This is a genomic window from Streptomyces sp. NPDC002776, assembly GCF_053592195.1.
Window position 1 is genome coordinate 1 of record NZ_JBSFVG010000013.1, and the last position, 56349, is coordinate 56349.

General features: G+C 72.8%; 52 protein-coding genes and 4 pseudogenes (1 of these 56 only partly in view). 28 read left to right on the plus strand and 28 right to left on the minus strand.

The features are described from left to right. Positions 1 to 82: 82 nt before the first annotated feature. Positions 83 to 835 carry a CDP-alcohol phosphatidyltransferase family protein gene (locus tag ACWD11_RS24545; protein WP_389419211.1) on the minus strand — a complete coding sequence of 251 codons (753 nt, stop codon included), beginning with the start codon at positions 833 to 835 and terminating at the stop codon, positions 83 to 85. Positions 836 to 942: 107 nt separating this feature from the next. On the opposite strand from ACWD11_RS24545, the gene ACWD11_RS24550 reads away from it, so the two are divergent. From ACWD11_RS24550 to ACWD11_RS24570, 5 genes and pseudogenes are all read left to right on the plus strand, one after another. Further along, entirely contained in the window at positions 943 to 1923 is a 981-nt protein-coding gene (locus ACWD11_RS24550) for a zinc-dependent alcohol dehydrogenase (protein WP_451285539.1), read from the plus strand. A 114-nt stretch (positions 1924 to 2037) separates the two neighbouring features. Further along, a complete protein-coding gene (locus ACWD11_RS24555; RefSeq protein ID WP_389419209.1) occupies positions 2038 to 2436 on the plus strand; it encodes a 6-pyruvoyl trahydropterin synthase family protein in 399 nt (132 codons plus the stop codon). Continuing rightward, positions 2433 to 3614, plus strand: coding sequence for a glycosyltransferase family 4 protein (locus ACWD11_RS24560; RefSeq protein WP_389419208.1), 1182 nt, complete (start codon positions 2433 to 2435; stop codon positions 3612 to 3614). The genes ACWD11_RS24555 and ACWD11_RS24560 overlap by 4 nt, the downstream gene beginning before the upstream one ends. Positions 3615 to 3691: 77 nt before the next feature. Then, complete coding sequence (locus tag ACWD11_RS24565; RefSeq protein ID WP_451285770.1) at positions 3692 to 4762, plus strand: class I SAM-dependent methyltransferase; 1071 nt, start codon at positions 3692 to 3694, stop codon at positions 4760 to 4762. After that, positions 4759 to 5664 (plus strand): annotated as a pseudogene (locus ACWD11_RS24570) (lysylphosphatidylglycerol synthase transmembrane domain-containing protein); the annotation flags it as partial. The gene ACWD11_RS24565 and the pseudogene ACWD11_RS24570, both read left to right, overlap by 4 nt. A gap of 41 nt (positions 5665 to 5705) precedes the next feature. On the opposite strand, the gene ACWD11_RS24575 reads toward ACWD11_RS24570, so the two are convergent. Next, the gene (locus ACWD11_RS24575) at positions 5706 to 6524 is read right to left on the minus strand and encodes a creatininase family protein (RefSeq protein ID WP_451285541.1); all 819 of its coding nucleotides are present in this window, start codon (positions 6522 to 6524) and stop codon (positions 5706 to 5708) included. Positions 6525 to 6562: 38 nt separating this feature from the next. On the opposite strand from ACWD11_RS24575, the gene ribA reads away from it, so the two are divergent. The 4 genes and pseudogenes from ribA (at position 6563) to ACWD11_RS24595 (ending at position 9613) form a co-directional block, all read left to right on the plus strand. Continuing rightward, the gene (gene ribA / locus ACWD11_RS24580; protein WP_389419206.1) at positions 6563 to 7222 is read left to right on the plus strand and encodes a GTP cyclohydrolase II; all 660 of its coding nucleotides are present in this window, start codon (positions 6563 to 6565) and stop codon (positions 7220 to 7222) included. Positions 7223 to 7294: 72 nt separating this feature from the next. After that, positions 7295 to 7417: pseudogene (locus ACWD11_RS24585) on the plus strand (sarcosine oxidase subunit beta); the annotation flags it as partial. Further along, positions 7414 to 8466 (plus strand): saccharopine dehydrogenase, encoded by a 1053-nt coding sequence (locus ACWD11_RS24590; RefSeq protein WP_451285543.1) that lies wholly within the window; start codon positions 7414 to 7416, stop codon positions 8464 to 8466. The pseudogene ACWD11_RS24585 and the gene ACWD11_RS24590, both read left to right, overlap by 4 nt. After that, positions 8459 to 9613 (plus strand): saccharopine dehydrogenase family protein, encoded by a 1155-nt coding sequence (locus ACWD11_RS24595; protein WP_451285545.1) that lies wholly within the window; start codon positions 8459 to 8461, stop codon positions 9611 to 9613. The genes ACWD11_RS24590 and ACWD11_RS24595 overlap by 8 nt, the downstream gene beginning before the upstream one ends. Here the strand turns inward: ACWD11_RS24595 and ACWD11_RS24600 are convergent. Further along, positions 9603 to 10835 carry a serine hydrolase domain-containing protein gene (locus ACWD11_RS24600; RefSeq protein ID WP_451285547.1) on the minus strand — a complete coding sequence of 411 codons (1233 nt, stop codon included), beginning with the start codon at positions 10833 to 10835 and terminating at the stop codon, positions 9603 to 9605. The two genes, ACWD11_RS24595 and ACWD11_RS24600, sit on opposite strands and share 11 nt — an antisense overlap. A 205-nt stretch (positions 10836 to 11040) precedes the next feature. Here ACWD11_RS24600 and ACWD11_RS24605 point away from each other — a divergent pair, with 205 nt between their 5' ends. Further along, entirely contained in the window at positions 11041 to 11481 is a 441-nt protein-coding gene (locus ACWD11_RS24605; RefSeq protein ID WP_389419202.1) for a PPOX class F420-dependent oxidoreductase, read from the plus strand. Positions 11482 to 11487: 6 nt separating this feature from the next. Here the strand turns inward: ACWD11_RS24605 and ACWD11_RS24610 are convergent, their stop codons facing one another. Continuing rightward, a complete protein-coding gene (locus ACWD11_RS24610; RefSeq protein WP_389419201.1) occupies positions 11488 to 12663 on the minus strand; it encodes an MFS transporter in 1176 nt (391 codons plus the stop codon). 162 nt (positions 12664 to 12825) lie between these two features. On the opposite strand from ACWD11_RS24610, the gene ACWD11_RS24615 reads away from it, so the two are divergent. Further along, complete coding sequence (locus tag ACWD11_RS24615) at positions 12826 to 13236, plus strand: VOC family protein (protein WP_451285550.1); 411 nt, start codon at positions 12826 to 12828, stop codon at positions 13234 to 13236. Positions 13237 to 13290: 54 nt separating this feature from the next. Here the strand turns inward: ACWD11_RS24615 and ACWD11_RS24620 are convergent, their stop codons facing one another. Together ACWD11_RS24620 and ACWD11_RS24625 are read right to left on the minus strand one after the other, a co-directional pair. Further along, positions 13291 to 14637, minus strand: a complete 1347-nt coding sequence (locus tag ACWD11_RS24620; RefSeq protein ID WP_389419199.1) for an MFS transporter — start codon at positions 14635 to 14637, stop codon at positions 13291 to 13293. Positions 14638 to 14816: 179 nt separating this feature from the next. Further along, positions 14817 to 15482, minus strand: coding sequence for a TetR/AcrR family transcriptional regulator (locus ACWD11_RS24625; RefSeq protein ID WP_389419198.1), 666 nt, complete (start codon positions 15480 to 15482; stop codon positions 14817 to 14819). Between the two features lie 127 nt (positions 15483 to 15609). On the opposite strand from ACWD11_RS24625, the gene ACWD11_RS24630 reads away from it, so the two are divergent. Beyond that, on the plus strand, positions 15610 to 16485 hold the full coding sequence (locus ACWD11_RS24630) for a shikimate dehydrogenase (protein ID WP_451285553.1): 876 nt from the start codon (positions 15610 to 15612) through the stop codon (positions 16483 to 16485). Positions 16486 to 16539: 54 nt separating this feature from the next. After that, entirely contained in the window at positions 16540 to 18324 is a 1785-nt protein-coding gene (locus ACWD11_RS24635; RefSeq protein WP_451285555.1) for a bifunctional sugar phosphate isomerase/epimerase/4-hydroxyphenylpyruvate dioxygenase family protein, read from the plus strand. Here ACWD11_RS24635 and ACWD11_RS24640 read toward each other — a convergent pair. The 8 genes from ACWD11_RS24640 to tkt form a co-directional block, all read right to left on the minus strand. Continuing rightward, positions 18311 to 19753, minus strand: a complete 1443-nt coding sequence (locus ACWD11_RS24640) for a membrane-associated oxidoreductase (protein ID WP_389419195.1) — start codon at positions 19751 to 19753, stop codon at positions 18311 to 18313. The two genes, ACWD11_RS24635 and ACWD11_RS24640, sit on opposite strands and share 14 nt — an antisense overlap. A 33-nt stretch (positions 19754 to 19786) precedes the next feature. Beyond that, on the minus strand, positions 19787 to 20101 hold the full coding sequence (locus ACWD11_RS24645) for a histidine phosphatase family protein (RefSeq protein WP_451285557.1): 315 nt from the start codon (positions 20099 to 20101) through the stop codon (positions 19787 to 19789). A 103-nt stretch (positions 20102 to 20204) separates the two neighbouring features. Further along, entirely contained in the window at positions 20205 to 21083 is an 879-nt protein-coding gene (gnd, locus tag ACWD11_RS24650) for a phosphogluconate dehydrogenase (NAD(+)-dependent, decarboxylating) (protein WP_389419225.1), read from the minus strand. 10 nt (positions 21084 to 21093) lie between these two features. Next, positions 21094 to 22740, minus strand: coding sequence for a glucose-6-phosphate isomerase (gene pgi, locus ACWD11_RS24655; protein ID WP_451285559.1), 1647 nt, complete (start codon positions 22738 to 22740; stop codon positions 21094 to 21096). Next, entirely contained in the window at positions 22733 to 23668 is a 936-nt protein-coding gene (gene opcA, locus ACWD11_RS24660; protein ID WP_389419193.1) for a glucose-6-phosphate dehydrogenase assembly protein OpcA, read from the minus strand. The genes pgi and opcA overlap by 8 nt, the downstream gene beginning before the upstream one ends. Then, positions 23665 to 25194: a glucose-6-phosphate dehydrogenase gene (zwf, locus tag ACWD11_RS24665; RefSeq protein WP_389419192.1), complete on the minus strand. Its 1530-nt coding sequence runs from the start codon at positions 25192 to 25194 to the stop codon at positions 23665 to 23667. The genes opcA and zwf overlap by 4 nt, the downstream gene beginning before the upstream one ends. Continuing rightward, entirely contained in the window at positions 25191 to 26318 is a 1128-nt protein-coding gene (gene tal / locus ACWD11_RS24670; protein ID WP_389419191.1) for a transaldolase, read from the minus strand. The genes zwf and tal overlap by 4 nt, the downstream gene beginning before the upstream one ends. A gap of 19 nt (positions 26319 to 26337) precedes the next feature. Then, on the minus strand, positions 26338 to 28413 hold the full coding sequence (tkt, locus tag ACWD11_RS24675) for a transketolase (RefSeq protein WP_451285562.1): 2076 nt from the start codon (positions 28411 to 28413) through the stop codon (positions 26338 to 26340). 146 nt (positions 28414 to 28559) lie between these two features. Between tkt and ACWD11_RS24680 the strand changes: the two genes are divergently transcribed. Next, positions 28560 to 29453, plus strand: a complete 894-nt coding sequence (locus tag ACWD11_RS24680; protein WP_389419189.1) for a helix-turn-helix domain-containing protein — start codon at positions 28560 to 28562, stop codon at positions 29451 to 29453. Positions 29454 to 29542: 89 nt separating this feature from the next. Here the strand turns inward: ACWD11_RS24680 and ACWD11_RS24685 are convergent. After that, positions 29543 to 29906, minus strand: a pseudogene (locus tag ACWD11_RS24685) (carbohydrate-binding protein); the annotation flags it as partial. Between the two features lie 230 nt (positions 29907 to 30136). Further along, on the minus strand, positions 30137 to 32242 hold the full coding sequence (locus ACWD11_RS24690; protein ID WP_389419188.1) for an MMPL family transporter: 2106 nt from the start codon (positions 32240 to 32242) through the stop codon (positions 30137 to 30139). Between the two features lie 214 nt (positions 32243 to 32456). Here ACWD11_RS24690 and ACWD11_RS24695 point away from each other — a divergent pair, with 214 nt between their 5' ends. After that, positions 32457 to 32903: a VOC family protein gene (locus ACWD11_RS24695; protein WP_389419187.1), complete on the plus strand. Its 447-nt coding sequence runs from the start codon at positions 32457 to 32459 to the stop codon at positions 32901 to 32903. On the opposite strand, the gene ACWD11_RS24700 is transcribed toward ACWD11_RS24695, so the two are convergent. Together ACWD11_RS24700 and ACWD11_RS24705 are read right to left on the minus strand one after the other, a co-directional pair. Further along, positions 32861 to 33535 carry a response regulator gene (locus ACWD11_RS24700; protein ID WP_451285565.1) on the minus strand — a complete coding sequence of 225 codons (675 nt, stop codon included), beginning with the start codon at positions 33533 to 33535 and terminating at the stop codon, positions 32861 to 32863. The genes ACWD11_RS24695 and ACWD11_RS24700 overlap by 43 nt on opposite strands. Beyond that, the gene (locus tag ACWD11_RS24705) at positions 33532 to 34722 is read right to left on the minus strand and encodes a sensor histidine kinase (RefSeq protein ID WP_389419185.1); all 1191 of its coding nucleotides are present in this window, start codon (positions 34720 to 34722) and stop codon (positions 33532 to 33534) included. Before ACWD11_RS24705 ends, ACWD11_RS24700 begins: the two co-directional genes overlap by 4 nt. A gap of 248 nt (positions 34723 to 34970) precedes the next feature. Here ACWD11_RS24705 and ACWD11_RS24710 point away from each other — a divergent pair, with 248 nt between their 5' ends. After that, on the plus strand, positions 34971 to 36746 hold the full coding sequence (locus tag ACWD11_RS24710; protein WP_451285567.1) for a sulfatase-like hydrolase/transferase: 1776 nt from the start codon (positions 34971 to 34973) through the stop codon (positions 36744 to 36746). A gap of 4 nt (positions 36747 to 36750) precedes the next feature. Here the strand turns inward: ACWD11_RS24710 and ACWD11_RS24715 are convergent, their stop codons facing one another. The 4 genes from ACWD11_RS24715 to ACWD11_RS24730 all read right to left on the minus strand — a co-directional run bounded on the left by ACWD11_RS24715 (position 36751) and on the right by ACWD11_RS24730 (position 40671). After that, complete coding sequence (locus tag ACWD11_RS24715; RefSeq protein WP_389419183.1) at positions 36751 to 37503, minus strand: IclR family transcriptional regulator; 753 nt, start codon at positions 37501 to 37503, stop codon at positions 36751 to 36753. After that, a complete protein-coding gene (locus ACWD11_RS24720; RefSeq protein ID WP_451285569.1) occupies positions 37500 to 38786 on the minus strand; it encodes an alpha/beta hydrolase family protein in 1287 nt (428 codons plus the stop codon). Before ACWD11_RS24720 ends, ACWD11_RS24715 begins: the two co-directional genes overlap by 4 nt. Then, the gene (locus tag ACWD11_RS24725) at positions 38783 to 40120 is read right to left on the minus strand and encodes an MFS transporter (RefSeq protein WP_389419181.1); all 1338 of its coding nucleotides are present in this window, start codon (positions 40118 to 40120) and stop codon (positions 38783 to 38785) included. Before ACWD11_RS24725 ends, ACWD11_RS24720 begins: the two co-directional genes overlap by 4 nt. An 89-nt stretch (positions 40121 to 40209) precedes the next feature. Then, complete coding sequence (locus ACWD11_RS24730) at positions 40210 to 40671, minus strand: MarR family winged helix-turn-helix transcriptional regulator (protein WP_389419180.1); 462 nt, start codon at positions 40669 to 40671, stop codon at positions 40210 to 40212. Between the two features lie 140 nt (positions 40672 to 40811). On the opposite strand from ACWD11_RS24730, the gene ACWD11_RS24735 reads away from it, so the two are divergent. Genes ACWD11_RS24735 through ACWD11_RS24750 form a run of 4 tightly spaced genes read left to right on the plus strand, consistent with a single transcriptional unit; the run spans position 40812 to position 44566 of the window. Continuing rightward, a complete protein-coding gene (locus ACWD11_RS24735) occupies positions 40812 to 41729 on the plus strand; it encodes an SDR family NAD(P)-dependent oxidoreductase (protein ID WP_389419179.1) in 918 nt (305 codons plus the stop codon). Further along, on the plus strand, positions 41729 to 42604 hold the full coding sequence (locus ACWD11_RS24740; protein ID WP_389419178.1) for an amidohydrolase family protein: 876 nt from the start codon (positions 41729 to 41731) through the stop codon (positions 42602 to 42604). The genes ACWD11_RS24735 and ACWD11_RS24740 overlap by 1 nt, the downstream gene beginning before the upstream one ends. A gap of 10 nt (positions 42605 to 42614) precedes the next feature. After that, entirely contained in the window at positions 42615 to 44114 is a 1500-nt protein-coding gene (menE, locus tag ACWD11_RS24745) for an o-succinylbenzoate--CoA ligase (RefSeq protein ID WP_389419177.1), read from the plus strand. Beyond that, positions 44111 to 44566, plus strand: coding sequence for a MaoC family dehydratase (locus ACWD11_RS24750; protein ID WP_451285573.1), 456 nt, complete (start codon positions 44111 to 44113; stop codon positions 44564 to 44566). Before menE ends, ACWD11_RS24750 begins: the two co-directional genes overlap by 4 nt. On the opposite strand, the gene ACWD11_RS24755 is transcribed toward ACWD11_RS24750, so the two are convergent. Both ACWD11_RS24755 and ACWD11_RS24760 read right to left on the minus strand, forming a co-directional pair. Beyond that, a complete protein-coding gene (locus ACWD11_RS24755) occupies positions 44557 to 45387 on the minus strand; it encodes a PaaX family transcriptional regulator (RefSeq protein ID WP_451285575.1) in 831 nt (276 codons plus the stop codon). The genes ACWD11_RS24750 and ACWD11_RS24755 overlap by 10 nt on opposite strands. Before the next feature lie 38 nt (positions 45388 to 45425). Then, positions 45426 to 45947 (minus strand): annotated as a pseudogene (locus tag ACWD11_RS24760) (DUF4981 domain-containing protein); the annotation flags it as partial. Positions 45948 to 46051: 104 nt separating this feature from the next. Between ACWD11_RS24760 and ACWD11_RS24765 the strand changes: the two are divergent. Together ACWD11_RS24765 and ACWD11_RS24770 are read left to right on the plus strand one after the other, a co-directional pair. After that, on the plus strand, positions 46052 to 47392 hold the full coding sequence (locus ACWD11_RS24765; RefSeq protein ID WP_451285577.1) for a 6-phospho-beta-glucosidase: 1341 nt from the start codon (positions 46052 to 46054) through the stop codon (positions 47390 to 47392). Positions 47393 to 47565: 173 nt separating this feature from the next. Further along, entirely contained in the window at positions 47566 to 48447 is an 882-nt protein-coding gene (locus ACWD11_RS24770) for a sulfotransferase family protein (protein WP_389419173.1), read from the plus strand. A 26-nt stretch (positions 48448 to 48473) separates the two neighbouring features. On the opposite strand, the gene ACWD11_RS24775 is transcribed toward ACWD11_RS24770, so the two are convergent. Beyond that, on the minus strand, positions 48474 to 49634 hold the full coding sequence (locus ACWD11_RS24775) for an ATP-grasp domain-containing protein (RefSeq protein WP_451285579.1): 1161 nt from the start codon (positions 49632 to 49634) through the stop codon (positions 48474 to 48476). A gap of 302 nt (positions 49635 to 49936) precedes the next feature. On the opposite strand from ACWD11_RS24775, the gene ACWD11_RS24780 reads away from it, so the two are divergent. After that, positions 49937 to 50797 carry a metallophosphoesterase family protein gene (locus ACWD11_RS24780; protein ID WP_389419171.1) on the plus strand — a complete coding sequence of 287 codons (861 nt, stop codon included), beginning with the start codon at positions 49937 to 49939 and terminating at the stop codon, positions 50795 to 50797. Next, positions 50794 to 51471, plus strand: a complete 678-nt coding sequence (locus ACWD11_RS24785; protein WP_389419170.1) for a 4'-phosphopantetheinyl transferase family protein — start codon at positions 50794 to 50796, stop codon at positions 51469 to 51471. Before ACWD11_RS24780 ends, ACWD11_RS24785 begins: the two co-directional genes overlap by 4 nt. A gap of 6 nt (positions 51472 to 51477) precedes the next feature. On the opposite strand, the gene ACWD11_RS24790 is transcribed toward ACWD11_RS24785, so the two are convergent. From ACWD11_RS24790 to ACWD11_RS24800, 3 genes are all read right to left on the minus strand, one after another. Continuing rightward, entirely contained in the window at positions 51478 to 51714 is a 237-nt protein-coding gene (locus tag ACWD11_RS24790) for a hypothetical protein (RefSeq protein WP_389419169.1), read from the minus strand. A 168-nt stretch (positions 51715 to 51882) separates the two neighbouring features. Further along, positions 51883 to 52413, minus strand: coding sequence for a toxin-antitoxin system, toxin component (locus ACWD11_RS24795; RefSeq protein WP_389419224.1), 531 nt, complete (start codon positions 52411 to 52413; stop codon positions 51883 to 51885). A gap of 32 nt (positions 52414 to 52445) precedes the next feature. Continuing rightward, a complete protein-coding gene (locus ACWD11_RS24800; RefSeq protein WP_389419168.1) occupies positions 52446 to 53096 on the minus strand; it encodes a helix-turn-helix domain-containing protein in 651 nt (216 codons plus the stop codon). A 224-nt stretch (positions 53097 to 53320) separates the two neighbouring features. Between ACWD11_RS24800 and ACWD11_RS24805 the strand changes: the two genes are divergently transcribed. The 4 genes from ACWD11_RS24805 to ACWD11_RS24820 form a co-directional block, all read left to right on the plus strand. Next, positions 53321 to 53992, plus strand: a complete 672-nt coding sequence (locus ACWD11_RS24805; protein WP_389419167.1) for an MmyB family transcriptional regulator — start codon at positions 53321 to 53323, stop codon at positions 53990 to 53992. Between the two features lie 76 nt (positions 53993 to 54068). Next, positions 54069 to 55226, plus strand: a complete 1158-nt coding sequence (locus tag ACWD11_RS24810; protein WP_389419166.1) for an NAD(P)/FAD-dependent oxidoreductase — start codon at positions 54069 to 54071, stop codon at positions 55224 to 55226. Beyond that, positions 55223 to 55525 (plus strand): (2Fe-2S)-binding protein, encoded by a 303-nt coding sequence (locus ACWD11_RS24815; RefSeq protein ID WP_389419165.1) that lies wholly within the window; start codon positions 55223 to 55225, stop codon positions 55523 to 55525. Before ACWD11_RS24810 ends, ACWD11_RS24815 begins: the two co-directional genes overlap by 4 nt. Next, positions 55518 to 56349, plus strand: partial view of an FAD/NAD(P)-dependent oxidoreductase gene (locus ACWD11_RS24820; protein ID WP_451285583.1) — the 5' portion only. Its footprint extends 572 nt past the window's final position; the window shows 832 of its 1404 coding nt (coding positions 1–832); its start codon is at positions 55518 to 55520; its stop codon lies beyond the right edge, outside the window. Before ACWD11_RS24815 ends, ACWD11_RS24820 begins: the two co-directional genes overlap by 8 nt.

Sequence of the window (56349 nt, forward strand, 5' to 3'; positions counted from 1 at the left end):
TCAACGTCCTGTGGGCTCTGATCCGTGACCGACGGTGTTACGAAGTGACACCCCCAGCGACTACGGCAGCTTGACAACAGCATTAGGAAGCGACCAGTTCCTGGGTCTCGGTCCTCGGCTGGACCCGCGAGGTCCGGCGCAGCCACAGCACGTCCCGTCCGAACGACCACACCAGCGCCGCGAGAGCGGTGGCGACAACGCCGAGTCCGACGAGGTGCGGCAGCAGGCCCGAGGCCGCCAGCAGCAGGAACACGCCCTGGAGCGCGGCCACCGTCTTGCGGGCGGTGCTCGGCGGCAGCGGGGCGTTCAGCCACGGACACAGGCGGGCGGCGGCCACGAAGCCGTAGCGCATGCCGCCGATCAGCAGGACCCACGGGCCATGCGTCATCGAGACATGGACGCTGAGCACCAGGATCAGGAACGCGTCGACCTCCATGTCGAAGCGGGCGCCCAGCGCGGTGGAGGTGCCGGTGCGGCGGGCGACCTTGCCGTCGACGCCGTCGAGGATCAGGGCCACGGCCGTCAGACCGACCAGCAGGGTCAGCGGCGGCGGGCTCTGGAAGGAGTCCGCGACCAGGGCGGTGACCCCGCCGACCAGGATGGAACGGCCGAGGGTGACCCGGTTGGCGGGGCCGAAGGAACGCAGCCGGGAGCGGTGCAGGGCCCGGGAGAGCACCGCCCAGGTGGCGACGGCGAACGCGAGTCCGGTCAGCCAGCCCGCCGGCCCCATGCCGATCGCCGTGCCGAGCAGCGCCAGCACCAGGATCTGCACGCCCGCTCCGAGCGCCGTCTCCTGCTGGACCAGCCTCGCGTCATACGTGTTGTTCAGGGCCACCGAACATCCTCCGGCCGTGTGACAGAGTCGATCGACGCCGCGTACTGTGCGCGGCCTGTGCACACCTCGGTACGTGAACCACTTCCCGATCGTTCAGGAGGATGCGGATGACGCCACCCGCACGCGCGTTCTGGCTCAGCAGTCCGGGTGAAGGCGAGATCCGGGAGGTCACCCTTCCGGTCCCGGCCGACGGGGAGGTGATGGTCCGCGCCCTGTACTCCGGGGTGAGCCGCGGCACCGAGACCCTGGTCTTCCGCGGCGGCGTCCCCGAGAGCCAGCACGCGACGATGCGGGCGCCGTTCCAGGAGGGCGACTTCCCGGCGCCGGTGAAGTACGGCTACCTCAGCGTCGGGGAGGTCGAGCAGGGCCCCGCGGACCTCGTCGGCAGCACCGTCTTCTGCCTCTACCCGCACCAGACGCGGTACGTCGTCCCGGTCGGCGCCGTCACGCGGGTGCCCGCCGGCGTCCCCGCCGAACGGGCCGTCCTCGCCGGCACCGTGGAGACCGCCGTCAACGCGCTCTGGGACGCGGCGCCCCTGATCGGCGACCGGATCGCGGTGGTCGGCGGCGGCATGGTCGGCTGCTCGGTGGCCGCGCTGCTGGCCCGTTTCCCGGGCGTACGGGTGCAGTTGGTGGACGCCGATCCGGCGCGGGCGAAGACCGCCGAGGCGCTCGGCGTGGAGTTCGCGCTGCCGCGGGACGCGCGCGGGGAGTGCGACCTCGTCGTGCACGCCAGCGCCACCGAGCAGGGCCTCACCCGCTCGCTCGAACTGCTGTCCGCCGAGGGTACGGTCGTCGAACTGAGCTGGTACGGCGACCGGCCCGTCACCCTGCCGCTCGGCGAGGCCTTCCACTCCCGCCGGCTCGTCATCCGCAGCAGCCAGGTCGGCACCGTCTCTCCGGCCCGCCCCGGCCGTACCTACGCCGACCGGCTCGCCCTCGCCCTCGAACTCCTCGCCGACCCGGCGCTCGACGCCCTCGTCACGGGGGAGAGCGCGTTCGAGGAGTTGCCTCAGGTGCTGCCGAGGCTCGCGTCCGGGGAGATTCCGGCGCTGTGTCACCGCGTGCGGTACGGGACGAGCGCCTGACCTGAGAAAAGAGTGAGAGTCGGCTGAACAACGGGAAGCGAAGAGCCGTACTACTCCACATCCCCGGCAACGATCAGCCGGGGGTCAGACGCGCCGCACCTGGAGGGTCGTCCGTTGTTCAGCATCACCGTCCGCGATCACATCATGATCGCCCACAGCTTCCGCGGCGAGGTCTTCGGACCCGCGCAGCGCCTCCACGGAGCGACATTCCTGGTGGACGCCACCTTCCGGCGCGCCCAGCTGGACGAGGACAACATCGTCGTCGACATCGGGCTCGCCACCCAGGAACTGGGCGCCGTCGTCGCCGAGTTGAACTACCGCAACCTCGACAACGAACCCGACTTCGCCGGGATCAACACCTCCACGGAGTTCCTGGCCAAGGTCATCGCCGACCGGCTCGCCGAGCGGGTGCACAAGGGGGCGCTCGGCGAGGGCGCCAAGGGCCTGACCGGCATCACCGTCACGCTGCACGAATCGCATGTCGCGTGGGCGAGTTACGAGCGTGCCCTGTGACCGACCTGACGGTGGACCGGGCCCGGCTCGCCTACGTGCCCGTGCAGCATCCCGCCCTGAAGAACGCCGAGATCGTCCCCATGTCCCTGCGCTCCGTGCACTTCGTCCTGCCGGGCGGCGTCGACGACCCGGCCGCGCCGAGCGGCGGCAACGCCTACGACCGCCGGGTGAGTCTGGACCTGCCCGGCTTCGGCTGGCAGGTCCACCAGCACGCCGTGCCGGGCGAGTGGCCCCGGCCCGGCGCGGCGGCGCGGGCGGAACTCGCGCGGACACTCGGGGAGTTGCCGGACGGCACGGTGGTGCTGCTCGACGGGCTCGTCGCGTGCGGGGTGCCCGAGGTCGTCGTACCGGAGGCGGAGCGGCTGCGGATCGCGGTGCTGGTGCACCTTCCGCTGGGCGACGAGACGGGTCTGCCGGCCGAGGTCGCCGCCGAGCTGGACGCCCGCGAGCGTACGGTGCTGCGGGCGGTCCCGGCCGTGATCGCCACCTCCGACTGGGCGGTCCGGCGCCTGGTCTCCCACCATGGACTCGCCCCCGACCGGGTCCATGTCGCCGCCCCCGGCGCCGACATCGCCCCCCTGGCCTCCGGCACCGACGGCGTCTCCCGGCTGCTGTGCGTGGCCGCCGTGACGCCCCGCAAGGGACAGCACCGGCTGGTCGAGGCGCTGGCGGCGGTGACCGACCTGCCGTGGAGCTGCGTCTGCGTGGGCGGCCTCGGCCAGGACCCCGAGTACGTGGCGGGACTGCGGGCCCTGATCCGTGAGCACGGCCTTCAGGACCGGCTGGTGCTGGCGGGACCGCAGGCCGGCGCCGAACTCGACGCCAGCTACGCCGCCGCCGACCTGATGGTCCTCACCTCCTACGCCGAGACGTACGGCATGGCGGTGACCGAGGCGCTCGCGCGCGGCATCCCGGTACTGGCGACGGACGTCGGCGGGCTGCCCGAGGCGGTCGGCCGCGCCCCCGACGGCGGGGTGCCCGGCATCCTCGTCCCGCCCGAGGACCCCGCCGCCCTCGCCGCCGAACTGCGCGGCTGGTTCGGCGAGGCGGACGTACGACGACGCCTGAAGGCGGCCGCCCGGGGCCGCCGGGCCGCCCTCGACGGCTGGGCGACCACGGCCCGCAGCCTGGCCGCGGTACTGGGCCGGCTGCCGAACGAACCCAGGAGGGCGGCATGAGGGAAACGGCACCGACACAACGGCTGGGGCTCGGCACCGGCACGGCCGCGGACCGGGAAGACCCGGCCGACCCGCACATGACCTCTGCGGACGGCGGCCGCACCGCGGACCCCGTGGGGCCTGCGGAGGCGCCGCCGTCACCGGACGAGACGGAGTGGCTCGCGGTGCGGCCCGGGACGAGGGACGCGGCGGGCGAGGACCTGGTGATCCCCGGGGCGGGCCCCGGCGAACGTCCCACGCTCAAGCTGCGGGACTCCGGCCCGGAGGAACCCTCGCGCTACGCCCCCGAGTGGCTGGAACTGCGCGAAGGGCCCGACGGGGCCGCGCGGGCGGCCGAGCTGCTCGATCCGCTGCGGATCCGGCTCGCCGAACCGCCGGGCGGGGCCGACGGACTGGTCATCCACGACCTGGGCTGCGGCACCGGCTCGATGGGCCGCTGGCTCGCGCCCCGCCTCGCCGGCGCCCAGCACTGGATCCTGCACGACCGCGACCCCTACCTGCTGCACTTCGCCGCCGCCGCCTCCCCGCGCGCCGCCGTCGACGGCAGCCGGGTCACCGTCGAGACCCGCCGCGGCGACGTCGCCCGGCTCACTCCGGACAGCCTCGCCGGTGCCTCGCTGGTCACGGCGTCCGCGCTGCTCGACGTCCTCACCCGGGAGGAGGTCGAGGCCCTCGTCGCCGCCTGCACCGACGCCGGCTGCCCGGCGCTGCTGACCCTGTCGGTCGCGGGACGCGTGGAACTCAGCCCCGCCGACCCGCTCGACGGCGAGATCGCCGAGGCGTTCAACGCCCACCAGAAGCGCAACGACCTGCTCGGCCCGGACGCGATCACGGTGGCCTGCGAGGCGTTCTCCGCACGCGGCGCCACGGTCCGCGTCCATGCGAGCCCCTGGCGGCTCGGTCCCGGCGAGTCCGCGCTCACCGCGCAGTGGCTGCGCGGCTGGGTCGGCGCGGCCGTGGAACAGCGACCGGACCTGCGCGGACCGGCCGAACGCTACCTCCGCGAGCGGCTGGCGGCGTGTGCGGCGGGCGAGTTGCGGGTCGTGGTCCACCACAGCGACCTGCTGGCACTGCCCCGCACCGCGGACGGGGTCCACCACAGCGACCTGCCGGCACTGCCCCGCACGGCGGACGGGGCGACGGCATGAGCGCGGAGGCGGTGGGGGCGCTCGCCGTGCAGGTGCGCGCGGCGCCGAGGCCCACGTCCCTGTCGGTCCCGGTGGCCGCCATCGCCCCGCCCGCCGAGGCCCCCCGCTCGCGGCCGAGGAGCGGCACCCTGCGAGCCCACCTCGGCACGGCCGCGGGCCTCACCATCCTCGCCGTCCTCCTGTGGCGCCTGGGCACCGGAGCCTTCCTGGACGGGCTGCGCCGCATCGACGCGCCGGCCGTGCTCGCGGCCGTCGGCGTCGGGGCCGTGACCACCGTGTTCAGCGCCTGGCGCTGGCAGTTGGTGGCCCGCGGACTGCGGATCCGGCTGCCGCTCGGCGCTGCCGTCGCCGACTACTACCGCGCGCTGTTCCTGAACGCCGCCCTCCCCGGCGGTGTCCTGGGCGATGTGCACCGCGCGGTCCGGCACGGGCGCAGCGCCGGGGACCTCGGCCGGGGCGTCCGCTCGGTCGTGCTCGAACGGGCCGCCGGACAGCTCGCGTTGCTCCTGGTCGGAGCCGTCGTCCTGCTGACCCTGCCGTCCCCCGTGCACGACCGGGCCCGCCAGCTCGCGCCGCTGCTCGCGCTCGCCGCCCTCGGCGCGCTGGCGGTGCTCCTCGCCCTGCGGCTGAGCCGGCCGCCCTCCCGGCGCCGCCGCGTCCTGCGCGAGGGCCTCGAAGGACTGCTGTCGCTCCGCAAATGGCCCGGGATCGCGGTGTCGTCGGCCGTCGTCCTGGCCGGACACCTCGCCACGTTCATCCTCGCGGCCCGCGTCGCGGGCGCCACCGCCTCCGTCGCCGTCCTCCTGCCGCTGGGCGTGCTGGCCCTGCTGGCGATGAGCCTGCCGCTGAACGTCGGCGGCTGGGGACCCCGGGAAGGCGTCACCGCCTGGGCGTTCGGCGCCGCCGGGCTCGGCGCGGGCAGCGGACTCGCGGTCGCCGTGGTCTACGGCGTGCTGTGTCTGGCCGCGAGCCTGCCCGGTGCGCTGGTTCTGGTCGCGCGGCGCCGGTCCCCCTGCTCCGCGCCCAGCACGGAGAAATACGCGGCGAAGGAATCGGAAAGGCTCGCCAGCAGTTCCTTGCCCTTTTCCGTCGAACCCAGCGAAGGGCGGCCGATGACACCCGAATCGGTATAGGCGGACATACCGAGGGAGAGCAGATGGCGCCGGTCGTCCGCGACGAAATCGGAGGTCTCGTATCCGGGCCGCAGCATTTCCGGATGCGTATGCAGAAGGATGGAGGTCTCTATTTCCCCCGCGTGCATGTCGGTCAGCAGCGAGGTGGCGACCCCGGCCCGTTCCCGCGCCGATTCCCAGTCCTCCGCGGCCGGGAACAGCGCGATGCGCTCACCGCGCGCGGAGGATTCCTGAACGACGTTGCCCAGTACGTAGTTCCCGCCGTGTCCGTTGACCACCACCAGGGCCTCCACGCCCGAGCGGCGCAGCGATTCCGCTATGTCCCGGACGACCGCGTGAAGGGTCACCGAGGAGATGCTGACGGTCCCCGGCCACGCCGCGTGCTCGTGCGAGCAGGAGATCGTCACCGGAGGGAGGAGGTGCACCGGGTACGCGGCGGCGATCTCCCGTGCGACGGCGCAGGCGACGAGCGTGTCCGTGGCGAGCGGCAGGAAGGGGCCGTGCTGTTCGAAGCTCCCGACGGGAAGGACGGCCACCTGCCGTGCGACGCCCGCCCCGCGCGCCCGTACGTCCTCCGTGGTGTCCGCCGGCACCAGACCGTGTGCCGACCGTATTTCCGAACCACTCATCTTTTCACGGCCCTTCGTCTCTGCTGAGGAACCAGATCATGACAGAAAAAGTTGGCGTACTCGGAAAGAAGTCGCAGCAGCGCACCGGTGTGGAACGCGTGGTGAATGCGCCGTTGCCCACGGTGTACGGCCAATTCACCGCGGTCGGCTACCTGGACCACGATCGCGGTGACGAGCAAGTGGCCCTGGTCCACGGCGACATCGGCACCGAGGACGTGCTCACCCGGCTGCATTCGGAGTGCCTGACCGGGGACGCGTTCGGCTCCCAGCACTGCGAATGCGGCGACCAGCTGGCCTCGGCGCTGCGCGCGGTCGCCGCCGAAGGCCGGGGCGTGGTCGTCTACCTGAGAGGGCACGAGGGCCGGGGCATCGGACTGCTCGCCAAGCTGCGGGCGATGGCCCTCCAGGCGGAGGGCCTGGACACCGTGGAGGCGAACCTCGCCCTCGGACTGCCGGTCGACTCCCGCGACTACGGCGTCGCCGCCCGGATCCTGGACGACCTCGGGGTGCGCAGCGTGCGCCTAATGTCCAACAACCCCCGCAAGCGGGAGGCGTTGCTGGAGCACGGCATCACCGTCGCCGAGCAGGTGCCGCTGCTCATCGCACCGTGCGAGAGCAACATCACCTACCTGCGCACCAAGCGGGAGCGCCTGGACCACCACCTGCCCCATCTGGACGCGGTGGCGCACTGGTCCTGATACGCACGAGGGCCGCCGGAGAGGAAAAGGATGTGACCGACGACCTCCTCTTCCTCTCCGGCGACCGGGTGACCCGCCGTGGGTGAGGTCATGCGCGACCTGCCCCTCGGCCGCGTACCCTTCGTGGACGTCAGCCCCTTGAGCGCCGACCGGTTCGCGGCCGACGCCCTGCGCCCGGAGGCCCACCGCGTATGACCGAACTCCATCTGTGGCTGCGACACGAGATCCGCTCCACCGAGCGGCGCACGCCGATCGTGCCGGCCGACGCGCGACGACTCGTCGAGAGCGGCATGACGGTGACCGTCGAGGAGTCCGTGCAGCGGATCTTCCCGGTCGAGGAGTACGAGCGGGCCGGCTGCCGGATCGCACCGGCGGGCTCCTGGGAATCGGCGCCGGAGGACGCCGTCGTCCTGGGACTGAAGGAACTCCCGGACGGACCAGAGCTGTTGATCCATCGGCATGTCTTCTTCGGGCACGCCTACAAGCGGCAGCCCGGCGCCGCCGCGCTGCTTCGCCGGTTCACCGCCGGGGGAGGGGCGCTGTACGACGTCGAATACCTGGTGGACGACGACGGGCGGCGGCTCGCCGCCTTCGGGTTCTGGGCCGGATACCTCGGCGCCGCCCTGGCCGTGCTCCAGCACCGGGGGCGGCTCGCGGTGCCACTGGTGCCGACCGCCAAGGAGGAGCTGGACGCCCTGCTGCGGGAAGGCGAGGAGTTCACCGCGCTGGTCATCGGCGCCCTGGGCCGCAGCGGCCGGGGTGCCTGCGAGGCCTTCCGGGCGGCCGGGGCCGAGCCGACCCGCTGGGACCTGGCCGAGACCCGCGCACTGGACCGGCCCGCCCTGCTCGCCCACGACGTCATGGTCAACGCCGTCCTCGCCGCCAGCCCCGTCCCGCCCTTCCTGCGGGACGCGGACCTTGACGACCCCGCCCGCCGGCTGCGCACCCTCTGCGATGTCACCTGCGACGTCGGCTCCCCCCTGAACGTCCTGCCGGTCTACGACCGCACCACCGACTGGACGGCCCCCGCCCGCCGGCTGCGCGAGCGGCCGCCCCTGGACCTGATCGCCATCGACAACCTGCCGTCCCTGCTGCCGAGGGAGTCCAGCACCGACTTCTCGGCGGCGCTGCTGCCCCAGCTGCTGCAGTTCGGGACGGGCGCGGCGTGGGTGCGCGGTCTGGGCCGGTTCCACCAGGCCTGCCGGGAAGCCGGAGTCGGGGAAGGGGAGGCCCGCCATGTCTGACCTGGTTCCCGCGAGCGGCACGGTCCACTGGGTCGGCGCAGGACTGTCCACCGGCAGCGGTCTCGCCCGGCTGTGCGAGACGGCCGAGCGGGTACGGCTGTGGCACCGCACCGAGGATCGCGCCGCCGACGCCCTGTCCCGGCGCGGCCTGACCGGACGCGCCGAGCCGCGCGCGTACACGCTCGCCGCGCTGACGGCCGGACTCGCGCCCGGCGACGTCGTCGTGTCGATGCTGCCCGCGCCCGAGCACGCCGGACTGCTGGCCGCCTGCGTGGCCCGGCGGGCCCACTTCGCGTGCTCCAGCTATGTGTCGGACGCCGTGCTGGCGCAGGTACCGGCGGCCACGGCGGCCGGTCTGGTCGTCCTCACCGAGGCGGGCCTCGACCCGGGCATCGACCATCTGTTCGCCCACTGCCTGGTCGCCCGCGCCCGGGAGGCGATCGGCGACGGTACGGCCGCCACGTACAGCCTGACCTCGTACTGCGGCGGAGTTCCCGCGGAGCCGAACGACTTCAGGTACCGCTTCAGCTGGGCGCCCTCGGGCGTCCTCAACGCCCTGCGCTCGCCCGCCCGTTACGTCGAGGACGGCGTCGAGACCACCGGGGAGCGGCCCTGGGAGGCGACCCGGCGGCACCTGGTCGAGGGGGAGGTGTTCGAGGTCTACCCCAACCGCGACAGCGTCCCCTTCATGGCCCAGTACGCGCTGCCGGAGCAGTGGAAGCCGCGCACCTTCGTCCGCGGCACCCTGCGGCTGGAGGGCTGGCTGCGCGCCTGGGAGCCCGTCTTCGCGGAGCTGAGGCGCGGCGACGACGAGCGCATCGCCGCCCTCGCCCGGGAGCTGGCCGACCGCCACCCCACCACGGACGCCGACCGGGACCGGGTCGTCCTCGCCGTCTCCCTCGACGTGCGCGGTGCGAACGCGCGGACCTGGAGCGGCAGTTTTCTGCTCGACCTGGTCGGTGACGAGGAGGAGAGCGCGATGGCCCGCTGTGTCTCGCGGCCCCTCGCGCTCGGCGTCCGCCACATCCTGGACGGCTCCCTGCCGCCGGGTCTGAGCCGGGCCGCCGAGACACCGGCCCGGTCGGACCGGTGGCTGCGTGAACTGGCCCTGGAGGGGCTGGGGTTCACCCTGGCGGTCAGTCGGTGACGGCCTCGCGCACCAGCCGTTTGAGGTCCTGGAACATGGTGTGGGACGTCTTCGGCCGTACCTGGGTCATGAACTGCACGGTGAGATCGCGGGTCGGGTCGACCCAGAACGTCGTGGTCGCGACACCGCTCCAGCCGTAGGTGCCGAGCCCGGCCGGGTCCCGGGTGCGGGACGGGTCGATGACGACGGAGACGCCGAGGCCGAAGCCGACGCCGTCGTTGCCGGGCTCGTCGTGGGCGGGCCGGCTGCCGAAGGAGCGCAGGTCGGCGCCGTCGGGGAGGTGGTTGGAGGTCATCAGGTCGACCGTCCGAGGGGCGAGCAGGCGGACGCCGTCGAGTTCGCCGCGGCGGCGCAGCAGCTCCATGAACCGGTGGATGTCATGGGCGGAGGCGGCCAGGCCACCGCTGCCGGACAGGAACCGGGGGCGGCCGTGCCGCAGCGGAAGCCCGGGGATCGGAGTGATCCGGCCGTCGCCGGTCTCGCCGTACAACTCGGCGAGCCGGTCCCCTTGCGCGTCGGTCACCTGGAATCCGGCGTCGGTCATGCCGAGCGGGCCGAAGACGCGCTCGGCGAGGAACTCGTCCAGCGGCCGGCCGGAGACGACCTCGATGACCCGGCCGAGGACGTTGCTGGCGACCGAGTAGTTCCACTGCGTGCCCGGGTCGAACTGGAGCGGCAGGCTCGCGTACACGTCGACCGTCCCGGCCAGGTCCGAGCCCGGCAGCACCGCCGACTCCAGGTGGGCCTCGCGGTACAGGGCGTCCACCGGGTGGCAGTGGTAGAAGGCGAAGGTCAGGCCCGCGGTGTGGGTCATCAGATGGCGGATCAGCAGCGGACCGGCGGCCGGGCGGGTGCGGACATCCGGGCCGGAGCCCTCGACGTACACCCGCGGCTCGGCGAAGGCGGGCAGGTGGCGGCCCACCGGGTCGTCGAGCCCCAGCTTCCCCTCCTCCACCAGCAGCAACGCCGCCACCGCGGTGACCGGCTTGGTCATGGAGTAGATCCGCCACAGGGTGTCCGGCTCCACCGGCCGTCCGGCGGCCACGTCCCGCAGGCCGTGCGTGGTCAGGTGGGCGACGCGTCCACCCCGGGAGACGGCGACCAGGAAGCCGGGCAGCCGTCCTTCGTCGACGTAATGGGCGAAGTGCTGGTCGAGGCGGTCCAGTGCCTTCGGATCCAGACCGGCCTCGGCCGGTTCGACCTCTTGTCGCAGCAGTGCCATCGCTCTCCTCACGAATGCGGGCGCCGAGTGCTCCGGCATACCCAGCCGCGGCGGCCCGCGATCTTATCGTCGCGCAGGAACAGGTGTGCGGTCCTGTGGATCGCTGTGCTCGTCATCGGCCGAGGTGAAACGTCCGCGCGTGAGCGGCGGGCGGCCCGGCGCGGCGCGCGGGAATGTCCGGCACGGCCCGCCCGGTTACCGGGACATGACTCAGGACCGGACCGAAGAGGCCTTGCTGCCCTTGCTCTCCGAGGGACACGGCGGCGTGCTGGTGACCCTCAAGCGCGACGGCCGCCCCCAGCTGTCGAACGTCACCCACGCCTACGACCCGGACGAGCGGATCATCCGGGTCTCGATCACGGACGATCGCGCCAAGACCCGTAACCTGCGCCGGGATCCACGGGCGTCGTACCACGTGACCAGCGCCGACCGCTGGGCGTACACCGTCGCCGAGGGCACCGCCGACCTCACGCCCGTCGCCGGCGACCCGCACGACGGCACGGTCGAGGAACTCGTCCGGCTGTACCGGGACGTCCAGGGCGAACACCCCGACTGGGACGACTTCCGCGCCGCGATGGTCCGGGACCGCCGGCTCGTGCTGCGGCTGAGGGTGGAGCGGGTGTACGGAGTCCCGAAGCGCGGCTGAGCCGCCCTACCCGGTGAACCCGTGCTCGCGGGCACGCCACACCACCGCGAGCACGGGCACCAGCAGCGCCAGCACACTCCACGGGAACGCGGCCGCTCCGAACAGGCCGAGCAGCACCCCGCCGACCACCCCGCCCCCGGCCATCGCCGCGTTCCACAGGGTGACCAGCATCGCCTGCGCGGCGTCCGCCTGCTCGCCGCCGGCGTCGGCCACGGCGGTCTGCAGCAGCGTGGGCGCTCCGCCCCAGCCCAGGCCCCACAGCGCCGCGGCGGCGTAGACCAGCGGCGGCTGCTCCGCGAACCCCGCCAGCACCGCGGCGGCCACCCCGACCAGCACCACGCTCCCCAGGGTCAGTGCGCGCAGCCGCCGGTCGATGCGGGCGCCGACGATCCAGATGCTCAGCAGCGAGGTGCCGCCGAACACCAGCAGCACCAGGTCGGTCGAGCCGCCCATGCCGTACCGGTCCAGGAAGGTGGCGATGTAGGCGTACAGGACGGTGTGCGCGAGCACGAACACCAAGGTGACGAAGAGGACGGGGGCGACTCCGGGGAGGGCGAGCGCCGTGCGCACGGGGGCCCGGGTGCCGCTCTTCAGCCCGGGCCGGTCCGGGACCAGCAGGGCGATCCAGCCGAGCAGCGCGACGGTCACCGCGGTCATCAGCGCGAACGCCGTACGCCACCCCAAGACGTCGCCGAGATACGTGCCAGCAGGCACCCCGGCCGCCAGCGCCAGTGGGACGCCCGCCATGACGACGGCGACCGCCCTGCCCTGCACGGCGGACGGCACCAGCCGCCGGGCGTAACCGGCCAGCAACGCCCAGGCCAGGCCCGCCGCCACGCCCGCGACGAAACGGGCCGCCATGGTCAGCGGGTAGTTCCCCGACACGGCCGTGACGGTGTTGGCCAGCGCGAACCCCGCCATCGCCGCCAGGAGCAGCCGCTTGCGCCGCCAGTGCGCGGTGGCCGCGGACAGCGGGATCGCGGTCAGGGCGGTGCCGATGGCGTAGACGGTCACGGCCTGTCCCGCCGCGGACTCGCTCACCTTGAGATCCGAGCTCATCGCGGGCAGCAGACCCGCCGGAAGCGTCTCGGTGAGGCTGGTGACGAAGACGGCGGTGGCCAGGGCGAGCAGGGCGGGGAGGGGAAGGGCGGCGGGCGGGCGCAGTTCCTGAGTGGTGGTCATGGCGGGAGGATCGGGCCTGACACCGGTGTCAGGTTCAAGGGCGGCCGGGGCGCTTCCCGGCAGGGACCTAGGCCCCTGGGCGCAGGGCGGACGGCCGATGGTCCGTCGGGACCGGGCTGCCTAGGCTGCCGGAGGGATCAGGCAGCCAGGAGAAGAGGACCCATGCCCGTCGACGGCCGCAGTCACATCCGTATCGCCCGCCCCTCCCGGGACCTGGCCGCCGCCGAGCGGTTCTGGGGCGCGGGGCTGGGGCTCGGCGTCGTCTGGCGGGCGGAGGGCGGGTCCGGACCCGGCGAGCACGATCTGCTGATGCTGGGCCGGCCCGACGCCGACTGGCATCTCGAACTCGTCCATGAGCCCGCCCGCCCCGTCGAGCCCCGGCCCACCGAGGAGGACCTGCTGGTGATCTACGTCGACGGACCGGTGCCGGAGGATCTCGTCGCGCGCCTGGAGGAGTGCGGCGGCAAGCGGGTCGCGTCGCCGAACCCGTACTGGAACCAGTGGGGTGTCACGGTCGAGGACCCCGACGGTTACCGGCTCGTCCTCTGCGAGCGGGGCTGGTCGAACGCCTGAGTCCCGAACCCCGGGGCCGCGCGGGCGACCGGGGTCCGGGGCACCTGGGTGGGCTCAGGCGGTCACGGTCTCCCGCTCGGCCGCCTTCTCGGGCGCCCGCTCGCCGAGCCGCTCCGTGGGGACCTTGTGGGTCTCGCGCGCGGAGAGCGCGGCGATGACCGGCGGGAGGCACAGGGCCGCCGTGAAGAGGCCGACCGCCGACCAGTCGTCGCCGTCCGGGCCCGCGATCTGCGCGGCGAAGGTCACCGCGAACCCGGCGACCGCGAAGCCGATCTGGGTGCCGATCGCCATGCCGGACAGCCGGACCCGGGTCGTGAACATCTCGCCGTAGAAGGACGGCCAGACACCGTTCGCGGCGCTGTAGACGACACCGAAGGTGACGATGCCGAGGAGCAGGGTCAGCGGGTAGTTGCCCGTCGAGATCGACCACAGGTAGAGGAACATCATCACCGCGCTGCCGGCCGCGCCGATCAGGAACACCGGGCGGCGGCCGATGCGGTCCGAGAGCGTGGCCCACAGCGGGATCGCGGCCAGCGCGACCAGGTTCGCCAGCGCGCCCACCCACAGCATCGAGGAGCGGCTCATCCCGACGGAGTCGCTCGTCGCGTACGCCAGCGCCCACACCGTGAAGATCGTGCTCACCGAGGCGACCAGCGCGCAGGCCACCACCCGCAGCACATCCGCCCAGTGCTCGCGCACCAGCACCACCAGCGGCAGCTTGACCACGCCTTCCGTCGCCGCCTGCTGCGCGAAGGCCGGGGTCTCGTCCAGCTTGCGGCGGATGACATAGCCGACCACGGCGACCGCGATGCTCATCCAGAACGGCACCCGCCAGCCCCACGACAGCAGTTGGTCCTCGGGGAGCGCGGCGATCGGTATGAAGACGAGGGTGGCGAGCAGCTGGCCGCCCTGGGTGCCGCTGAGGGTGAAGCTGGTGAAGAAGCCGCGCCGGTTCGGTGGCGCGTGTTCCAGGGTCATCGAGTTCGCGCTGGCCTGCTCGCCGGCCGCGGAGATGCCCTGGAGGACCCGGCAGAGCACCAGCAGCACCGGGGCGAGCGTGCCGACCTGGTCCCGGGTGGGCAGACAGCCGATCAGGAACGTCGACACACCCATCAGGATCAGCGTGAAGACCATGATCTTCTTACGGCCGAGGCGGTCGCCGTAGTGGCCGAGGAAGAGCGCGCCGACCGGGCGGGCGGCGTACGCCACACCGAAGGTGGCCAGCGACAGCAGGGTCGCGGTGGCCGGGTCGGACTCGTCGAAGAAGACCTCGGGGAAGATCAGTGCGGCCGCGCTGCCGTAGATGAAGAAGTCGTAGTACTCCAGCGCGCTGCCGATCCATGCGGCGGTCGCGGCTTTCTTCGGCTGCCCGGGCGGGGCGGCGGGGGTGGGGACGGACACAGCGGCTCCTTTGAGGGAACTCCAACGTAAGGGGAGTGAGCGGCGGGGAGAGGGGGCCGGATCTTCGGCTAATTAACCCACTGGATAGTTAGTCCCGGTGGGAAGGGATGTTGCGCCCGCGTTTCCCGCGTGTCAAGGGGTCCTGCCGTACGAACTCGCGCCGCGTCCGGTTCCCCGGGTCAGTCCGCTGCGCGCTCCGCCGTGAGGTAGGCGATCACCATGTCGCCGAGCATGGTCCGGTAGTGCTCGCGCTGGGCGGGGTCGACGAGGTCCCGGCCGAACAGGGCGCCGAAGGTGTGCCGGTTGGCGACCCGGAAGAAGCAGAAGGAGCTGATCATCGCGTGCAGGTCCACCGCGTCGACGTCGGCCGTGAACAGGCCGGACTCCTGGCCCGCCGCCAGGATGCGGCGGATCACGTCCAGCGCCGGCGAGCCGATCCGGCCCAGCTTCTCGGAGCCGGCGATGTGCTCGGCGCCGTGGATGTTCTCGATGCTGACCAGGCGGATGAAGTCCGGGTGCGCCTCGTGGTGGTCGAAGGTCACCTCCGCCAGCCGCCGGATGGCCGCCACGGGGTCCAGATGCTCGACGTCGAGCTGCTGCTCGGCCTCCCGGATCACGCCGTACGCCCGCTCCAGCACGGCCGTGAACAGCTGTTCCTTGCCGCCGAAGTAGTAGTAGATCATCCGCTTCGTGGTCCGGGTGCGGGCGGCGATCTCGTCCACCCGGGCGCCGTCGTAACCGGCGCGCGCGAACTCCTGGGTCGCCACGTCGAGGATCTCGGCCTGGGTGCGGGCGGCGTCACGGATGCGTCCGCCGCGCCGTGCCTCTTCGTCGACGCTGGTCATCGGGTTCCTTCGGGCGAGGGACAGGTGTCGCGATTGTAAGAGCTGGGCCCGGACCACTTCCTCCGACCGTGGGAGGAGTGCTATGACTAACGTACTAGTTCGTACATTAATTGCCTGGAGGTCCGCGGTGCCCAAGGACTCGTATCTCGTCGGACTGATCGGTTCCGGTATCGGACCCTCCCTCAGCCCCGCCCTCCATGAGCGCGAGGCCGACCGGCAGGGCCTGCGGTATCTGTACCGGCTGATCGACCTCGACGTCCTCGGCGCCCCGCCGGAGCGGGTCGGCGACCTGGTGCGGGCCGCCCGCGAGCTCGGCTTCGACGGGCTCAACATCACCCACCCGTGCAAGCAGCTCGTCATCGAGCATCTCGACGCGCTGTCCCCGCAGGCCCAGGCGCTCGGCGCGGTCAACACCGTCGTCTTCGACGGCGGCCGGGCCGTCGGCCACAACACCGACGTCACCGGCTTCGCCGCGTCCTTCGCGCGCGGCCTGCCCGACGCCCCGCTGGAGCGGGTGGTCCAGCTCGGCGCGGGCGGTGCGGGGGCGGCCGTGGCGCACGCCACCCTCACGCTCGGCGCCGAGCGCGTCACCGTCGTCGACGCGCTGCCCGAGCGGGCGGCCGGCCTCGCCGCCTCCCTGAACCGGCACTTCGGCGAGGGACGCGCCGTCCCCGCGGCGCCCGACCGGCTCGCCGGGCTCCTGAGCGCGGCCGACGGCATCGTGCACGCCACGCCCACCGGCATGGCCGCCCACCCCGGGCTGCCCTTCCCCGCCGAGCTGCTGCACCCCGGGCTGTGGGTCGCCGAAGTGGTCTACCGGCCGCTGGAGACCGAGCTGCTGCGCTCCGCCCGGGCGCGGGGCTGCGCCACCCTCGACGGCGGCGGCATGGCCGTCTTCCAGGCCGTGGACGCGTTCCGCCTGTTCACCGGGCGGGAACCCGACAGCGCCCGCATGCTCCAGGAGTTCGCCGAGTTGACCGACGTCATGGCCGCACCCAAGTAGGCCGTTCCCCAACTCCCGCGGCAAGTCCCGTCCCGCTTGAAGAGAGGTACCGACGTGCGTACGTCCATCGCCACCGTCTCCCTGAGCGGATCCCTCACCGAGAAGCTCACCGCCGCGGCCCGGGCCGGCTTCGACGGCGTCGAGATCTTCGAGAACGATCTGCTGGCCAGCCCGCTGACCCCCGAGGAGATCCGCGCCCGCTGCGCCGACCTGGGTCTGACCATCGACCTGTACCAGCCGATGCGGGACATCGAGGCCGTGCCCGAGGACGTCTTCGCCCGCAATCTGCGCCGCGCCCGGCACAAGTTCGAGCTGATGCGCCGGATCGGCGCCGACACCGTGCTCGTCTGCTCCAGCGTCTCCCCGGACGCGGTGGACGACGACGCGCTCGCCGCGGCGCAGCTGAGCCGGCTGGCCGACCTGGCCGAGGAGTCCGGCGTCCGGATCGCCTACGAGGCGCTGGCCTGGGGGCGTCACGTCAGCACGTACGACCACGCCTGGCGCATCGTCGAGCAGGCCGGGCACCCGGCGCTGGGTACCTGCCTGGACAGCTTCCACATCCTGTCCCGGGGCTCCGATCCGAAGGGCATCGATGACATCCCCGGCGAGAAGATCTTCTTCCTGCAACTGGCCGACGCCCCGCTGCTCGGCATGGACGTCCTGCAGTGGAGCCGCCACCACCGCTGCTTCCCCGGCCAGGGCGGCTTCGACGTCACCGGGCTCGTCCGGCACGTGCTGCGCACCGGATACGACGGACCCCTCTCGCTGGAGGTCTTCAACGACGTCGTCCGGCAGGCAGAGGCGGGCCCCACCGCCGTGGACGGCCGGCGCTCGCTGCTCCTCCTCCAGGAGTCGTTGGGCCTGGCCGCCCCGCCCGCGCCCGTCGTCCCCACCGGGATCGCCTTCGCCGAACTCCTCACTCCCGACGCCGAACCCGTCTCCGCTGTTCTCTCCGCCCTGGGCTTCGCCCGCACCGCGCGTCACCGCAGCAAGCCGGTCGACCTGTGGCAGCAGGGCGAGGCGCGGATCCTGGTCAACACCGGCGGCGCCGCCCGCCGGGAGAGCGTCCAGCTCGCCGCCGTCGGCCTGCGGTCCCCCGATCCCGCGGGCGCCGCCCGCCGCGCCGAGGCCCTGCTCGCCCCGGTCCTGCCGCGCCGCCGCGCCCCCGAGGACGCGGCCCTGGACGCGGTGGCGGCCCCCGACGGCACCGAACTGTTCTTCTGCGGCCCGGCTTCCGACTGGCGGGGCGACTTCGAGGACATGCCGCACACCCCCACGGCCACCGCCGTGACCGGCGTCGACCACCTCGCGCTCACCCAGCCCTGGCACCACTTCGACGAGGCGACCCTCTTCCACCGGGCCGTCCTCGGCCTGCACGCCCAGCCCAGCGTGGACGTCGCCGACCCCTACGGACTGCTGCGCAGCCGCGCTGTCACCACCCCCGACGGCAGCGTGCGGATCGCGCTGACCGTGGCCGCGGCACCGGGCGACGACACGGTGCACGCCCAGCACATCGCGCTCGCCACGGACGACGTGGTCGCGGCGGCGCGCCGCTTCCGCGCGGCGGGCGGCCGGCCGCTGCCGGTCCCCGCGAACTACTACGACGACCTGGCGGCCCGCTTCGACTTCACCGAGGGCGAGTTGGAGACCTACCGCGACCTCGGCATCCTCTACGACCGCGATGCCGGCGGCGCCTTCCGGCACTGCTACACGCAGACCGTCGGCCGCGTCTTCTTCGAACTCGTCCAGCGCGATCCCGGCTACCGGGGCTACGGCGCCCAGAACGCGCCGGTGCGGCTGGCCGCGCAGCACGCCGCACGGGCGGTCACTGGCGGCTGACGGTGCGGGTGACGCCGGCCAGGATCGTCGTGGCGAGGATCCAGCCCGCCAGGACCAGGACGTACGACAGCCACTGGGACCAGCCCTGCGGCGCGTAGGCCGCCTCCTGGCCGAAGGAGATGACCGGCACCAGCAGGTCCAGGGCGAAGAACACCGGGTTGAAGTCCGGCGCCTCGGCCGGCTTGAGCGCGGGCGGCCGGTCCAGCGCGAAGGCGACCGAGCCGACGGCGAGCAGGGACAGCAGCCAGCCGAAGGCGCGCAGCGGCCGGAAGCCGTAGCCGACGGCCAGGTCCTGGACGTGGCCCCACAGCCGTCCGTACCAGGGCAGGGTCGTGCGATGGCGGCGCTGCTTGGCGAGCTGGACCAGGCGGGCGGCGTGGTCGTCGCCGCTGCGCCGGTAGGCGGCGGTCAACTGCTCGTAGCCGTGGGGGTCGTAGGTGTTGCCGTCGCGGGCCAGCATCGGCAGCCGCCGCCGCACGGGCTCGTGCGGGGTGAGGAAGGTGTAGGTGAGGTCCAGGATCCGTACCTCGTCCGGCAGCATCTCCGGCTCCAGGTCGAGCTGTTCGATCTGGGCGCGGCGCAGGTTGAGGCGGCCCACGATCTGCGGGCCCTCGCGCAACCAGAGTTCGCCGATGACGACGCTGCTGGCGCGCAGTGCGGTGTTGCCCGGGTGGGACAGGGTCGTCCGCAGCAGATCGAGGCGCCCCGGTATGCGGGCGCCGCGCAGGTCGATCCGGCCCTCGGCGCGCAGCCGCCGCCCGAGCACATGGGCGCCGACGTCCAGCGACTCGGCGTCGAGCGCGGTGCCGCCGGGGTGGCTCAGCCGGGCGTCCTCCAGGTTGACCGAACCGGCGACCCGGGCCCCGCTGAGCCGGATCCCGCCCTCGGTACGCAGTCCGGGCGCGCACAGCTCGTCCTCGACGGTGACCTGGTTGAGCCGCAGGACGGGCCGCTCATGGTCGGCGGCCGTGAGTTCCGCGCGCTCCAGGAACAGCGCTCCGGCGATCTGGGCGCCGCCGAGGTGGACCGGGCCGCTGAACCGGCAGCCGGTGAGCCGCAGGCTGCCGTCCACCCGGATACGGGCCCCGGACAGGCCCGGCAGCACGGAGTCGCTGAGGTTGAGATAGCCCAGCTGGGCGCCGGACAGATCGGGAGCGGTGTCGAAGTGACAGTGGCTCAGCCGGACGACGCAGTCCACGGTCGCGTACCGCAGGTCCAGTACGCCCGTGACGTACGCGCCCGCGACCTTGACCGCGGCGATCTCGCCGATCTCGCGGGGGCCGTTGAGCAGCAGGGCCCGCAACACCCGGGCCCGCACCGTGCGTTCGGGGCCCCGGTCGTCGCCGTCGGTCCGGAAGTCCACTTCCGTGCCCGTGGCGAAGGCCCGCCAGACGCGCTGTTCGGCCGGTGTCAGATCGTTGATCTCCATCAGCCGCGACTCTGGCGGGCCTCCTGGGCGGTGTCAAACTCCTGGGGCAGCCGCCCCTCGGCGGGCGGGAGAACCCGGCCCCTGTGCCGTCAGCACGCGCAGGAAGTGGGCGTGCGCGACGAGGACGGCGTCCCCGTCAGGCAGTGCCTCGTCGACGCGGGCCGGCACCCGGTCGGGCCGCCGCCCCACCTCGGCCGGAGACTCGCCGGGGTGCCCGGCCGGGCCGGGCGGGACGCCGTCCGTCCACAGGTGCCAGTCCGGCCGGGTGCGGTGGATGTCGACCGTCGTCATGCCCTCGTAGCCGCCGTAGTCCCACTCGTGCAGGTCGTCGCAGAGCAACGCCCCCATGAAGTCCGCGAGTTCGGGGGTGCGCCGGGCCCGGCGTGGGGGGCACCTCCCACGCCCTTCAGGCAGTGGGGGAGGACCAGGAGGAGATCCCCCACCGCCGCGCCTACTTCGCGGACTCGACGGCGTGGCCGCCGAACTGGTTGCGCAGCGCCGCGATCATCTTCATCTGCGGGGAGTCCTCCTGGCGGGAGGCGAACCGGGCGAAGAGGGAGGCGGTGATCGCGGGCAGCGGCACGGCGTTGTCGATGGCGGCCTCCACCGTCCAGCGGCCCTCGCCGGAGTCCTCCGCGTAGCCGCGCAGCTTGTCCAGGTGCTCGTCCTCGTCGAGGGCGTTGACCGCGAGGTCCAGCAGCCAGGAGCGGATGACGGTGCCCTCCTGCCAGGAGCGGAAGACCTCCCGCACGTCGGTGACGGAGTCGACCTTCTCCAGCAGCTCCCAGCCCTCGGCGTAGGCCTGCATCATGGCGTACTCGATGCCGTTGTGGACCATCTTCGCGAAGTGCCCGGCGCCGACCTTGCCCGCGTGGACATAGCCGTACGGTCCGTCCGGCTTGAGCGCGTCGAAGACCGGCTGGACCTTCGCCACGTGCTCGGGATCGCCGCCGACCATCAGGGCGTAGCCGTTCTCCAGGCCCCAGACGCCGCCGGAGACACCGGCGTCGACGAAGCCGATGCCCTTCTCGCCGAGTTCGCGGGCGTGCTTCTCGTCGTCCGACCAGCGGGAGTTGCCGCCGTCCACCACGATGTCGCCCGGGGACAGGAGCTGTCCCAGCTCGTCCACGACGGACTGGGTGACGGGCCCGGCCGGGACCATCACCCAGACCACGCGCGGTCCTTCGAGCCGGTCGACCAGTTCGCCGAGGGAGGCGACGTCGGAGAGGTCCGGGTTGCGGTCGTACCCGATGACGGTGTGGCCGGCGCGGCGGATCCGCTCGCGCATGTTGCCGCCCATCTTGCCGAGGCCGATGAGTCCGAGCTGCATCGATGTCATGTCAGTGCACTTCCTTCAGTTCACGGTAGGCGGCTACGAGGGCAGCGGTGGAGGAGTCGAGGCCGGGGACGTCGGCGCCGTCGGTGAGGGCGGGCTCGACGCGCTTGGCGAGGACCTTGCCGAGTTCGACGCCCCACTGGTCGAAGGAGTCGATGTTCCACACCGCGCCCTGGACGAACACCTTGTGCTCGTAGAGGGCGATCAGCTGGCCGAGCACCGACGGGGTCAGGTCCCGGGCGAGGATCGTGGTCGTCGGGTGGTTGCCGCGGAAGGTGCGGTGCGGCACCTGCTCCTCGGCCACGCCCTCCGCGCGGACCTCCTCGGCGGTCTTGCCGAAGGCGAGCGCCTGCCCCTGCGCGAACAGGTTGGCCATCAACAGGTCGTGCTGCGCCTTGAGTTCGTCGCTCAGCTCGCCGACCGGACGGGCGAATCCGATGAAGTCGGCGGGGATGAGCTTGGTGCCCTGGTGGATCAACTGGTAGTAGGCGTGCTGCCCGTTGGTGCCGGGCGTGCCCCACACCACGGGCCCGGTCTGCCAGTCCACGGGGCGCCCGTCGCGGTCCACCGACTTGCCGTTGGACTCCATGTCGAGCTGCTGGAGGTAGGCGGTGAACCTGGACAGGTAGTGGCTGTAGGGCAGTACCGCGTGCGACTGGGCGCCGAAGAAGTTGCCGTACCAGATGCCCAGCAGGCCGAGGAGCAGCGGGGCGTTGGCCTCGGCGGGGGCGGTGCGGAAGTGGTCGTCGACGATGCGGAAACCGTCCAGCAGTTCCCGGAAGCGGTCGGGGCCGATGGCGATCATCAGGGACAGGCCGATCGCGGAGTCGAACGAGTAGCGTCCGCCGACCCAGTCCCAGAACTCGAACATGTTGTCCGGGTCGATACCGAACCCGGTGACCTTCTCCGCGTTCGTCGACAGGGCGACGAAGTGCCGGGCGACCGCCTTCTCCTCGCCGTCGAGCCCGGCCAGCAGCCAGGAGCGCGCCGAGGTGGCGTTGGTGATCGTCTCGATGGTGGTGAAGGTCTTCGAGGCGACGATGAACAGCGTCTCCGCCGGATCCAGGTCGCGCACGGCCTCGTGCAGGTCGGCGCCGTCGACGTTGGACACGAACCGGAAGGCCAGCTCCCTGTCCGTGTACGGCCGCAGCACCTCGTACGCCATCGCCGGGCCGAGGTCGGAGCCGCCGATGCCGATGTTGACGACGTTCCGGATGCGCTTGCCGGTGTGTCCGGTCCAGGCGCCGGAGCGGACCCGGTCGGCGAAGTCGCTCATCCGTTCCAGGACGGTGTGCACGCCCGGCACGACGTTCTCGCCGTCGACCTCGATGACCGCGTCCCGGGGGGCGCGCAGCGCGGTGTGCAGCACCGCCCGGTCCTCGGTGAGGTTGATGCGGTCACCGCGGAACATCGCGTCGCGCAGCCCGAACACATCGGTGGCGGTGGCCAGTTCCTGGAGCAGGGCGAGCGTCTCGTCGGTGACGAGGTGCTTGGAGTAGTCGATGCGCAGATCGCCCACGCGCACCACATAGCGGTCCGCGCGCTCGGGGTCCGCGGTGAACAGGTCCCGCAGATGGGCGTGCCACTCGGCGCGGTGGTCCTCCAGGGCGGTCCACTCAGGCCGCCGGGTGAGCCTCGGGAAGTCAGACATGGGAAAGGGGCTCCTTGCCCGCCTCGCCCCGCAGGGCGACGGCGTACATCTCGTCCGCGTCGAGGCGCCGCAGCTCCTCGGCGATGAGTTCGGAGGTGGTGCGGACCTTCAGCGCGAGGGTGCGCGGGGGCTGGCCGGGCAGCGAGAGCGTGGCCAGCGGGCCCTCGGGGCGGTCGATGACGATGTCGCCGTTCGCGGTGCCGAGGCGTACGGCGGTGACCACGGGTCCCGCGGTGACGACCCGGTCGATCGTCACCCGCAGCCGCGCCTCGAGCCAGCGCGCGAGGAGTTCCGCGGCCGGGTTGTCGGCCTCGGCCTCCACGGCTCCCGAGAGGATCGGCACCCGGGCCTGGTCCAGGGCCGCGGCCAGCATCGAGCGCCACGGGGTGAGCCGGGTCCAGGCCAGGTCGGTGTCGCCGGGCGCGTAGGAGCGGACCCTGGTCTCCATGACCGCGAAGGGGTTCTCCACCGCGTACAGGTCGGTGATCCGGCGCTGTGCCAGCGCGCCCAGCGGGTCCTTGGCGGGGTTGTCGGGCCCTCCCACCGGCCACCACACGACCACCGGGGCGTCCGGCAGCAGCAGCGGCAGGACGACGGAGTCGGCGTGCTCGGACACCTCGCCGTAGGTGCGCAAAATCACCGTCTCGCCGGTGCCCGCGTCGGCGCCCACCCGGACCTCGGCGTCGAGCCGGGAGGCGGTGCGCTCGCGGGGGGTGCGGGCGTGCCGTTTGATGACGACCAGGGTGCGCGAAGGGTGCTCGTGCGAGGCTTCCTCGGCCGCCTTGATCGCGTCGTAGGCGTTCTCCTCGTCCGTGACGATCACCATCGTCAGGACCATGCCCACGGCGGGGGTGCCGATGGCGCGGCGGCCCTGCACAAGGGCCTTGTTGATCTTGCTTGCCGTGGTGTCGGTCAGGTCGATCTTCATGGCCTGCGCCAGCTCCGTCCGTCTCGTGCGAGCATCTCGTCGGCTTCGTCGGGTCCCCAGCTGCCCGAGGCGTACTGCGCCGGCTTGCCGTTCCGCGCCCAGTACTCCTCGATGGGGTCGAGGATCTTCCAGGACTCTTCCACTTCCTGGTGACGGGGGAACAAATTGGCGTCGCCGAGCAGGACGTCCAGGATGAGGCGCTCGTACGCCTCCGGGCTGGACTCGGTGAACGACTCGCCGTAGGCGAAGTCCATCGTCACGTCCCGGATCTCCATGGAGGTGCCGGGCACCTTGGAGCCGAAGCGGACCGTGATCCCCTCGTCCGGCTGGACGCGGATCACGATCGCGTTCTTGCCCAGCTCCTCCGTCGCGGTGCGGTCGAAGGGGGAGTGCGGCGCCTGCTGGAAGACCACCGCGATCTCGGTGACCCGGCGGCCGAGCCGCTTTCCGGTGCGCAGGTAGAAGGGGACGCCCGCCCAGCGGCGGTTGTCGACCTGCAGCTTGATCGCGGCGTACGTGTCGGTGGTGGAGGCCGGGTCGATGCCGTCCTCCTGGAGGTAGCCGCGGACCTTCTCGCCGCCCTGCCAGGCGGGCGCGTACTGCGCGCGCACGGTGTGCCGGCCCAGGTCCTCCGGGATCTTCACGGCCTTGAGGACCTTCAGCTTCTCCGTCAGCAGCGAACCGGCGTCGAAGGAGGCGGGCTCCTCCATCGCGGTGAGCGCCATCAGCTGGAGCAGGTGGTTCTGGATGACGTCACGGGCGGCGCCGATGCCGTCGTAGTAGCCCGCCCGGCCGCCGATGCCGATGTCCTCGGCCATCGTGATCTGCACATGGTCCACGAAGGACCGGTTCCAGATCGGCTCGAACATCGTGTTGGCGAAGCGCAGCGCCAGGATGTTCTGGACGGTCTCCTTGCCCAGGTAATGGTCGATCCGGAAGACCTGCTCCGGGTCGAACACGTCGTGCACGATCGCGTTCAGCTCGCGGGCGCTGCCCAGGTCGTGGCCGAACGGCTTCTCGATGACCGCCCGGCGCCACGATCCCTCCGGCCCGTCGGCGAGGCCGTGCTTCTTCAGTTGCTGGACGACCTTCGGGAAGAACTTCGGCGGCACCGACAGGTAGAAGGCGTAGTTGCCGCTGGTGCCCCGGGAGGCGTCCAACTCCTCGACGGCGGAGCGCAGTTGCTTGAACGCCTGGTCGTCGTCGAAGTCGCCCGGGATGAACCGCATGCCCTCGGCGAGCTGCTGCCAGACCTCCTCGCGGAAGGGGGTGCGGGAGTGTTCGCGGACGGCGTCGTGCACGACCTGCGCGAAGTCCTGGTCCTCCCAGTCCCGGCGGGCGAACCCGACGAGGGAGAAGCCCGGCGGCAGCAGACCGCGGTTGGCCAGGTCGTAGACGGCCGGCATCAGCTTCTTGCGGGACAGGTCGCCGGTCACGCCGAAGATGACGAGGCCGGAGGGGCCGGCGATCCGCGGCAGGCGCCGGTCACCGGCGTCGCGCAGCGGGTTGGTCCAGTCGGTGGTCATTCCGCGTCCACTCCCTTGCTGTCCAGGGACTTGGCGACCGCGTCCAGCAGTTCCTGCCAGGCGGCCTCGAACTTGGCGACGCCCTCGTCCTCCAGCTTGGTGACGACCTCGTCGTAGGAGATGCCGAGGCGTTCCACGGCCTGAAGGTCGGCACGGGCCTGGGCGTAGCCGCCGGTGACGGTGTCGCCGGTGATGTCGCCGTGGTCGGCGGTGGCGTTCAGGGTGCCCTCCGGCATGGTGTTGACCGTGCCGGGCGCGACCAGGTCGTCGACGTAGAGGGTGTCCTTGTACGCCGGGTCCTTCACGCCGGTCGACGCCCACAGCGGACGCTGCCGGTTGGCGTGCGCGCTCGCCGACTTCGCCCAGCGGTCGGAGGAGAAGACCTCCTCGTACGCCTGGTAGGCGAGGCGGGCGTTGGCGAGGGCCGCCCTGCCCTTCAGGGCGAGCGCCTCGTCGGTGCCGAGCACGGTCAGCCGCTTGTCGATCTCGCTGTCGACCCGGGAGACGAAGAACGAGGCGACGGAGTGGATGGCCGACAGGTCCAGGCCCCGCTCGGCCGCCTTCTCCAGGCCCAGCAGATAGGCGTCCATGACCTCGCGGTAGCGCTCCAGCGAGAAGATCAGCGTGACGTTGACGCTGATGCCCTGGGCGAGGGCCGCGGTGATGGCCGGCAGGCCCGCCCGGGTCGCGGGGATCTTGATCATGACGTTGGGGCGGTCGACCAGCCAGGCGAGCTGTCTGGCCTCGGCGACGGTGGCCGCGGTGTCGTGGGCGAACCGCGGGTCGACCTCGATGGAGACCCAGCCGTCCCGGCCGCCGGTCCCGTCGTACACCGGGCGCAGGACGTCGGCGGCGGCGCGCACATCGGCGGTCGTCATCATCCGTACGGCCTCGTCGACCGTGACCCCGCGGACGGCGAGGTCGGCCAGCTGCTCCTCGTACCCCTCGCCGCTGCCGATCGCGGCCTGGAAGATGGACGGGTTGGTGGTGACACCCACCACGTGCTTGGTGGCGACGAGTTCGGCGAGGTTGCCGGAGGCGATCCGCTTGCGGGACAGGTCGTCCAACCAGATGGAGACGCCCTCGTCGGAGAGGCGCTTGAGTGCTGCGGTCACTGTGATCATCTTCTTTCTGGCGGTCGGATCAACCACGCGCGGCGGCCAGGGATTCCCTTGCCGCGGCGGCGACGTTCTCGGCGGTGAAGCCGTACTCGGCGAACAGGGCCTGGGCGTCGGCGGAGGCGCCGAAGTGTTCGAGGGAGACGATGCGTCCTGCGTCACCCACGAACCGGTACCACGTCAGGCCGATCCCCGCTTCCACGGCGACACGCGCTCGCACGGACGGCGGAAGGACGGCCTCGCGGTAGGCGCGGGGCTGCTGCTCGAACCACTCCACGGACGGCATCGACACCACCCGGGTGCCGATCCCCTCGGCTTCGAGCCGCTCGCGCGCGGCGACGGCGAGCTGCACCTCGGAGCCGGTCGCGATGAGCACGACGTCCGGCGTGCCGGTCGAGGCCTCGCGCAGGACGTAACCGCCCTTGGCGGCGTCCTCGTTGCGCTCGTACGTCGGCACGCCCTGGCGGGTCAGCGCGAGGCCGTGCGGGGCCGGGTCGGTGGCGTGCCGGCGCAGGATCTCCGCCCAGGCGACGGCGGTCTCGTTGGCGTCGGCGGGCCGCACGATGTTCAGGCCCGGGACGGCGCGCAGCGAGGCCAGGTGCTCGACCGGCTGGTGGGTGGGGCCGTCCTCGCCGAGGCCGATGGAGTCGTGCGTCCACACATAGGTGACCGGCAGCTGCATCAGCGCGGACATCCGGACGGCGTTGCGCATGTAGTCGGAGAACACCAGGAAGGTGCCGCCGTAGATACGGGTGTTGCCGTGCAGGGCGATGCCGTTCATGACCGCGGCCATGGAGAACTCGCGGATCCCGAAGTGGACGGTACGGCCGTAGGGGTCGGCCTCCGGCAGCGGGTTGCCCCGCGGCAGGAAGGAGCTGGCCTTGTCGATGGTGGTGTTGTTGGAGCCGGCCAGGTCGGCGGAGCCGCCCCACAGTTCGGGGAGCACCGCGCCGAGCGCCTGGAGCACCTTGCCGGAGGCGGCACGGGTGGCCAGGGACGCGCCGGGTTCGAACACCGGGACGGCGTCCTCCCAGCCTTCGGGGAGCTGACCGGCGACGACGCGGTCGAAGAGCCGGGCGCGCTCGGGGTGGGCGCCGCGCCACTTGTCGATCCGCTTGTCCCAGGCGGCGTGTGCCTCGGCGCCCCGGTCGAGGGCGCGGCGGCTGTGCGCCAGCACCTCATCGGCGACCTCGAAGGTGCGCGCGGGGTCGAGACCGAGCAGCCGCTTGGTGGCGGCGATCTCGTCCTCGCCGAGCGCGGAGCCGTGGGAGGCCTCGGTGTTCCGGGCGTTCGGGGCGGGCCAGGCGATGATCGTGCGCATGGCGATGATCGAGGGGCGCCCGGTCTCGGCCCGGGCGGCCTCCAGCGCCGCGTGCAGGGCGTGCACGTCGACGTCGCCGTCCTCGGTGGGCGCGATGCGCTGGGTGTGCCAGCCGTAGGCCTCGTACCGCTTGAGGACGTCCTCGGAGAACGCGGTGGCGGTGTCGCCCTCGATGGAGATGTGGTTGTCGTCGTAGACGAGGACCAGGTTGCCCAGCTTCTGGTGGCCGGCCAGCGAGGAGGCCTCGGCGGAGACGCCCTCCTGGAGGTCGCCGTCGGAGACGATCGCCCAGACGGTGTGGTCGAACGGGGACTCGCCCTCGGGGGCCTCGGGGTCGAACAGACCACGCTCGTAGCGGGCGGCCATCGCCATGCCGACGGCGTTCGCGACGCCCTGGCCGAGCGGTCCCGTGGTGGTCTCCACGCCCGCGGTGTGGCCGTACTCGGGGTGACCGGGGGTCTTCGAACCCTGGGTCCGGAAGGCCTTGAGGTCGTCCAGCTCCAGCTCGTACCCGGCGAGGAAGAGCTGGGTGTAGAGGGTCAGCGAGGTGTGGCCGGGGGAGAGGACGAAGCGGTCCCGGCCGGTCCACTCAGGATCGGCGGGGTCGTGGCGCATCACCTTCTGAAAGATCGTGTACGCGGCGGGCGCGAGGCTCATCGCGGTGCCCGGGTGGCCGTTGCCGACCTTCTGTACGGCATCCGCCGCCAGCAGGCGTGCGGTGTCGACGGCACGCCGGTCGAGTTCGGTCCATTCGAAGCGGTCCGGGGTCTGCGTGCTCATCTTCAAGAAATCCTTGGTGAGAGTGGGTTTCCTGCTCTGAAGCGTTCAAAAGTAAAAGTCTGACTTTTTCTAGGGAAGGTCGCCGTGTGTCAGCCTGTGGTGAAAGTGGGACACCGGGCGCGTGATCGAGGCGGAACGAGCGGGACATGGGAGACAGAACGGTGCAAGACGGCGGCGAGGACGGGATCAGAACCTTCCCCTTCCCGGTCGACCGGAGTGTGCTGGGCGTCGGCATGCAGGTCGGCCCGATGCGCCCCGGCCGCAGCTGGCACGCCGATGTGCCGCTGGAGCGGGTGCACCGCATCGACTTCCATGTCGTGATGCTGTTCGGTGCGGGGCCCGTCCGGCACATGGTCGACTTCACCGAGTACGAGGCGGGCCCCGGCGATCTGCTCTGGATCCGCCCGGGGCAGATCCACCGCTTCTCGCCGACGAGCGAGTACCGGGGAACCGTCCTGACCATGCAACCCGGCTTCCTGCCCCGGGCGACGGTGGAGGCGACGGGCCTCTACCGCTACGACCTGCCGCCCCTGCTCCACCCCGACGAGCCGCAGCGCAGCGCCCTCCAGGCGGCGCTCGACCAGCTGCGCCGCGAGTACAAGGACACGGCGACCCTTCCCCTCAGCCTGCACACGGCGGTCCTGCGCCACTTGCTGTCGGCGTTCCTGCTGCGCCTGGCGCACCTGGCGGCCAGCTCCGAGGAGGCGGCCCGCCGCGACGCCGGCTCGGCCTTCACCCTCTTCCGGGACGCGGTGGAACGCGGCTTCGCCACGAACCACAGCGTGAGCGCGTACGCCGATCAGCTCGGCTACTCACGCCGCACCCTGGTGCGCGCGGTACGGGCCGCGACGGGGGAGACCCCGAAGGGCTTCATCGACAAGCGGGTCGTCCTGGAGGCCAAACGGCTGCTGGCCCACACGGACCTGCCGATCGGGCGGGTCGGGGTGGCGGTGGGTTTCCCCGACGCGGCGAACTTCTCCAAGTTCTTCCACCAGCACACGGACCTGACCCCGGCGGGCTTCCGGGCGGAGCTGCGCTAGCGGAGGAGGGGCCGGGATTGCACCGACGCGCGCCGGCGGCCCGGAGTTCCTCGCTCGGAATCCGGACCGCCGGCGCCTCACCGCTCCCCTCAGCGGCGGAAGTTGAACCAGTTGACGTTCACGAAGTCGGCGGGCTGTCCGCTGGAGAAGGTCAGGTACACATCGTGGGTGCCCGTCACCTCGGCTGTCCAGGCGCACCTCGACCAGTCCGCTCACCCCGGACCCGGCCCGGCTCGGGACCCGGGCGACGAACTGAGTGGCCGCCGTGGACCCGAAGTCGACGCCCCGGAACAGCGCCCAGTCGCCGTTGCCGATCGCGCCGATGTTCTGGCCGCCCCCGGTGTCCGAGGTCGCCTCGGTGATCGTGCCGGACTGGCTGTCGCGGGACTCGGCCCGGATGGCGCTGTAGGCGTCCCGGTTGCCGGTCGGCGGAGGTGTGGTGCCGCCGCCGGAGCCGCCGCCGGGCCCGCGCCCGCCGTGAGGGCGGCGGCGGGGACCGCGCCGAGGGCGGCGAGGGCCCCGCGCCGCGACCACCCCCGCGGCTGCTGCTCGAACCGGTTCGACATGTGCGAGACGCCCACGGCAGGCCATCCTGGTACATCCACGTTTGCGCCTGCATCGTGCCGCTCGGACCTGGGGCGGACCTGTGAACCGGCGGTGCGCCGGATGAGATTCCGTGCGCCTCAGACCTTCGTCGGTACGGGCGGCTCGGCCGCCGGTGCCGCCGCCTCCCGCAGCCCGAACCGGTCATGGAGCCGCCGCAGCGGACCGGGCGCCCACCAGGCACGGCGGCCGAGCAGCGCCATCGTCGCCGGGACCAGCAGCATCCGTACGACGGTGGCGTCGATCAGCACCGCCAGGGTGAGCCCGAGGCCGATCTGGAGGATGGGCGAGAAGCCGCCCGTCATGAAGGCACCGAAGACGATCGCCAGCAGCAGCGCGGCACAGGTCACCACGCGCCCGGACCGGCGCAGCCCGGTCACCACGGCCTCCCGCTCGTCCTCGCCCCGCTCCCTGGCCTCACGCATCCGGGCGAGGATGAACAGCTCGTAGTCCATGGCGAGCCCGAAGGCGATGGCGATGATCAGCGGCGGCGCGGTGAGGCTCAGCGCGCCCAGACCCTCGGCGCCCAGCAGCCCGGCCAGATGCCCGTCCTGGAACACCCACACCACCGCACCGAGCGCGGCGCCGAGACTGAGCAGGGTGGTCGCGATGGTGCGCAGCGGGATCAGCACCGACCCGGTGAAGGCGAACAGCAGCACGAAGATGCCGCCGAGGACGGTCACGGCGGCCCAGGGGGCCCGTGCGGCGAGCATCTCCCGGAAGTCCACCAGCCGGGCCGCGGACCCGGTCACCTCGACCGGCTCGTCGCCGCGCAGCTCCCGGATCCGCTCCACGAGACCGGTCGCCGCCTCGCCGTCGACGCTGCCCGGCGGCCGGACCTCCACCACCGTGGTGCCGCCCGGCAGCTGACGGGACTCGGCGCCGGACAGCGCGCCGATCCGCTCGGCGGTCGCCGGATCGGTGCCGGGCCGGACGACGACGGTGACCGGGGAGACGCCGGTACCGGGCGGGAAGTGGGCCTCGACGGTGTCGTACAGCTGCCGCGCCTCGGTGCTCGCGGGCAGCTGCCGGGCGTCGCCGAGGTTGATCGTCAGCCCGGCGACCGGCAGCGCCAGGACCAGCAGGACCGGCACGACGGTGGCCACCACGGCGATCCGGCGGCGCGCGGCGAACCGGGCCAGGCGGGCGAAGAGGCGGCCCTCCTCGGCATCCGGCCGGACCCGCGCGGGCGGGATCTTCCCGCCGAACCTCGTCAGCAGTGCGGGCAGCAGGGTGACCGCGGCGAGCATGTCGACGACCACCACGGCGGCCACCGCCAGACCCATGCTGCGCAGGAACACGCTCGGGAAGACCAGCAGCCCGGTCAGGCTGACGGCGACCGTGAGCCCGGAGAACAGCACGGTCCGCCCGGCCGCGGCGACCGTGCGGTGCACGGCCGCCACGACGTCCTCGGTGTGCCGGCGCTCCTCCCGGAACCGCACCAGCATCAACAGGGCGTAGTCCACGGCGAGTCCGAGGCCGAGCATGGTGGTGACCTGGATGGCGTAGACCGAGATGTCGGTGACCTCGCTGAACGCGAACAGCGCGAGGAACGCGCCCGCGATCCCGCTGACCGCGATCACCAGCGGCAGGGCGGCCGCCCGCAGCCCGCCGAAGACGACGAGCAGCAGGGCGAGTACGACGGGCAGGGAGATCAACTCGGCGTTCTTGACGTCCTCCTGGGCCCGTTCGCCGAGCTGCCTGCCGAGCAGTTCACCGCCGCTGACATGGACGTCGGGCGCCTCGATCTGCCGGATGCGCTCGGCGGCGGCGTCCGTCGCGTCCGCCTCGGCGTCGTCGTCGAGGCCGCCCTCGAAGGTGACCGGGATGATCAGGGCCCGGCCGTCCCGGGCGGTGAGCCCCGGCGTGCCGTACGGATCGGGTACGGCGGCCACTCCGGCGATCTCCCGGACCTCGGCGACGGCCCGTTCGACCTGGGCGCGCACGGCGGCGTCGGCGACCGATTCGCCCGCGACGACGGCGGTGACGGTCTCCCCGGTCGGGTCCAGGCGGGACAGGTACTGCTCGGCCAGTTCCGACTCGGTGCCGGGGACGTCCGGCACATCGTCGGAGAGCCGCCCGAAGACGCCCGTGCCGAGGCCGAAGCCGAGCAGCAGGAAGAGCAGCCAGAGCAGGATGACGGTGAGCGGGCGGCGGGTGGCCGCCCGGGTGAGCGTGGAGAGCACGGGGGCCTCCGGGGCCGTTGGACGGTGGACATGTGCTCTCAGGTTGGTCCCGGGCCGGGGCGCACCGGATCGCCGGAGGGAGCGGTTTGCCGGGCTCCGTCGCACGGGGGAGAAACGGGCCGGACTCACTCGTACGAGGGAGGGGGCGGCGGGAATCATCCGGACCGGCCCGGGAGTTGTCCGGTCAGGAGCCGCTGATCACGAAGGAGTGCCGATGTCCGAGGAACCGGGAGTCCGCGAGCTGCGCCTGGTGGTCACCGCGGCGGACTACGACGCCGCACTGCACTTCTACCGGGATGTCCTGGGCCTGCCCGAGAGAGCGGCGTTCTCCTCGCCGGGCGGCCGGGTGAGCATCCTGGAGGCGGGGCGGGCGACGCTGGAGCTGACCGATCCCAACCACGCGGAGTTCATCGACGACGTCGAGGTCGGACGGCGGGTCGCCGGGCACATCCGGGTGGCGTTCCAGGTGGACGACTCCGCGGCGGTGACGCGGGAGCTGGCCGAGGCCGGGGCGGAGGTCGTCGCCGAGCCGACGCGCACGCCCTGGAACTCGCTCAACTCCCGGCTCCAGGCGCCGGGGGCGCTGCAGCTCACCCTCTTCACCGAGCTGGGGGAGGATCAGGACCGATCCTCCCCGGGGGCCACCAGACCGGTCTCGTAGGCGCAGATCACCGCCTGCACCCGGTCCCGCAGCCCCAGCTTGCTCAGCACATTGCTGACATGGGTCTTCACCGTGTGCTCGCTCACGAACAGGGCCGAGGCGATCTCCGCGTTGGACAGTCCACGGGCCAGCATCCGCAGCGTCTCCGCCTCGCGGGCGGTGAGGACGTCCAGGCGCTCGGGCGTGACCTCGGCGGCCGCCTCCTGTCTCCGGTGGCGCACCAGGTCGGCGACGAGCCGGCGGGTCACGGTCGGGGCGAGCAGCGAGTCGCCGGCCGCGACCACCCGGACGGCGTGCACGAGGTCGTCGCGGCGGACGTCCTTCAGCAGAAAGCCGCTGGCGCCCGCGTACAGCGCCTCGTACACGTACTCGTCCAGGTCGAAGGTGGTCAGTATGACCACCTTGCAGGCGGACTGCGCGCACACCCGCCGGGCCGCCTCCAGGCCGTCCATGACGGGCATCCGGATGTCGAGGAGCAGTACGTCGGGCGCGTGCTGCCGCACCGCGGCGACCGCCTCGGCGCCGTCCCCGGCCTCGGCGACCACCTCGATGTCCGGCTGCGCCTCCAGGATCATGCTGAAACCGCTGCGGACCAGCTCCTGGTCGTCGGCGACGACCACCCGGATGCTCACCCCAGCGCCGCCTGCCGGTCATCGGCCGGGAGCCGTACGACGACCTGGAAACCGCCGTCGTGGCCGCGCCCGGCGCGGGCGCTGCCCCCGCAGGCCGCGGCGCGCTCACGGATGCCGATCAGCCCGTGTCCGCCGCCCGGTCCCGAGGGGCCACGGCCGTCGTCCGTCACCGACACTGTCAATGCGTCCTCCGCCCAGTCGAGAGCGACGGTAGCGGAGGAGGCGCAGGCGTGCTTCACGGTATTGGTGAGGGCCTCCTGCACGATCCGGAAGGCGGCCACCTCGGTGTCCGGCGGCAGCGGGCGCGGCTGCCCCGCGCTGCGCAGATCCACCCGCAGCCCGGTGGACTCGGTGACCTGCCGGACCAGGCCGGGCAGCGCCGCCACGCCCGGCTGCGGCAGCCGCCGCGCCCCGCCCTCGCGCTCCTCCTCCTTCAGGACGCCGAGGATCCGCCGCAGCTGCGACATCGCGTCCCGGCCGGTCGTCGCGATGGCGTCGAACGCCGCCTCCGCGCGGACCGGATCGGTGCGCATCACCACCGGTCCCGCCTCGGCCTGCACCACCATCAGGCTCACCGCGTGGGCCAGGATGTCGTGCATGTCCCGGGCGATCCGGGCCCGCTCCTGGGCCGTCGCCCGAGCCGTGTCCGCGGCCCGCTCCCGTTCCAGGCGCCGGGTCCGGTCCACCAGGGCGGCGGTGTAGGCGCGCTGCACCCGGGCGAGCATGCCGAGGCCGTACGCGCCGACGACGCTCAGCAGCTGGAAGGCGTACTCGAAGGGCAGCGGCTCCTCCTTGTGCTGCATGGTGAGCACGACCCCGAGGATCCAGCCCGTGAGCATGAACCGGCGCTGCCAGGCCCGGCCCTGGGCGGCCATCGTGTACAGGACGATCAGACCGGCGTACATCACGTCCGGCGGGGGCGCGTGGTACCAGGCCATCGCGGGGGTGGCCACCGACACCGCGCACGCGGTGGCGAACGGCGCCCGGCGACGCCAGACCAGGGGCAGCGCGGTGGCCGCGGCCAGCAGCCAGCCCTGCCAGGTCAGCCTGTGGTCCCCGTCGTCCCGGAAGAGCCACTGGAGGGAGGCGGCGAACAGCACCAGCGCGGCGAGCGCGGCGTCGACGACGTACGGGTTCGCCGTGCGCAGCCGGGCGGCGGCGGGGGCGAGCCAGGTCGGCGGGGACATGGGCGGCTCCTCGGGGCAAGAGGCCGTTCCAGTATCGGAGGCCGGACGGGGCGACGTCCTCACCGGTGAGAGGGATATCCGCCCTCCGTTTGTGATCGCTTCGATGCCGCGGAGAAGGAACCAGGAGTCAGGACCTTTCCCTCTCAAAGGTCGAAACAGAGCGTTCACAGCGTGTGCATGGTCATGGACCGACGGCTGCGACCACCATCGTCTGCGGATGCCCTGCCCGCCGCCTCCAGGAGTCACGTATGCCGAGCCGCCGCCGAGTCCTCACCGCGGCCGCCGCCGTGCCGGTCGCGGCCGGGGCGGTCACCGCGTGCGACGAGGGGCCCGAGCCGCCGGTGCCGGTGGCCGACGGCAAGCAGGCCTCGGCCGTGCCGGCCGTGCGCTCCGGCACGGACCGGCTCAGCTTCGTGGTGATCCTCGCCGACGACCTCGGCCACGGTGAACTCGGCGCCTACGGCCAGAAGCTCATCCGCACCCCCCGCCTGGACGCCCTGGCCGCCGAGGGCCTGCGCTTCACCGACGCCTACGCCACCGCCCCCGTCTGCGCGCCCTCGCGCTGCTCGGTGCTCACCGGACTGCACGCCGGGCACGCCACCGTCCGCGAGAACCCCTGGGGCCCGGGCGGCCAAGGGGCGCTGACCGAACGGGACTTCACCTTCGCCGAGGCGCTCCGCGCGCTCGGCTACCGCACCGGCATCTTCGGCAAGTGGGGCTTCGGACCCGAGCTGCCGGACCAGTCCAGCCACCCCAACTCCCGAGGTTTCGAGGAGTTCCACGGCTACATCGGGCACCGCCACGCCCACGACTACTTCCCCGAGTACCTGTGGCACAACGGCACCCGGCAGGAGATCCCCGCCAACCGCGGCGGCGCCCGCGAGGTGTACGCGCCCGACCTGCTGAAGGAGCGTGCGCTGGCCTTCCTGGACGCGCACCGCGCCGAGCCGTTCCTGCTGTACCTGACCCCGGCCCTGCCGCACGCGCCCAGCCACACCCCCGACGACGGCGGGTACGGCGACCGCCCCTGGCCGGGCCCCGACCGGCGGCACGCCGCCCAGGTCACCGCCTTCGACGCGCTGGTCGGCGACGTCGTCGACCGCCTCACCCGGCTCGGCGTGGCGGACCGCACCCTCGTCCTGGTCACCAGCGACAACGGCCCGCACGAGGAGGGCCGGACCGACCCCGACCTCTTCGACGCCAACGGCCCGTTGCGCGGCTACAAACGGAACCTGTACGAGGGCGGCGTCCGCGTCCCGCTCATCGCCTGGTCCCCGCGGCACATCCCGGCCGGCACCACCGACCGCCCCACCCCGCTGACCGACCTGCTCCCCACCCTCGCCGACCTCGCCGGCGCCCCCGCCCCCACGGACCTCGACGGCCTCTCGCTGGCCCCGCTGCTGCGCGGCTCCGGCCACCCGGCCCGCCACGACCACCTGTACTTCTACCGCAATCACAGCGGAGTCACCCCGCGCTCCGACGCCGTCGACCGGGGCCGGGGCCGCCGGCTCGCGGAGGCGCTGCGCCGCGGCGACCTGAAGGCGGTGCGCTTCGCCCCGGGCCAGGACCGCGGCGTCCCCGACGACGAGTGGGACGTGGAGCTGTACGACCTGTCCCGGGACCCCGGCGAGCAGGACGACCTGGCGTCGGCGCGCCCGGCCCAGGCGGACGCGCTGGTACGGCTGATGCGTGACTCCTGGTCGCCCACCTACCCCCGCAAACCCTTCGGCCTGACACTGGAGGTCACCGGCCGGGCGCCGGACCTCCTCGTCACCGCGACCCTCGCCAACGGCTCCGCCCGCCCGTGGACCGCCCCCCGCCTCACCCTGGGCGCCCCCGGCGGCTGGGACATCCGCGCCCTCGACCCGGTCACCGCCCCGCTGCTGCGGGCGGGCGACGATCTGACGGTCCGCTGGCGGATCACCCCGGCCCAGGTCACCTCCGACACGACCCTCGCCTGCCGGGCCACCGCCCGGCACGCGGGGAAGGACGTGACGTACCTGGCCCGCACGGTGCTGGGCTGAGCGCTCAGCGCCCCTCGGGGAGCCACCCCAGCGCGCGCGAGATCCCGCGCGCCGCGATCCGCACGGCCGGGGCCAGCACCGGTACCTGGGCGTCGGCCTCGGGAACCACCACCGACACCGCCGCGACCACCGCGCCGCCGGTTCCCCGTACGGGCGCGGCCACCGACAGGGCGTCGTCGGTGACCTGACGGCTGCTCACCGCCACTCCCGTACGGCGCACTTCGGCCAGCTCGCGGCGTAGCCGGGCGGGGTCGGTGATCGTGTACGGGGTGAAGGACGCCAGCGGCCCGGAGCAGTACTCCTCCTGGCGGGCCGGGTCGTCATGGGCCAGCAGGGCGAGGCCCACCCCGGTGGCGTGCAGGGGCCAGCGGGCGCCGACGCGGATGTGGACGCCGACCGCCGAGCGGCCCGAGAGCCACTCGATGTAGACGACCTCCGGGCCGTCCCGCACCGCCAACTGCACGTTCTCGTGGGTCGCTTCGTACAGGTCCTCCAGGAAGGGCAGCGCGGCCTGCCGGAGGGCGAGGCCGCGCGGCGCCAGTGCCGCGATCTCCCACAGCCGCAGCCCCACGTGGTAGACGCCGCCCGGGTCGCGTTCCAGCGCGCCCCACTCGGTGAGGGCGCCCACCAGACGGTGTGCGGTGGTCAGGCTCAGCCCGGCCCGTCGGCTGATGTCCGTCAGGCTCAGCGCCGGATGCTCGTGGTCGAAGGCGGCGAGCACGGACAGCAGCCGGTCGGGCGCGGAACGAGGGGTCATGGCCGGGCGTCTCCCGGGTGGGCCAGATCGTAGGGGCGGGGGTAGGGGGCCGGACTGTACCCGGTGTAGCGGGGCTCGGTGCTGGAATCGGTCTGCCGCGCACGGGAGTTGAGCGCACGGGGCGAGGCGTCCCAGCGGCCCGTGTCCAGCCGGGCCCGCAGCGTGTGCAGGGCGCCCACCGTCTCGCCCGGGGTGAACGTGCAGTGGCCGGCGGCGTCGACGTAGGCCTGCGCCAGCAGTGCTCCCGAGCCCGCCGCGGTGGCGGCCCTGCGGTAGGCGCTCTCCGCCTGGACGGGGATCAGGGTGTCGCCGGTGGTGTGGATGGTCAGCTGGGGGTCGGTGAGACGGCCGGTGAGGACGCTGGTGTCCCGCATCCACCGTACGGCCGGGGCGTCGGCGGTGACCCGGGGCGCCCGGCGCAGGGCGTGGAGGTCCTCGCGCAGGGAGACGTCCGCCTCCTTGTAGAGGCCGGCGACCTCCTTGTACAGCGGGGAGCGGTGGAGCATGGCCGTGTAGTCGACGCCCGTGTTCCAGGACGGGTTGCCGCCCGCCCGGGTCTCCGCCTCCTGACGCCAGCTGAAGGCGGGGAGCTGGACGAGCCCGGGCAGGGCGTCGCCGGGGATGCCGTGCAGAGCGGCGGCGAGGGCGATCCGGGCGCGGCCCTCGGGGGTCTGCCGGGCGGCCGTCAGGTCCGCGGCGAGCGACGCGGCGGCGTGCTGCGCCTCGGTGTGGTCCGCGAAGCCGGTGAGCCGGACGTCCGAGCCGAGCAGGGTGTCCAGCGCGAACACCGGGTCCAGCGTGCTGTTCCAGTTCGCCACCCCGCCCTGCACCAGGCCGCACATCGACAGCGAGCCGTCGAAGCGGTCGGCGTGCCGTTCGGCGAGCGTGGTCGTGACCAGTCCGCCGTAGGACGTGCCCCAGGCGAGGGTCTCGTCGGCCGGCCCGAACTTCTCGGTGAAGACGTCGAGCGTGGCGAGCTGGTCGGGGACGGCGTCGGTCACGGCCCAGCCGGTGGTGGCGTAGGAGGAGCCGATCAAGGCGTACCCCTGGTCCAGGAGTTCGGCCCGGGTGGCCGGGTCGGGCGCGTTCTGGGGCGGGTTGGGCGAGCCGGCGGGCCGGTAGCCGTGGCTGTACAGCAGGACCGTGCCGTTCCAGTTCGCCGGTACGTCCATCAAGTAGGCCGCGCCCGAGGGGAGATGGCCCTCCAGGTGGGTGTCCGCGGCGGGCGGGGCGGCGGCCGTGGTGAGGGTGACGGCCAGTGCGACGGCGACCAGGGTTCTCAACGGGGTGTCCCTTCCGGGGTGGGGGTGGCGGAACGGGCCGGGGCGGGTTCCAGGGCGTCGGTCCGGGTCTCGCGGATCCGCCACACGGTCAGCGCGGTGATCGCCGCGCCACCGCACAGCAGCAGGGAGACGGGCGTGCTGTCACCGCCGTTCGAGGCGAGCAGACTGCTGGCGATCAGCGGGGAGAAGCCCGCGCCGAGCAGGGTGGCCCCCTGGTAGCCGAGGGAGGCGCCGGTGTAGCGGACCCGGGTGCCGAACATCTCGGTGAGCAGGGCGCCCAGCGGGCCGTACATCGTGGACTGGGCCACGCCGTGGCCGAGCGCGAGGGCCAGGATCAGCAGGCCGGGGGAGCCTGACTCGACCAGGGCCAGGACGGGGAAGGCGAGCGCGGCGGAGGCGACGGCGCCGGACAGCACGACCGGGCGGCGGCCGACCCGGTCGGACAGGGCGGAGGCGGCGGGCAGGACCAGCAGGGCGACACCGGAGGCGACGGTCACCGCGGTGAGCACCTGCGAGCGGCTGTAGCCCTCGTCGACGGCGTACGTGATCATGAAGCTGGTCAGCAGTGACTGCGCGGTGAAGGCGCCGATGCCGACGCAGGCGGCCAGCAGCACCGGCTTGGGGCGCCGCAGGACCTCCAGCACCGGTGGCTTCTCGCGCGGCGCGGGCTTGGTGAACAGGGGGCTCTCGGCGACCTTGAGGCGGACGAACATGCCGACGCCGAGCAGGACCACGCTCAGCAGGAACGGCACCCGCCAGCCCCAGGAGCGGAAGTCGTCGTCGGGCAGCGCGGAGACCGCGGTGACCACTCCGGCGGAGAGCAACGAGCCCAGTGGCGCGCCGAGTTGGGTGAAGCTGGACCACAGCCCGCGCCGCCCGCCCTGGGTGCGCTCGGCGTGCTCGACGACCATCAGGGTGGCGCCGCCCCACTCCCCGCCGATCGCGATGCCCTGCACCACGCGGAGCAGGACCAGCAGCACGGGCGCCCAGACGCCGATCGCGTCATAGGTGGGCAGCAGACCGATCAGAAAACTTCCGCTGCCCATCAGCAGCATGGTCAGCAGCATCATCGACTTGCGGCCCACGCGGTCGCCGAAGTGGCCGAAGAGGATGCCGCCGACGGGGCGGGCCAGATAGCCGGCGGCGAAGGTGCCGAAGGCGGCGATCGTGCCGACGGCGGGGTCGGCGTCGGGGAAGAACAGTTCGCCGAAGACGAGCGCGGCGACGGTGCCGTAGACGAGGAAGTCGTAGAACTCGACGGCGGTGCCGAGCAGGCCGGACAGGGCGACTCTGCGCAACTGCCGGGAGTCGGGGACGGGCGGGGATGGCTGCACGGTGGGCTCCCTGGGGGACGGTGCCGATGCCCCCGTGAAGTTAGGCAGTGCTCGTGCAGCCGTCAATCATTTGCACAACATTCTTGTCGTCACGCCAGTCCGTCCTGGGCGATCCGCAGGAGCAGGGCGTGCAGCGTCTCGCGCTCGGCCGCCGCGAGCGGTTCGAGGAGTTCCTCGGTCACCCGCAGGCCCGCCTCGTCGGTGTCCCGCAGGAAGGCGCGGCCGGCTCCGGTCAGGACGACGATCCTGCTGCGGCGGTCGTCGGGGGAGGGGCGGCGCTCGGCGAAGCCCGCCTTCTCCAGGTCGTCGACCAGGCCCACGATCGCGCTCGGGTCGTAGCCGAGACGGGCGCTGAGTTCGCGCTGGAGGGCGCCCTCGCAGGTGGCGAGGAAGCGCAGCACCGCGTAGTGGCGCAGGCGCAGGCCGGACTCCTGGAGGCAGGAGTTGAACAACTGCCCGGAGCGCAGGCCCAGCCGGTAGAGCAGGTAGCCGGTGTCCGCGTGCAGGTCGCGCATCCATGGCTCGTTCGCGTCGATCGGGTCGGTCTTCATGGGGTCAGTCTTTCCCAGCCCGGCAGTCGGTGACAACTATTGACGTCACCAATTATTGCTCTTAACTTCGATCTCGCTCACGCGGTCCCCGCTCTCGCTCACGCAGTCCCCGCTTTCGCACCCCATGGAAGGACTCAGCTGTGCCCAGCATCGATCTCACCGGCAAGGCCGCCGTCGTCACCGGCAGCGGCCGGGGCCTCGGCCTCGCCTATGCGCACGCCCTGGCCGCCCACGGCGCCTCGGTGGTCGTCAACGACCTCGACGGGACCGTCGCCGAACAGGCCGCGAAGTCGATCCGCGAGGCCGGCGGCACGGCCGTCGCCGAAGCGGTGGCGGTCGGTACGGCCGAGGCCGCCGACCGCCTCGTCGACCGTGCCGTCGGCGAGTTCGGCCGCCTCGACGTGCTGGTCACCAACGCCGGCATCCTGCGCGACAAGGTGCTGTGGAAGATGACCGACGACGACTTCGACGCCGTGCTCACCACCCACCTCAGGGGCACGTTCACCTGCGCCCGCGCCGCCGCCGTCCGGATGCGCGAGCAGGGTGAGGGCGGCACCCTGATCCTGGTCGGCTCCCCGGCCGGGCAGCGCGGCAACTTCGGGCAGACCAACTACGCGGCGGCCAAGGCGGGCATCGCCGCCATGGCCCGCACCTGGGCGATGGAGCTGGGCCGCGCGCACATCACCGTCAACGCGATCGTGCCGGTCGCCGCGACCGCCATGACCGAGACCGTCCCCGCCTTCGCGCCCTACATCGAGGCCCTGCGCAACGGCGAACCCCTCCCCGGCGTCCTCCGCAAGGGCGAGGGCTTCGGCACCCCCGAGGACTGCGCGGCCCTCGTCCCCTTCCTCGCCTCCGCGGCGGCCCGCTCGGTGACCGGCCAGTGCATCGGCATCGGCGGCGACAAGGTGGCCCTGTGGTCGCATCCGCGGGAGATCAGCACCGCCTACGCCGACGGCGGCTGGACCCCCGACTCCCTGGCCGACGCCTTCCCCGCCTCGGTCGGCGCCGAACTCCAGACGGTCGGCATCCCCGCGCCCCGGCTCCCGGAGGCGTGATGGACCTCCAGGCGCTGACCGCGATCGACGTCCACACCCACGCCGAGGTGTCGTCCACGGGCCACTCCTCGCTCGCGGACCATCTGCACGACGCCTCCTCCGCCTACTTCAAGGTGGCGGGCAACCGCAAGCCGACCCTGGAGGAGACGGCCGCCCATTACCGCGAGCGGAACATGGCCGCCGTGATCTTCACGGTGGACGCCGAGTCCGCCACCGGCACCCCGCCCATCCCCAACGAGGAGGTCGCGGAGGCCGCCGCCGCCAACTCCGACGTCCTCATCCCCTTCGCCTCCATCGACCCCTTCCGCGGCCGGGCGGGCGTGCGGCAGGCCCGCCGCCTGGTCGAGGAGTACGGCGTGAAGGGGTTCAAGTTCCACCCCAGCATCCAGGGGTTCTTCCCGAACGACCGCTCGGTGGCGTACGCCCTGTACGAGGTGATCGAGGAGACGGGCACGATCGCCCTGTTCCACACGGGCCAGACCGGCATCGGCGCGGGCGTGCCGGGCGGCGGCGGGATCCGCCTGAAGTACTCCAACCCCCTGCACGTCGACGACGTGGCGGCCGACTTCCCCCACCTGAAGATCATCCTGGCGCACCCGTCCTTCCCCTGGCAGGACGAGGCCCTCGCCGTCGCCGGCCACAAGCCCGGCGTGCACATCGACCTGTCCGGCTGGTCACCGAAGTACTTCCCGCCGCAGCTCGTGCGGTACGCCAACACCCTGCTGCAGGACAAGGTCCTCTTCGGCTCGGACTTCCCCGTCCTCACCCCCGACCGCTGGCTCGCGGACTTCGCGAAGCTGGAGATCAAGGACGAGGTCAGGCCGAAGATCCTCAAGGAGAACGCCGCCCGCCTGCTCGGGCTGAGCACACCGTAAGGGGTGCCGGATGCGCAACGAGGGAACGGGATCGTGGCCCGCACGCCGGGCCCGCAAGACCCCGCACCGCACTGCCCTGGTCCACGGCGACACCGCCGTCACCTACGCCACGCTGTACGACCGCACCACCCGCCTCGCCCAGGCCCTGCGCGCCCGGGGCCTGCGCCGCGGCGACCGGATCGCCTACCTCGGCCCCAACCACCCCTGCTTCCTGGAGACCCTGTTCGCCGCGGGCACACTCGGCGCGGTCTTCGTCCCGCTCAACACCCGGCTCGCCGAACCCGAGATCGCCTACCAGCTCGCCGACTCCGGAGCCAAGGCGCTGATCCACGGGAGCCCGTCACCGAGCGTGCGGCGCACGGACATCCGGGTGTACGTCGAAGTGGGCGCCGCATACGAGGAGTTGCTGGCCTCGGCCGACACCACCCCCATCGACGAACCGGTCGGCGCCGACGACATCTGCATGATCATGTACACCTCGGGGACGACCGGCCGCCCCAAGGGCGCCATGCTCAGCCACGGCAACCTCACCTGGAACGCGGTCAACGTCCTCGTCGACACCGACCTGCTCACCGACGAACGGGCCCTGGTCAGCGCCCCGTTGTTCCACACCGCGGGGCTGAACATGCTCACGCTTCCGGTGCTGCTCAAGGGCGGCACCTGCGTCCTGACCGGGGCCTTCGACCCGGACGCCACCTTCGACCTGGTCGAACGGCACCGGATCAGCTTCATGTTCGGGGTGCCCACCATGTTCGACCAGCTGGCCCGGCACCCGCGCTGGGCGGACGCCGACCTGTCCTCCCTGCGGATCCTGACCTGCGGCGGCTCCCCGGTGCCGACCCCGCTGATCGCCGCCTACCAGGAGCGCGGGCTGACCTTCCTCCAGGGGTACGGCATGACCGAGACCTCGCCCGGCGCCCTCTTCCTCGACGCAGAACACGCGGTGAGCAAGGCGGGTTCGGCGGGGGTGCCGCACTTCTTCAGCGATGTGCGGGTGGTGCGCCCGGACCTGACGCCGGCCGACGTCGGCGAGACGGGGGAGGTGGTCGTGCGCGGGCCGCACGTCATGTCCGGCTACTGGGGGCTGCCCGAGGAGACGGCCGCCTCCTTCGCGGACGGCTGGTTCCGCAGCGGGGACGCGGCCCGCACCGACGAGGACGGCTATGTCGTCATCGTCGACCGCATCAAGGACATGATCATCTCCGGGGGCGAGAACATCTACCCCGCCGAGATCGAGGACCTGCTCCTCGCCCACCCGGACATCGCCGAGTGCGCGGTCATCGGCGTGCCCGACGACAAGTGGGGCGAGGTCCCGCGCGCGGTCGTCGTCCCCCGCGAGGGCGCCGCCCCCGACCCCGGTGACCTCCTCGCGTCCCTGACCGGACACCTCGCCAAGTACAAGATCCCGAAGTCGGTGGTCCTCGCCGACGAGCTCCCGCGCACCGCCTCCGGAAAACTCCTCAAGTCCCGTCTGCGCAGTCGGTACGGCAACAGTGAAGGAACCCCATGAGCATCACCGTGAACGGCCTCGACGAACTCAGGAAGCTGGCCGGCGCCCACCTCGGCACCAGCGAGTGGATCGAGGTCACCCAAGGCCGCATCGACACCTTCGCCGACGCCACCGGCGACCACCAGTGGATCCACGTGGACCCCGAGCGGGCCAAGGCGGGCCCCTTCGGCGCCCCCATCGCCCACGGCTACCTCACCCTCTCCCTCTTCATCCCCCTGTTCACCGAACTCCTCGACGTCCGGGGCGTCACCACGAAGGTCAACTACGGCCTGGACAAGGTGCGTTTCCCCGCACCCGTGAAGGCGGGCGCACGCATCCGCCTGGCCGCCGGGCTCGCCGAGGTCCAGGAGGTGCCCGGCGGGGTGCAGATCGCCGTGGACGGCACGATCGAGATCGAGGGCGGCACGAAGCCCGCGGCCGTGCTGCGGAGCCTGTCGCGGTTCTACGCCTGATCCCGGCGCACCGGCACCAGGTCGAGAAGCCGTGCCGCCGCGGCGTCCGCGAGCGGCGTCAGCCGCTCGTGCACCGAGCGGAACGTCTTCTCGGCCCGGTCCGCCGGCCAGTCCTCGGGCAGATGGCGGACCGGCAGCCGGGGGTCCCGGCGGATCAGCCGCAGCCACTCCGTCTGCGCCCGCAGCCGCAGCGTGAGAGCGTCGTCGGCACCCGGGGCGTCCGTCTCCCACGGCAGCCAACGGGTCACGAACGCCTCGTAGCGGGCGGCCAGTTCGGACAGTTCCCAGGTCTCCTCGATCATGGCGCCGATGTCCATGCCGGCGTCCGCGTGCGCGCGGAAGACCTTCACATGGGCCGACAGGCCGAGTTCGGCGACCAGGGCCGACACATCGACCTCGCCCGGGGCGATCCACAGGCCGTTGAACAGCGGTCCGAAGCCGCTCCAGGTGAGCTGCGAGCGCAGGTCGTGACGCTGGCGCTGCCAGGACTCGGGGAGCGAGAAGCCGAGCAGCGTCCAGGTGCCGTCCCACTGCCGGTTCACCGCGCCGGCGTGCCAGATCCTGCGCTCGCCGTCGCGCAGGACGGCCGTCGAGCGGTCGGTGAGCCCGAAGTACATCCGCCGGCCCTCGCGCTGCCGGCGCAGCAGACCGCGGTTGACCATGCGGGTGAGCGTGGACCGCGTCGCCTGCTCGCCGATCCCGGCGCGGGCGAAGACCTCGATGACGCTGCCCGAGTACACGCACACGTCCCGGCCGAGCACCTGCTCGCCCAGGAACGTCAGCATGAGGGACTGGGGCCGCAGCGACTCTTCCGTGGTCACGCGGCCCACGGTAACCCGAGGTACCGGGTGGCGGGCCCGACGGGCGCCGCCCCCAGTCGCAGCCGGGGCGCGCACACCTCGGTGCCGCGCGGGCCCCACGGCTCGTCGTCCTTCGTGGTCACCCGCAGGGTCACCCAGGCCTCGCCCCCGTCCCCGGGCAGCTCGAACGGCAGCGGCACCGCCGCCGTCTCGCCGGGCCGGAGATCGGGCAGTACGGCCGGAGCGGTCAGGGTGCGGCCGTCGGCGAGGGCCAGCTCCCACTGCCCGGCCAGCCGGCCCAGGCCACGGACGCACCGGTGGTTCCGCACCACCAGACCCTCGTGCCGGAAGGCCCGCAACAGCACCGGTGCCGCGATCTCCCGGTGCCCGTGCAGCACCGGCCTGGGCGTGCGGTCGGGAAGGACGAACCCGTCCGCGACGGAGCCGTCGTCGTCCAGCCCGGCGCCGGAGCGCCCGGCGGGTCTGCCGTCTGTCACGCGGAGCAGAATTCCGGGGCTCCGGGGCTCCCGGATGAAGCCGCCCCGAAGACCGGGCGTCGACTCGATGGCGGCCCAGTGGTCCGGTCCGTTCCGTCGGACAGCGTCGGCGCGACGCGCGGGGGACGCCGGGGAAGGACGCGTAATGTCTGTGCGGAGCTGGCAGAGCGACGACAGCAGGTGCAGACGTGAAGCTGACGATTCTGGGCGGCGGCGGATTCCGGGTGCCGCTCGTGTACGGGGCGCTGCTCGGGGACCGGGGCGCCGGGCGGGTGACGCGGGTCGTGCTGCACGACCTGGATCCGCTACGGCTCTCCGCCATCACCCGGGTACTGGCGGAACAGGCCGCCCAGGTGTCCGATGCGCCCGAGGTCACCGCCACCACCGACCTCGACGAGGCGCTGCGCGGCGCCGACTTCGTCTTCTCCGCGATCCGCGTCGGCGGACTGGAGGGCCGGGCGAACGACGAGCGGGTGGCCCTCGCCGAGGGTGTGCTCGGACAGGAGACCGTGGGCGCCGGTGGTATCGCATACGGCCTGCGGACCGTGCCGGTGGCCGTCGACATCGCCCGGCGGGTGGCCCGGCTCGCGCCCGGCGCCTGGGTCATCAACTTCACCAACCCCGCGGGCCTGGTCACCGAGGCCATGTCCCGCCACCTCGGCGACCGCGTCATCGGCATCTGCGACTCCCCGGTCGGCCTCGGCCGCCGTATCGCCCGCGTGCTCGGCGTGCGCGACCCGGCCGAGGCGTGGATCGACTACGTCGGCCTCAACCACCTCGGCTGGGTCCGCGGTCTGCGCGTCGCCGGCCGGGACGAACTCCCGCGCCTGCTCGCCGACCCCGCCCTGCTCGGCTCCTTCGAGGAGGGCAAGCTCTTCGGCCCCGACTGGCTGCGGTCCCTCGGCGCGATCCCCAACGAATACCTGCACTACTACTACTTCAACCGCGAGGCCGTACGCTCCTACCAGCGGGCCGAGCAGACCCGCGGCGCCTTCCTCCGCGACCAACAGGCCCGTTTCTACGACGAGATGACCGACCCGGACGCCGCGGCACTGGCCGCCTGGGACCGCACCCGCGCCGAGCGCGAGGCCACGTACATGGCGGAGAACCGGGAGAGCGCGGGCGCCGGCGAGCGTGCCGCCGACGACCTGTCCGGCGGCTACGAGAAGGTCGCCCTCGCCCTGATGCGGGCCATCGCCCGGGACGAGCGCACCACCCTCATCCTGAACGTCCGCAACCAGCACACGCTGTCCGTCCTCGACCGCGACGCCGTCATCGAGGTCCCCTGTCTGGTCGACGCCAACGGCGCCCATCCCGTCGCCGTCGACCCGCTGCCCGGCCACGCCACCGGGCTGGTCTGCTCGGTCAAGGCGGTGGAGCGGGAAGTGCTGGCCGCCGCCGAGTCCGGTTCCCGGGCGACGGCCGTCAAGGCCTTCGCCCTGCACCCGCTGGTCGACTCGGTGAACATCGCCCGCGATCTGGTCGAGGGCTACACCTCGGTCCACCCCGGCCTGGCCTACCTCCGGTGAGCGCTCGTGCCGCGTCGGGCACCGAACTCCCATGAAGATTTAAGGAAGCGGTAAACCACCAGGTCACCTCCGGAATCGGCGCCTCCGCGGCCCTGGCGCTTTGCCTTCCGGACACCTGGAGTTCGCCTTCTGCCTCTGGGATGCGGGGGCAGACGCAAGAGAAAGGTGTGACGGTGCGAGACTCGCGCAAAGCCGTGATCGGCAAGGGGCTCAGGCGTCGGGGCAGGCTGATGATCCAGGCGGTGAGCCCGCCACGCCGCACCCTCGACGCCATTCCCGCCCCCCGGGCCGAGACGCAGCCCGAGCAGCCGACCTACGAGGCCCCGCGCGCCCCGCGCCTGGTGGACTCCCCGGTGTTCGTGCTGTCCTCGGTGCGCTCGGGCTCGACCCTGCTGCGGGTACTGCTGAACAGCCACAGCCGGATCCGCGCCCCGCACGAGATGCATCTGCGCACCGTCCACGTCCAGTTGACCCGCAGCTTCACCGCGGACGCCATGAAGGCGCTGGAACTGGACAAGACCGAGCTGGAACACCTGCTCTGGGACCGGGTGATGCACCTCGAACTCACCCGCAGCGGCAAGGACGTCATCGTCGACAAGACGCCGCCGAACACCCTCATCTGGCCCCGGCTGCACCGATGTTGGCCGAACGCCCGCTACATCCTGCTGCTGCGGCACCCGGGCGCGATCATCGCGTCCCTGACCGAGCGCCGCAAGGATCCCGACCACGCGGAGATCCTGGCGGAGGTGCTGAACTACTCCGAGAAACTGGAGGAGGCGCGCCGGACGCTGGACGCCCATGTGGTGACGTACGAGGAGCTCACCGCGGAGCCGGAGAAGGCGACCCGGGCCCTGTGCGCGTACCTGGGCGTCGAGTGGGAGAGCGGCATGCTCGACTACGGCAGCAAGGACCACGGCAGGTTCCGGCCGCAGCTCGGCGACTGGAGCAGCACCATCAAGTCCGGCCGCATCCAGCCCGCCCGCACGGCCGACCCGACGGCCGAACTGCCGCCGCGTCTGCGGGAGATCGCGAAGGCATGGGGGTACGAGGTCTAGGGCCCCCGCTCCCGAGCGGCGGCCTTCTACAGCGGCAGGGCCTGACTCGCCCTCCCCGCAGCGGAGTTGACGGGGGAGCCGACGGGGGAGGGGAGGGCGGGCAGGGCCTGCTGGGGCCCCTCCACGCGTTGCTGGGGCTCCTCCACACGCGGCTGGGGCAGCGAGACGCCCCGCAGGGGCCGGAGCCCGGAGACGACCGTGTAGTCCTGCCCGAGGAACGGCGGCGCCACCTCCCCCGGGTCCTCCCCGAGCGCCAGCTGAACAGCGGCCCACGGCGCGTTGATCCCGCACAGCGACAGCTGGTGCAGACCGCCCGCGGGGCGCGTGTTGACATCCATCAGCACGGGCCGGTCGCCGAACATCCGGAACTGGATGTTGGACAGGTAGTGCAGCCCGAACCCCTCGGCGATCGCCCGGGCCGGCTCCAGCCACTGCTCGTGGAGCGTGAACCCGCGACGGCGGCCGTTCTTCGTGCGGCCCACCGCCATCCGGATCCGGTTGTCGGGGCCGGTGAGACAGTCCACCGACACCTCCGGCTGCTCCAGGCGCGGCATGACCAGCCAGTCGACCTCCTCCTCGGCCTGCGCGAGGGCGTCCAGCACCAGATCCAGCGGTACGTACGGGCTCGGGAAGCCGTTGAGCTGCGCCATCGAGAAGGGAGCGCGGGTGATCACGCGGAAGCCCACCCCGCCCGCCCCGGACGCCGGCTTGAAGCACGCCTTGTGCCCGGCGGCCTCCAGCTCCTCGACCGCGGCGACCAGCTCCTCGGCGCCGCGCACCCGCCACCACGGCGGCACCGGCACCCCGATCGCCTGGACCGCCTCGTACGCGATCACCTTGTCGTGGAAGACGGCCACCGCCTCCGGCGGCGGCGCCAGCAGGGCCGTACCGACCGCCGCGAACTCCGCGCGGTGCGCGACCACCGCCGACTGGTGCAGCCGCGGCACGAACACGTCGATGCCGCGGCGCTGGCACTGATCGAGGGCGTACTCGACGTACCCGGCCGGGGACAGGCCCTCCGGCTCCAGCTCGGCGGTGTCGGCGGCGGCCAGCACGGGGGAGTCGGCGTCGCCGTGCGTGGCATGGATCTCGACGGCCCGGTCGCCGGGATTTCGGCGCAGCTGATCCATGAAGAACACGTTCTCCGCGTACGTGCGGTTGAGCCAGACGCGTACGCGAGAGACCATGCAGGCCGCCTTTCAGGGTGTGCGGGCACGGCGAAGCAGGCCGTGCCCGGCCAAGGAGTTTGGAGGTACACCAAACCGCCCCCTGCGAAGGGATGTGCATGGCGGTGGTGTTGAGGCGATCATACGGCCCCGCGGAGGCCCCGCGTGCAACATGCGTGTTACGGAATTCCCGATCATGGCCGGGCGGATCATGGGACACCGTGGTCGCGCCCCTGCACGCCCGCCGCAGGCGGGAACCCGCCTTGTACCGGACCCGCGAATGTGTTCTCGTGGTGCTTTCCACGCGCGGAGGGGGACGAGAGGTGGCGTCGACGGCCGGTGGTGCCGGACAGCTGCTGGCCATCAGTGACCTGCACATCGGCTACGAAGAGAACCGCGCCCTGGTCGAGAAGATGCGCCCGGAGAGCGACGACGACTGGCTGGTGGTCGCCGGTGACGTCGCGGAGACCGTGGCCGACATCCGATGGGCGCTGCACACGCTCTCCGGACGCTTCAGCAAGGTCATCTGGGCCCCCGGCAACCACGAGTTGTGGACCCACCCCCGGGACCCCGTCACCCTGCGCGGCGTCGCCCGCTACGAGTACCTGGTCGCCCTGTGCCGCGAGCTCGGCGTGATCACTCCCGAGGACCCGTACCTCGTCTGGGAGGGCACCGGCGGCCCCGTGGCCGTCGCCCCGCTGTTCCTGCTGTACGACTACTCCTTCCTGCCGGCCGGCTGCGCCACCAAGGAACAGGGGCTGCAGTACGCGCAGGGCACCGGCATCGTCTGCAACGACGAGTATCTGCTGCACCCCGACCCCTACCCCTCCCGCGAGGCCTGGTGCCGGGCCCGGGTCGCCGAGACCGCACGCCGCCTCGCCGCGCTCCCCGGCGATCTGCCCACGGTCCTGATCAACCACTACCCGCTCGACCGGCACCCCATGGAGATCCTCTGGCATCCCGAATTCGCCATGTGGTGCGGCACCGAGCTGACCGCGGACTGGCACCGCAGGTTCCGGGTGGAGACCATGGTCTACGGCCATCTGCACATCCCGCGGACCACCTGGCACGACGGCGTCCGCTTCGAGGAGGTGTCGGTGGGCTACCCGCGCGAGTGGCGCAAGCGCCCGGAACCGCCGGGACGGCTGCGCCGCATACTGCCCAGGGAGGTCGGGGCCCCGTGATCGAGGAGCTGCTGCCGGACGCGGTGGTGACCGTGGAGGCGTACGGCGAGGAGGACGCCGAGGCCGCCCTGTACCCCGAGGAGGCGGCCGTCGTGGCGCGGGCGGTGGACAAGCGCCGCCGGGAGTTCGCCGCCGTACGCGTCTGCGCCCGCCGGGCCATGGAGAAGCTCGGAGTGGCGCCGCAGCCGCTCGTGCCCGGCGACCGGGGCGCCCCGCGCTGGCCCGAGGGCCTGGCCGGCAGCATGACCCACTGCGACGGCTACTGCGCCGCCGCCCTGGTCCGCGCCGGGGACCTGGCCTCCCTCGGCATCGACGCCGAGCCCAACGCGCCCCTCCCGGACGGGGTATTGGCCGCCGTGGCGCTGCCCGGCGAGGCCCAGCGGGTGCTCAGGCTGTCCCGCGAACGGCCCGAGATCCGCTGGGACCGGCTGCTGTTCAGCGCCAAGGAGTCCGTCTACAAGGCGTGGTTCCCCCTCACCGGCAAGTGGCTGGAGTTCACCGAGGCCGACATCGACCTCCACGCCGACGCGGACGGACGGCCCGGCGGCGGCTTCAGCGCCACGCTGCTCGTCCCGGGCCCCCTGGTCGGTGCCCGGCGCGTGGGCGTCTTCGAGGGCCGCTGGACCGTCGAGCACGGCCTGGTCGCCACGGCCGTCACGGTGCCGCACGGCTGAGCCGCCTCACGGCTCCCGGCACCAGCTCTGCAAGAGCCGGAAGAACTCCTCCTCGTTGCCGGTCAGGCCGGCGTCCGCCAGGGCGCGCTCCGCCTCCGCGAGCACACCGGGCGGCACCACGGGTGGCCGGGGATCAGCGGGCGGTCCTCCGGCGGCGTCGAAGGCGGCCCGCACGGTGTGCAGCAGCCGCAGATACGCCTGCACGGCGATGCGTTCGCGGTCCGTCAGTACGGCGGTGGGCATCGGTCGGCTCTCCCCAAGTCGGCGTCGTCTGTCCCGCCCCGCGGATGAGGGCGCACCACCAGCTTGCCGTCCACCACTGACAACCGGGCCGGGACCACTCGCCGGTTCGCCCACTCAGCGGTGCTGAAAGCCGCCCCTGGCCTGCCCCTGACCTGCCGTGCCAGGCGCTCAGCCCTGCGGGCCCCGGTACCCGAGCGACGCCTCGATACGGCCCGCCAGCCGGTCCTGGCGCACCGGTCCGCGCAGCGTCGAACCCGCGAGCCAGGTACGGCACTTGCTGGCGAGCAGCAGCCCGAAGCTCTCCGCCTCCTGCTCGTCGGTCAGATCGAAGCGGCTGCGCGCCGCCACCTGCCGTACCGTCGCCTCCAGCTGGGCGTCGTCCTGGAGCAGCCGGGCCGCCACCGCCGCGCCGTCGATGTGGTGGCCGCTGTGCCCGGCCTTCATGTGCCACAACTCGTGACCGAGGATCACCAACTGATGGTCCGGAGCGGTGCGTTCCTCGATCACCACGAGGTCCTGGTCGGCCATGTCGAGCCACAGCCCGCTCGCGGTGCCGGCCGGGAAGGCGGCCGTGCGGAAGCGGACCGGGCGGCCACGGCGTCTGGCCATCGCCGCGCACAGCGCGCCGTACAGGTCCGCCGGGTGGGCCGGAGCCGGGAGCTCCAGCTCGCCGACCAGTTCGCCGCACAGGCGGTGCATGTCCCTACGGATGCCCACAGTTCTCCCCCGGGTCACGACTCGGGCCGCTTGACGCTCTCCAGGAGCATGTCCAGCCATTCGGCGACCTTGTCGCGATGCTGGTCGGTGGGCAGTTGCGCTGCCCGCCAGGCGATCCCGCGCACGCCGTGGTCCTGGAGCAGCCGCTCCAGCGGGTCCACGGCCGCGACGGCCGCCTCCCGCTCGGCGAGCTGCTGGAGGAGCTCCTGTTCGGTGCGCTGCAGGGCGCCCGCGAGCGCCTCGGGGTCCTCCGCGGTGAGGAAGCCCGCGTGCACCCGGAAGAAGCGCTGGATGGCGTCGCAGTGCTCCATGGTGGGGCGCCGGTCGCCGTTGATCAGGGCGCCCGCCTGCTGCCGCGACATGCCCGCCCCGTCGGCGATCTCCTGCTGGGTGTACTTGCGGCCGTTGGGCTTCAGCCGGGTGCGCCGCAACAGGTCCAGCCGCTGGAGGAAGCGGGCCTGGACGTCGGGTTCGCCCGCGGGCCGGCCGCGCAGCAGCGCCTTGACCACGGGTTCGGGGACACCGGAGGCGACGGACAGCCGGCCGGTGTCGAAGACGTCGGTGTGCGGCACGCCCAGCCGGTCGGCCAGCGCGGTCACGCGAGCGACGACGGCCGGCAGTGCCGCCGTCCCCGTGGCGCCCGGACCCTCGAAGCCACCCGTCACCGACAGAACTCCTACGTCTCTCACCGTCTTCTCACCAGCGGTCGCGTGTGAACTTCCCGGAGAGTAGCGGGTGGTTCGAACTCACATCCAGGTCTCGCCACAACTGTGGCCAATTTCAGCCGTCAACCGGCATGAAATGCCACGATAGTTGACACCGCTTGCGTCGGGGCAGCAGGATCGGGGCGCCGCGTCAAGGCCGCACAGGCAAGAGGGGTGACCTCCCGATGGCATATCAGGCAGGAGGGCAGCGATCGGCACCGCGGCCCGTCCCCGGCGATCCGGAGACCCAGGCCTATCTCCAGGACTGCGCGACCCTCCTGGAGGCCGGGTCCTTCCCCTCCGTCGTGCTCGACCACCGCTGGGACGTCGTCCTGGCCAACGCCGCTTTCGCGTCACTTTTCCGTGGGGTGGGCCCGCATCCGACGGCCATGCCCGGTGACAACTTCCTCCGGTTCGTGCTCTTCCACCCCGACGCGGGCACGGTCCTCGGCGAGCACGAGTCCCGCTGGTGCCTGCCGATGCTCGCGAACTTCGCCGCCGCCGTGGAGCGGCACGGCCACGACCACGGCCTGCAGGCCATCCGCCGGGACATCGCCCAGGACCCCATCATGGAGGCCGCCTACCGGCACGGCCTGCCGCACTGGATCCGCACGGTCGGCGAGCAGGCCCTCGCGCACGACGGTGCCGTCCGGCCGCTGCTGCACCCGGACCCCCGCTGGGGCGCCACCGACTGCCGGATCGTCGACGAGACGCCGGGCGTCCTCAAGGACATGGGCTACACGCGGATGACCCTGGTGCTGCGCGAGGCGCGCCGCCCCGCCCACCCCTCCCGCAGAGCCGGACGTCCGCGGCGCACGGCGGCCCACCTGAGCGTGGTGCCCGCCCCCGAGGTCTGACGGGCACCGTCGGCGTTCAGGTCGCCGACGGCGCCTTGTCATTCCCCGCAGCAGAGCCATGTGACATAGTACTGCCGTGAGCATGCGACTGACCTGCGACGTCGTGGTCGTCGGGGCCGGGATGGTGGGCGCCGCCTGCGCGCTGTACGCCGTCCGGGCCGGACTCGACGTCATCGTGGTCGACCGCGGCCCGGTGGCCGGCGGCACGACCGGAGCGGGGGAGGGCAACCTCCTCGTCTCCGACAAGGAGCCCGGCCCCGAACTCGACCTCGCGCTCCTGTCGGGCCGCCTGTGGGCCGAACTGGCCCGGGAACACGGCGAGTCCATGGAGTACGAGGCCAAGGGCGGCCTCGTCGTGGCCTCTTCCCCCGAAGGCCTCACCGCGCTCCAGCGCCTCGCCGACGGCCAGCGCGCCGCCGGGGTCCTCGCCCGGCCGGCCACCGGCGAGGCCCTGTACGACCTGGAACCCCACCTCGCCCCCGGCCTGCCGGGCGGCATGCACTACCCGCAGGACGCCCAGGTGATGCCCGCGCTGGCAGCCGCCCACCTGCTCCGCGCCTCCGGCGCCCGGCTCCTCATCGGCCGTACCGTCACGGCCGTCCCCCGCACCCCCGCCGGCGCGGTACGCGGCGTCCGCACCGACCGCGGCGACATCCACGCCCCGGCGGTCGTCAACGCCACCGGCACCTGGGGCGGTGAACTGGCCGCCCTCGCCGGCGCCCACCTGCCGGTCCTCCCGCGCCGCGGCTTCGTCCTCGTCACCGAACCCCTGCCGCGCCTGATCCGGCACAAGGTGTACGCCGCCGACTACGTGGCCGACGTCGCCAGCGACTCGGCCGCGCTCCAGACCTCACCGGTCGTGGAGGGAACGGCCGCCGGCCCGGTGCTGATCGGCGCCGGCCGGGAGCGCGTCGGCTTCGACCGGAGCTTCTCGCTGCCCGCCGTCAGGGAGTTGGCGGCCGGCGCGACCCGGCTCTTCCCCGCCCTGGCGGACGTCCGCGTCCTGCGCTCCTACCTCGGCTTCCGCCCGTACCTCCCCGACCACCTGCCCGCCATCGGCCCCGACCCCCGGGTTCCCGGCCTGCACCACGCCTGCGGACACGAGGGCGCCGGCATCGGCCTCGCCACCGGCACCGGGCACCTCATCGCCCAGGCGCTCGCCGGGAAGACCCCCGACCTGAGCCTGGCGCCGTTCCGGCCCGACCGCTTCCCCGAGCCCGCGGAGGCCGCGTGAGAACGCCCCTGGACCTGGCCGGAGCCCGCCCCGGCCCCGCCTTCACGGTCACGCTCGACGGCCGGGAGATCGAGGCCCTGCCCGGCCAGACCGTGGCCGCCGCGCTCTGGACGGCCGGGGTCACCTCCTGGCGCACCACCCGGGGCGAGGGCCGCCCGCGCGGCGTCTTCTGCGGCATCGGCATCTGCTTCGACTGCCTGGTGACCGTCAACGACCGCCCCAACCAACGCGCCTGCCTGGTCCCCCTGCACCCGGGCGACGCTATCCGCACCCAGGAGGGGACCGGCCACGATGACTGAACGACCCCACCTCGCGGTGATCGGCGCGGGCCCGGCGGGCCTCGCCGCGACCGTCGCGGCCGCCGCCCACGGTCTGCGGGTCACCATGATCGACGCGGCGGCGGAGGCGGGCGGCCAGTTCTACCGCCGCCCCCCGGCCGCCCTGCGCGCCCGCCGCCCCCAGGCCCTGCATCACCAGTGGCACACCTGGGAACGGCTGCGTGACGGGCTGAACGCCCACGAAAAAGCCGGTCTGGTACGGCAGTTGACGAATCATCACGTGTGGCTGGTCGAGCGCCGGCGCCGCGGATTCACCGTGCACGCCCTGGTCGGCCCCGAGCAGCGGGACCCGGCGGAGGTGCGCGCCGACGCCGTCCTGCTGGCCACCGGCGGCTACGAGAAGGTGCTGCCCTTCCCCGGCTGGACCCTCCCCGGTGTCGTCACCGCGGGCGGCGCGCAGGCCATGCTCAAGGGCGGCCTCGCGGTGTCCGGCCGTACCGCCGTGGTCGCCGGGACCGGGCCACTGCTGCTGCCGGTGGCGACCGGGCTCGCCGCGGCGGGCGTCGAGGTGGCCGCGCTGGTCGACTCCGCCGACCCGGCGGCCTTCGTACGCCGGTCCCGGGCACTGCTCGCCGAGCCCGGCAAGGTCGTCGAGGGCGCCGGGTACGCGGCACGGCTGCTCCGGCACCGGGTGCCGACGCTCACCCGGCACACCGTGGTCGAGGCGCACGGCACCGCACGGCTGGAGGCGGTGACCGTGGCCGCGCTCGACCGTGCCGGGCGGGTCAGGCCCGGCACCGGGCGCCGTATCGCCTGCGCCACCCTCGCAGTGGGGCACGGCATGC

Coding starts and splice junctions, on each gene's coding strand:
- ACWD11_RS24550 (WP_451285539.1), top strand. CDS start 943: ATGACGCCACCCGCACGCGCGTTCTGGCTCAGCAGTCCGGGTGAAGGC.
- ACWD11_RS24565 (WP_451285770.1), top strand. CDS start 3,692: ATGACCTCTGCGGACGGCGGCCGCACCGCGGACCCCGTGGGGCCTGCG.
- ACWD11_RS24575 (WP_451285541.1), bottom strand. CDS start 6,524: ATGAGTGGTTCGGAAATACGGTCGGCACACGGTCTGGTGCCGGCGGAC.
- ribA (WP_389419206.1), top strand. CDS start 6,563: ATGACAGAAAAAGTTGGCGTACTCGGAAAGAAGTCGCAGCAGCGCACC.
- ACWD11_RS24590 (WP_451285543.1), top strand. CDS start 7,414: ATGACCGAACTCCATCTGTGGCTGCGACACGAGATCCGCTCCACCGAG.
- ACWD11_RS24595 (WP_451285545.1), top strand. CDS start 8,459: ATGTCTGACCTGGTTCCCGCGAGCGGCACGGTCCACTGGGTCGGCGCA.
- ACWD11_RS24600 (WP_451285547.1), bottom strand. CDS start 10,835: ATGGCACTGCTGCGACAAGAGGTCGAACCGGCCGAGGCCGGTCTGGAT.
- ACWD11_RS24605 (WP_389419202.1), top strand. CDS start 11,041: ATGACTCAGGACCGGACCGAAGAGGCCTTGCTGCCCTTGCTCTCCGAG.
- ACWD11_RS24610 (WP_389419201.1), bottom strand. CDS start 12,663: ATGACCACCACTCAGGAACTGCGCCCGCCCGCCGCCCTTCCCCTCCCC.
- ACWD11_RS24615 (WP_451285550.1), top strand. CDS start 12,826: ATGCCCGTCGACGGCCGCAGTCACATCCGTATCGCCCGCCCCTCCCGG.
- ACWD11_RS24625 (WP_389419198.1), bottom strand. CDS start 15,482: ATGACCAGCGTCGACGAAGAGGCACGGCGCGGCGGACGCATCCGTGAC.
- ACWD11_RS24640 (WP_389419195.1), bottom strand. CDS start 19,753: ATGGAGATCAACGATCTGACACCGGCCGAACAGCGCGTCTGGCGGGCC.
- ACWD11_RS24645 (WP_451285557.1), bottom strand. CDS start 20,101: ATGGGGGCGTTGCTCTGCGACGACCTGCACGAGTGGGACTACGGCGGC.
- gnd (WP_389419225.1), bottom strand. CDS start 21,083: ATGCAGCTCGGACTCATCGGCCTCGGCAAGATGGGCGGCAACATGCGC.
- pgi (WP_451285559.1), bottom strand. CDS start 22,740: ATGTCTGACTTCCCGAGGCTCACCCGGCGGCCTGAGTGGACCGCCCTG.
- opcA (WP_389419193.1), bottom strand. CDS start 23,668: ATGAAGATCGACCTGACCGACACCACGGCAAGCAAGATCAACAAGGCC.
- zwf (WP_389419192.1), bottom strand. CDS start 25,194: ATGACCACCGACTGGACCAACCCGCTGCGCGACGCCGGTGACCGGCGC.
- tal (WP_389419191.1), bottom strand. CDS start 26,318: ATGATCACAGTGACCGCAGCACTCAAGCGCCTCTCCGACGAGGGCGTC.
- tkt (WP_451285562.1), bottom strand. CDS start 28,413: ATGAGCACGCAGACCCCGGACCGCTTCGAATGGACCGAACTCGACCGG.
- ACWD11_RS24680 (WP_389419189.1), top strand. CDS start 28,560: ATGGGAGACAGAACGGTGCAAGACGGCGGCGAGGACGGGATCAGAACC.
- ACWD11_RS24695 (WP_389419187.1), top strand. CDS start 32,457: ATGTCCGAGGAACCGGGAGTCCGCGAGCTGCGCCTGGTGGTCACCGCG.
- ACWD11_RS24705 (WP_389419185.1), bottom strand. CDS start 34,722: ATGTCCCCGCCGACCTGGCTCGCCCCCGCCGCCGCCCGGCTGCGCACG.
- ACWD11_RS24710 (WP_451285567.1), top strand. CDS start 34,971: ATGCCGAGCCGCCGCCGAGTCCTCACCGCGGCCGCCGCCGTGCCGGTC.
- ACWD11_RS24715 (WP_389419183.1), bottom strand. CDS start 37,503: ATGACCCCTCGTTCCGCGCCCGACCGGCTGCTGTCCGTGCTCGCCGCC.
- ACWD11_RS24730 (WP_389419180.1), bottom strand. CDS start 40,671: ATGAAGACCGACCCGATCGACGCGAACGAGCCATGGATGCGCGACCTG.
- ACWD11_RS24740 (WP_389419178.1), top strand. CDS start 41,729: ATGGACCTCCAGGCGCTGACCGCGATCGACGTCCACACCCACGCCGAG.
- menE (WP_389419177.1), top strand. CDS start 42,615: ATGCGCAACGAGGGAACGGGATCGTGGCCCGCACGCCGGGCCCGCAAG.
- ACWD11_RS24750 (WP_451285573.1), top strand. CDS start 44,111: ATGAGCATCACCGTGAACGGCCTCGACGAACTCAGGAAGCTGGCCGGC.
- ACWD11_RS24775 (WP_451285579.1), bottom strand. CDS start 49,634: ATGGTCTCTCGCGTACGCGTCTGGCTCAACCGCACGTACGCGGAGAAC.
- ACWD11_RS24790 (WP_389419169.1), bottom strand. CDS start 51,714: ATGCCCACCGCCGTACTGACGGACCGCGAACGCATCGCCGTGCAGGCG.
- ACWD11_RS24795 (WP_389419224.1), bottom strand. CDS start 52,413: ATGCACCGCCTGTGCGGCGAACTGGTCGGCGAGCTGGAGCTCCCGGCT.
- ACWD11_RS24805 (WP_389419167.1), top strand. CDS start 53,321: ATGGCATATCAGGCAGGAGGGCAGCGATCGGCACCGCGGCCCGTCCCC.